Genomic DNA, 49,122 nt, shown 5'->3' with positions numbered 1-49,122 from the left:
AGGCGCTGCAGCGGCTGCGCGCCGAAGACAAGCTGCGCTCGGTGCTCGGAGAGCGCTTCATCGACGTCTATTCGGCCATCAAGGACCTCGAGCACCAGGAGTTCATGACCGTCATCAGCCCGTGGGAGCGCGAGCACCTGCTGCTGCACGTGTGAGACCCTGAGCGCCAACCAGAAACAAGGAACCACCATGTACGCCACTTCCACCGTTCCCAGCGCCGCCGTGCGCGCCGCGGCCACCCTGGCCAAGACGCAGCCGGCCGCCTTCGACACGCGCGCCGTCCAGCAACGCGACTCGGCGCACTACCTGCACCCGTTCACGGACCACAAGAGCCTGGGCGAGCGCGGCGCGCGCGTGATCGTGCGCGGCGACGGCGTCCACATCTGGGATTCCGAAGGCAAGCAGATCATCGACGCCATGTCGGGACTATGGTGCGTGAACGTGGGGTACGGCCGCACCAGCATCTCCGAGGCGGTCTACAAGCAGATGGAGACGCTGCCTTTTTATAACAGCTTCTTCAACACCACCAACCTCCCGGCGGTCGAACTGGCCACCAAGCTGGTCTCGCTCGCGCCCGCGGGATTCAACCACGTGTTCTTCACAGGCTCCGGCTCGGAGGCCAACGACACTAACGTGCGCATGGTGCGCCGCTATTGGGACCTGATGGGATACAAGGACCGGCACACCATCATCAGCCGCCACAACGCTTACCACGGCAGCACCGTGGCCGGCGCCTCGCTAAGCGGCATGGAGGGCATGCACGCCCAGGGCGGCTTGCCGATCCCGGGCATCGTGCACATCGGCCAGCCCAACTATGTGGCGTCCGGCCGCGGCATGAGCGAAGACGCGTTCGGGCTCGAGGCGGCCAGCTGGCTCGAGAAAAAGATACTCGAGGTGGGCCCCGACAAGGTGGCAGCCTTCATCGGCGAACCGGTGCAGGGCGCGGGCGGGGTGATCATACCGCCGGCCACCTACTGGCCCGAGATCCAGCGCATCTGCGACATGTACGGCGTTTTGCTGATCGCCGACGAAGTCATTTGCGGCTTCGGCCGGCTTGGCAAATGGTTCGCGTCCGAACGCTTCGGCATGCGGCCCGACCTGATCACCTTCGCCAAGGGCGTCACTTCGGGCTACGTGCCGCTCGGCGGCGTTATGGTGGGCGAGCGCGTCGCCAATGTGCTCATCGAGAAGGGCGGCGACTTCAACCACGGTTTCACATACTCGGGCCATCCGGTCGCCTGCGCCGCCGCGCTCGAGAACATCCGCATCATCGAGCAGGAACAACTGGTCGAAAAAGTCGGAGGAGCGTCCGGCGCATATTTGGCCGAGCGTTTTGCCAGCCTGCGCGACCACCCACTGGTCGGGCATGCCGACAGCTGCGGTTTTGTCGCCGGCCTTAACCTGGTCAAGAACAAGGCGGACGCTGTGCACGATTGCGAATTGTTCGACCCCGAACTCGGTGTCGGCATGGTCTGCCGCAGCTTTATGTTCGCCAACGGCGTGATCATGCGCGCCGTCGGCGAGCGCATGATTATCGCGCCACCGTTGGTGATGAACCACACACAAATAAATGACATGATTTCACTGATACGACGCAGCCTTGACGATACACTGCAAGAGTTGCAACGGCGCGGCTGGAGCTAGTTTTCCGGCGACCCGCAAACCGATAGCGACGGCGTTTTTCACCATTCATCCAGATACCCGAAGGGGGCATTAATGCGACAGTTACCCACGACTTTCAGATTGCATCATTTCACGCGCGCTTGCCTCAAGGCGGTCGCGGCGCTTGCCGTGGTCGCTGGCGCCGCCGCGCCGGCGCTGGCGCAAGAAGAAAAAGTGCTCAACATTTACAACTGGTCCGATTACATCGGTGAAGACACGGTCAAAAATTTCGAGAAAGAGACCGGCATCAAAGTCCGTTACGACAACTTTGACAGCAATGAAATCCTGCATTCGAAACTCGTGGCGGGCAAGTCGGGCTACGACATCGTGGTGCCGTCGGCAAGCTGGGCGCGCATGCAGATCGACACCAATCTGCTGCGCCCGCTCGACAAAAGCAAACTGAGCAACCTTGGCAATCTCGATCCCGCGCTGCAGGCGCAGATCGCCAAGATCGACGCCGGCAACAAACATCTGGTGACCTGGCTGTGGGGTTTCAATACCGTCGGCATCAATGTGGACAAGGTCAAGGCCGCGCTCGGCAACTTGCCGATGCCGGACAATTCGTGGGACCTCGTGTTCAATCCGAAGTACATCTCCAAGCTGAAGTCGTGCGGCGTCTCGTTCACCGATTCGCCGTCCGAGATACTGCCGCTGGCGCTGCTGTACGCGGGCAAACCGGCCTATTCGAAGGTGGCGGCCGATTACCAGGTCGCTAGCGATGTGCTGCAGAGCATCCGTCCCTACGTGACGCTGTTCAGCTCGTCCGGCTACATCAACGACCTGGCCAACGGCACCGTCTGCGTCGCGCTTGGTTATTCGGGCGACATTAACATCGCCCGCCGCCGCGCGATCGAGAACAAAACCGGCCAGAACATCGTCGCGCTGGTGCCGAAGGGCAAAGGCACGCTGTTCTTCGACACCATGGCGATCCCGGCCGACGCGCCCCATCCCAACAATGCGCATTTGTTCATTAACTACATACTGCGTCCCGAAGTCCATGCCGGCCTGACCAACCGGGTGTTCTACGCCAACCCCAACCTGGCATCGCTCAAGCATGTCAAGAAAGACATCGCAAGCAACAAGTCGATCTTTTTGAGTGGCGAAGGCAAGGCGAAGATGAGCGCGCCGGAGCCGCTGGGCGCCGACATCCGCCGCGCAGCCACCCGGGTCTACACCAAGTTCAAGTCCGGGCTCTGATTCCAGAGTGATGCTCCCCGGCGCGTCCGGGGAGCCGCCGGCAACACCTACACGGGCTGGTCCCGGAATAATCCCAGATGCCATGACGAAATTACCATGCCCTTCGCCGGCAGTAGACCTTGTCGGCCAAAATTTCCTGTCGATCCGCAATCTGGTCAAGGAGTTCGACGGTGTGCGCGCCGTCGACGACATATCGGTGTCGATCAACAAGGGCGAGATTTTCGCGCTGCTGGGCAGTTCCGGCTGCGGAAAGTCGACGCTGCTGCGCATGCTGGCCGGCTTCGAAACGCCGACCGCGGGCCAGATCATGCTGGCAGGGCGGGACATCGTGCCGGTTCCCCCGTACCAGCGTCCGATCAACATGATGTTCCAGTCGTATGCCTTGTTCCCGCACTTGAGCGTGTGGGACAACGTCGCCTTCGGCCTGCGCCGCGACGGCCTGCCGAAGGACGAGGTGGCCGAACGCGTCGGCAAGATGCTCGAGCTGGTGCAGCTGACCGCTTACGCCAAGCGCAAGCCGCACCAGCTTTCGGGCGGACAGCAGCAGCGCGTCGCGCTCGCGCGCAGCCTGGCCAAGCGGCCGCAGTTGCTGCTGCTCGACGAGCCGCTCGGCGCGCTCGATAAAAAACTGCGCGAACGCACTCAGATCGAACTGGTCAACATCATCGAACAGGTTGGCGTCACCTGCGTCATGGTCACCCACGACCAGGACGAGGCGATGAGCATGGCCAGCCGCATCGCCGTCATGAGCGAGGGCCGCATCGTGCAGGTGGGCGCGCCCGGCGAAATCTACGAAACGCCCAACTGCCGTTTTGTGGCCGACTTCATCGGCAGCGTCAATATGTTCCCCGGCCAGCTCGTGGTCGACGAGGCCGACCATGTGGTGGTCGAAACGCGCGAGTGCCTGCACTACGTTAGCCACGGCATCAGCGGCACGCGCGGCATGCCGGTGCATGTGGCGGTGCGCCCCGAAAAAGTGTGCCTGCAGGCCGAGGCGCCCACACTTGGTCAGCGCGCCGGCGCGGCCGAGCAGGGCCACAACTGCGTCGAGGGCGTGATCCGGTCGATCTCATACTTTGGCAACCAGACGCACTACCAGGTCCGGCTCGACGGCGGCGCCGACCTCAAGGTCGCGCGCACCAACGCCGCGCGCCAACAGGACGGCCAACTGCAGCGCGAACAGCGCGTGTTCGCGTGGTGGGACGGCGCCGACATCATCGTGCTGAACCAGTGATGAAGGACCTCGCCATGCCACCGCAATCGCCGCGCCGATCCGGGTTCACGCTGCGCGGGCGCCACTTCGTGATCGGCTTGCCGTCGGTCTGGCTCGCGTTCGCTTTTTTGGCGCCGTTTTTTATCGTGCTGCGCCTGAGCGTGAGCGAAATGGACGATGCGGGCGGGTTTGTCAGCCTGCTCAGTTTTAGCGACGGCATGCTGCACTTGCGCCTGAAGCTGTCGAATTATGTCTTCATCGTGCAGGACGATTTGTACGTGCTCACCTACCTAAGCTCGCTCAAGTACGCGGCCATCACGACCGCCTTGTGCCTGTTCATCGGCTACCCGTTCGCCTACTTCATGGCGCGCGCCAAGCCGAGCCTGCGCCCGACCTTGCTGATGCTGGTGATGCTGCCGTTCTGGACCTCCTTCCTGCTGCGCATCTACGCCTGGAAGGGCATCCTGGCCAACAACGGCATCCTCAACGACATGCTGCTGGCAGTCGGCGTCATCGACGCGCCCCTGAAAATGATGAACACCCCGTTCTCGCTGGCGATCGGCATGGTGTACGCCTATCTGCCGTTCATGATCCTGCCGCTGTACGCCAATCTGGTGAAAATGGACCTGCGCTTTCTCGAGGCGGCGGCCGACCTTGGCGCCACGCCGCTGCAGGCGTTCTGGCGCATCACGGTGCCGCTGTCGAAATCGGGCATCATCGCCGGCTCGATGCTGGTGTTCATTCCGGCCGTGGGCGAGTTCGTGATCCCCGAACTGCTTGGCGGCCCCGGCACGCTGATGATCGGCCGGGTCCTGTGGGATGAGTTTTTCACCAATAACGACTGGCCGCTGGCGTCTGCCGTCACGGTGGTGGTGGTCCTCCTGATCCTGGTGCCGATGGCGATCTTTAACAAATACAAAGCCGAGCAGGAAGAGGTGCGCGCATGAACGCCAGAACGCTGCTGCAACGCTGGTTCGGACGCTCGTGGCTGGCGGCCGGCTATGCATTCCTGTACCTGCCGATCGTGGTGCTGGTCGTGTTTTCGTTCAACGCATCGCGCCACGACATGGTGTGGACCGGTTTTTCCACCAAGTGGTACGGCGAACTATTCAACGATGTTGAGATCACGGGCGGCTTCGTGCTCTCGCTCAAAATCGCTGTGGCCAGCGCGTTTTCGTCGGTCATCCTCGGCACCTGCGCCGCGTTCGCGCTGCACCGCTACCGGCGCTTCAAGGGCCGCACGCTGTTTTCGGGGATGGTCAGCGCGCCGCTGGTGATGCCCGAGGTGATCATCGGCCTGTCGCTGCTGCTGATGCTGGTGTCGGTGCAAAAAATGTTCGGCTTCCCGGAGCGCGGTTTGCTCACCATCTGGATCGGGCACACCCTGCTTGGCATGGCCTACGCGACCGTGGTGGTGCAGTCGCGCCTGCAGGAGGTCGGAAAATCGCTGGAGGAGGCGGCAATGGACCTCGGCTGCCGCGTGTACCAGGTTTTCTTTCTGGTGACCCTGCCCAACATCACGCAGGCGCTGGCCTCGGCTTGGCTGCTCACCTTCACGTTGTCGCTCGACGACGTGGTGCTGTCGGCGTTTTTGTCGGGACCCGGCTCGTCGACCATGCCGATCGTGATTTTTTCGCGCGCCCGCCTCGGCATCGACCCGCGCGTCAACGCGGTCGCGGCGCTCACGATCCTGGTGGTGTCGATCGGCGTGATCGTCGCCAGCGTGATGATCGCGCGCGCCGAACGCAGGCGCCAGCGGCAGGTGTCGGCCGCGGCCCAAGCTGAATGAATCAAACCAAACCGGGGAGTCTATGATGAACAGCTTATGGCACACACGCGCGGCGTCGCTCAACATCGACGGCCGCGCCCTGATCGGCGGCCGGCGGGTGTGGGCCGCATCAAACCAACAGTTCGACGATGTCTCGCCGATCGATGGCCGCGTATTGGGCCCGGTGGCCCGCTGCGATGTGGCCGATGTCGACGCGGCGGTCGCCGCCGCGCGCGCCGCGTTCGAGGACCGGCGCTGGGCCGGACAGGCACCGGCCGCGCGCAAGCGGGTGCTGATCCGCTTCGCCGATTTGGTGCTCGCAAACACGGCCGAACTGGCCTTGCTCGAGACGCTCGACATGGGCAAGCCGATCCAGTACAGCCAGAGCGTGGACGTGGCCGCCGCCGCCAATTGCATCCGCTGGTATGGCGAGGCGATCGACAAGATATACGACGAGATCGCGCCGACGGCCGACAACAGCCTGGCCCTGATCACGCGCGAACCGGTCGGCGTGGTCGCCGCGATCGTGCCATGGAACTATCCGCTCATCATGGCCGCGTGGAAGATCGCGCCGGCGCTCGCGGCGGGCAACAGCGTGGTGCTCAAGCCGTCCGAAAAATCGCCACTGAGCGCGTTGCGCCTGGCCGAGATCGCGCTCGAGGCCGGCTTGCCACCCGGCGTGTTCAACGTGGTGCCGGGCTTCGGCCACGAGGCCGGCGCCGCGCTCGCGCTGCACATGGACGTCGACTGCATCGGCTTCACCGGTTCGACCCGGACCGGTAAGCAGATCCTGCAGATGGCAGGGCAGTCGAACCTCAAGCGCGCCTGGACCGAACTTGGTGGCAAGTCGGCCAACATCGTCTGCGCCGACTGCCCGGACTTGGATGCCGCCGTCAGCGCCGCGGTCGGCTCGATCTACTTCAACCAGGGCGAGAGCTGCAACGCGCCATCGCGCCTGTTCGTCGAGGCCTCGATCAAGGACGCCTTTCTCGAAAAGGCGCTCGCGCTGATGCCGCGCTACCAGCCGGGCGACCCGCTCGACGAGGCGACCGTGATGGGCGCCATCGTCGACGCGACGCAGATGAAAAACGTGATGCGCTTTATCGCGTCGGGGCAGGCGGACGGCGCGCGCCTGCTCGCCGGCGGCGTCGCCACGCGCGAGGACACGGGCGGGTTCTACATCGCGCCGACCCTGTTCGACCAGGTCGACGGCGCCATGGAGATCGCGCGCGAGGAGATCTTTGGCCCGGTGCTGTCGGTGTTCAGCTTCTCGCACATCGACGAGGCCGTGCGAGAGGCCAACGCGAGTCCGTTCGGCCTGCAGGCCGGTGTGTGGACATCGAACATCAGCAAGGCGATACAGGCCGCGCGCGCGCTGCGGGCGGGCACCGTCCACGTCAACCAGTACGACGGCGACGACATGACGGTGCCGTTCGGCGGCGTCAAACAGTCGGGCAACGGGCGCGACAAATCGCTGCACGCGTTTGACAAATACACCGAGTTGAAGACGACTTGGATCGCTCTCGACAAGCTCGCCTAAACCAGAAATCCATCATGCTAAATTTAAAAGACCCCTCCCTGCTGCGCCAACAGTGCTACATCGAAGGCGAATGGTGCGACGCGGACGGCGCCGCCACGATCGACGTGCGCAATCCCGCCACGGGCGAGACGCTGGGCACGGTGCCGCGCATGGGCGCGGCCGAGACCGCGGCGCGCGATCGCTGCCGCCAGCCGCGGCCTGGCCCGCGTGGCGCAAAAAGAGCGCCAAGGAGCGCAGCGTCATTTTGCGCAAGTGGAACGACCTGATGCTCGAGAACGCGGACGACCTCGCGCTCATCATGACGGCCGAGCAGGGCAAGCCGCTGGCCGAATCGAAAGGCGAGATCGGCTACGCCGCCTCGTTCATCGAGTGGTTCGCCGAAGAGGCCAAGCGGGTCGAGGGCGACACCCTGGCCTCGCCGTGGGCCGACCGGCGGCTGGTGGTCACGCGCGAGCCGATCGGCGTGTGCGCGGCGATCACCCCGTGGAACTTCCCGGCGGCGATGATCACCCGCAAAGTGGGCCCGGCGCTGGCGGCCGGCTGCCCGATGGTGGTCAAGCCGGCCGAATTGACGCCGTTTTCGGCGCTGGCGCTGGCCGTGCTGGCCGAGCGCGCGGGCGTGCCGAGGGGCGTGCTCAGCGTGCTGACGGGCGACTCCAAGGCCATCGGCGGCGAAATGACGAGCAACCCGACCGTGCGCAAGCTGACCTTCACCGGCTCGACCCAGGTCGGGCGCATCCTCATGGAGCAGTGCGCGCCGACGATCAAAAAGCTCTCGCTCGAATTGGGCGGCAACGCGCCGTTCATCGTGTTCGACGACGCCGACCTCGACGCCGCGGTCGAGGGCGCGCTCGCGTCCAAGTACCGCAACGCCGGCCAGACCTGCGTGTGCGCCAACCGCCTGTACGTGCAGGACGGCGTGTACGAGCAGTTCGCCGCCAAGCTGGTGGCGGCGGTGGGAGGGCTCAAGGTCGGCGACGGGCGCGGACGCGGGGGTGACGCAGGGTCCGCTGATCGAGGAGAAGGCCGTGCTCAAGGTCGAGCAGCACATCGCCGACGCGCTGGCCAAGGGCGGCCGGTTGCTGGCCGGCGGCAAGCGCCACGCGCTCGGGCACGGCTTCTTCGAGCCGACCGTGATCGCCGACGCCACCGCCGCGATGCAGGTGGCGAGCGAAGAGACGTTCGGCCCGCTCGCGCCGCTGTTCCGCTTCAAGACCGAAGACGAGGTCATCGCGCTGGCGAACGACTCCGAGTTCGGGCTGGCCGCCTACTTCTACTCGCGCGACATCGGACGCGTGTGGCGCGTGGCCGAGGCGATCGAGAGCGGCATGGTGGGCGTGAACACGGGGCTCATCTCGAACGAGGTGGCGCCGTTTGGCGGCGTCAAGCAGTCGGGCCTGGGCCGCGAAGGGTTCGCGCTACGGCATGGACGACTACCTGGTGCTCAAGTACATCTGCATGGGCGGGATCTAAGCGCTGACAGCGCCAAGCGCGGCGCTGCTTCCTGCCTGAGTCCTTTGTCGCTTACAGCAAAAGGGGCCCGGCTCATGCCGGTGCCGCCACGGACTCCCACCCCGGAATATTTTGCAACCAAAAAATTTTTTGTAACCGGGGTCTGACCCCAGTTACGGAATATTTCATAATCGGGGTCAGAGGCTGAGAGTTTTTCTCAGCCTCTCAGACCCCGCCGCCGATTTCCGCTTGCCGCGTGGCATCGTTTCTTCGCTTTCAAGGGCTGGCCGCCGCCTCGCCGCATTCAACGTAAGCAATATTCCGCTATCGGGGTCTGACCCCGATAGCGGAATGTTTCAAAAGTGGGGTCAGACCCCGGTTGCGAAATATCCGTACACCGATGGTTGTGAAATGACGTTGCTCGGCGCGCTTCGCGGGCCGTCTCTTGCCGACCGGAACCCGCTGCCTTGGATTTTCCCGTTCATATAACGTTGACACGCCAGAAGGCGTGGCGTATTATTTAGACATTCATCTAATTAGAGATTGATCGAATACATTGAACACGACGAACCTGCTCTTCAAAGCGATCGCCGATCCCACGCGGCGCGAGGTGCTGCGCATGTTGCGCAAAGGCGAAATGACGGCCGGCGATCTGGCCGCCAGTTTCGACATGACCAAGCCGACCATGTCGCACCATTTCGCCGCGCTCAGGGAGGCAGGCCTCATCACCACCCGGCGCGAGGGGCAAACGATCTGGTACGGATTGAACACGACCGTCATGGAAGATGTCGTCGCTTGGGCGATGGACCTTGCAGGCGCGAAAACCGACGGAGGAAAAAAATGAAAAAAGCGAATTTGTTGTTGTGCGGTCTGATGATCCTGGCCAGCCTGGCCATCACGCTCGCGTTCTACCCGCAACTGCCCGAGCAAATGCCGGTCCATTGGGGCGCGGACGGCGAGGTCGACGGCTGGGGCCCGCGCTGGACCGTGTTCCTGATGGGGCCCGGCCTGATGACCTTGATGGCGCTGCTGTTTGCGGTCTTGCCCAAACTTTCGCCAAAGCGTTTCGAGGTCGCGTCGTTCGAAGCGGTCTACGGCTATGTGGCCGTGCTCGTGACAGCCTTGGCCGGCTATTTCCAGGCGATGGCGATCTGGGCCGCCTTGTCGCCGCAGCTCGACATGCGCAACGCCGTGCTGGGCGGCGTCGCCTTGCTGATCGGCCTGATCGGCAACGTCATGGGCAAGGTGCGGCGCAATTTCTGGCTCGGCATCCGGACCCCGTGGACGCTGTCGAACGAGCGGGTCTGGTACGCGACCCACCGCCTCGCCGGCAAGCTCATGGTCGGCAGCGCGCTCGCCTGCGGGGTCGCCATGATTGCCGGCGCGCCCATGCTGGTCGGGGTCGTCCTGCTTTCGATGGGCGCGCTGATACCGGCCGCCTATTCGCGGGTCTATTACAAGCGGCTCGAAAAGGCGGGGGAATTGCATGCGCCCTGATTGCGCAATCGTGAGCGCAGCCGATACCGTGACCGGCGCCGCCAAGCCCAAGCATCTTCGCCTGGCGCTCGCATGGGGCATCGCCAGCGCACTCGCCATCGCCGCCGTGCTGCCGTATGTGTTCGCGGCGATGCCCGCGATGCTGGCGAAGCTGCCAGTGTCGCTGCCGGTGTTTGCGGCCATCCAGATCGTGCAGGGGAGCGCCATTATCGCGCTGCTGAGCTGGATTGGATTGCGCCTCGGCCAGCCGCTCGGCCTTGATTCGCCGTTCGCGCGCGCCCTCGTCTACCGGACGCCTTTCCCGCGCGTGTCAAAAAAGGCGCTGGCAGGCGCCTGCCTTGCCGGCCTCATTACCGGCGCCGTTTTGTCGGGCCTGGATAAGGCGTTTGAGCCATTCATGCCCGCCATGACCCAGCCGCTTCCGGCAGCCGGCATCGCTTTCTGGAAAAGGATTGTCGCATCGTTCTACGGTGGCATCGCCGAAGAACTGATTTGCCGCTTGTTTCTGATGACCGTGATCAGCTGGATCGTCTGGAAGACGGTACTGAAGGGAAAAACGGCGCCCTCAGGCACGGCAGTAATGATCGGAATCGTGGGCGCCGCGCTCCTGTTCGGCATCGCTCACCTGGGCGCGGCCGCCCAGCTGTGGCCGCTGACGCCGGTGGTCATCGCCAAGGTCATCGCGCTCAACGCGATCGGCGGCATTGTCTTCGGGCTCATCTTCAGCCGCCGGGGCCTCGAGCACGCGATGTGCGCGCATTTTTGCGCGGACATTGTCATACAGAGCGTGGCGGCCATGGCCTAGGTATAGTCGCTTAGTGGTGTGCAAACTGCCTGCTGCGTCAACTACTGCTCGATTCTACAGCGAGGCCGGGAACCGCGAGGGCTTCGATGTGCTGCTCAAAGCCGGGGCGAGCAAGAAAAACTAGTCGCGCGGATAGTCGCTGTACTTGCGGGCGCTGCCGCGGACCTTGTCGGCCGGATACTTGGCGCGGTTAAGCGCCATTTTTTCGCGCACCGCCGCGTTCAGGTCGACGTCGAGCTTGTCGGCGATCCGGATCAGGTAGACCAGCACGTCGGCCATCTCGTGGCGCACCTCGGCCAGCTTGCTGTCGCCGAGCTCGGCCTTGTCCCCAATCTGCAACCACTGGAAATGCTCGAGCAATTCGGCCGCCTCGACCGTCAGCGCGGCCGCCAGATTCTTGGGCGAATGGAACTGGTCCCAGTCGCGCTCGGCGGCGAACGCGCGCACCTCGTCGCGCAGCTCGACCAGCACGCCGCCCGCGCCTTTACCCTCCTCCTCACCTTCCATACCCGCTCCCCCGCATCGCCAAGCCGCTAGTCCTGGTATTCGGCCAGACGGGCAGCCAGCTTGGGCGCCAGCTCGTCGGCGCCGCTCACGCTCATGCCGAGGTCGCGCAGCAAGCCGTCGTGCAGGCCGTACACCCAGCCGTGCACGGTCAACTGCTGGCCGCGCTCCCAGGCGTCCTGCACCACCGTCGTTTGCGCCGTGTTAACGACCTGCTCGGTCACATTCAGTTCGCACAGGCGGTCGGCGCGCGCGCGCGGCGCCAGCACCTCGCCGAGGTATTTTTCGTGCTTTTGCTGCACGTCCTGCACGTGGCGCAGCCAGTTGTCGGCCAGTCCCACGCGCCGGTTGACCATCGCCGCGTGCACGCCCGAGCAGCCGTAATGGCCGCAGACGATCACGTGCTTGACCTTGAGCACGTCGATCGCGAACTGCAGCACGGTGAGGCAATTCAAGTCCGAGTGCACCACCACGTTGGCGATATTGCGGTGCACGAACAACTCGCCCGGCGCCAGGCCCAACAGTTCGTTGGCCGGCACGCGGCTGTCGGAGCAGCCGATCCACAGGTACTCGGGGGTCTGCTGATTGGTCAGCGACTTGAAAAAATTGGGGTCCTTCTCAACCATCGCACCGGCCCAGTCGCGGTTGCGCTGGAACAGCGCTTCGGTGCTCAGGGGCTCTCGTTTTGCTTCAGTCATCTGTGGTCCTTGTCATGTCCGTAAAAAAACCGCTGCGCGCCTCGCGGCGCGGGATCAGCGGTTTTCGATTGCAACGCCTGGGCGTTCTGCCGCCCCTTATTCGAAGAAGTTCTTGACCTTGTCCATCCAGCCCTTGCTCTGCGGGCTGTGCTTGGCGCCGCCTTCGACGGTCAGCCGTTCAAACTCCTTGAGCAGCTCTTTTTGCTTGTCGGTCAGCTTGATCGGGGTCTCGACCGCGACATGGCAGAACAAATCGCCCGCCACGCCCGAACGCACGCCCTTGACGCCCTTGCCCTTGAGGCGGAAGGTCTTGCCCGACTGGGTGCCCTCGGGGATCGTGAACGAGACCTTGCCCGACAAGGTCGGCACCTCGATCTCGCCGCCGAGCGTCATCTTGACGAACGAGATCGGCATTTCGCAATGCAGGTCGTCGCCCTCGCGCTGGAACACGGCGTGCGCCTTGATGTGGATCTCGACGTACAGGTCGCCCGACGGTCCGCCGTTGGTGCCCGGCTCGCCGTTGCCCGACGAGCGGATGCGCATGCCATTGTCGATACCGGCGGGAATCTTGACTTCGAGCGTCTTGTTGCGCTTGATGCGGCCCTGGCCGGCGCAAGGCGCGCACGGATCGGTGATCACCTTGCCCGTGCCATGGCACTTGGGGCAGGTGCGCTGGACGCTGAAGAAGCCCTGCTGCTCGCGCACCTGGCCGTGGCCGTTGCAATAGGTGCAGGTGGTCGGCGCGGTGCCGGGCTTGGCGCCCGAACCGTGGCAGGTATCGCATTTGTCCCAGCTCGGCACCCGGATCGAGGTGTCGAAGCCGTGCGCCGCCTGCTCGAGCGTGATCTCGAGGTTGTAGCGCAGGTCGGCGCCGCGGTACACCTGCGGTCCGCCGCGGCTGCGTCCGCCGCCCCCCCCGAAGATGTCGCCGAAGATGTCGCCGAAGCTGTCGGCGAAGCCGCCGCCGGCGCCAAAACCGCCGCCACCGCCGCCGCCCATGTTCGGATCGACGCCCGCGTGACCATAACGGTCGTACGCTTCGCGCTTTTCCGGATTGGTCAGCATCTCGTAGGCTTCCTTGACCTCCTTGAACTTCTCTTCCGATTCCTTACTGTCCGGATTGCGGTCCGGATGGTATTTCATCGCGAGCTTGCGATAGGACTTTTTGATTTCTTCTTCTGAAGAGTTCTTGGCGACCCCGAGGATCTCGTAAAAATCACGCTTTGCCATTTTTCGGCACCTTGCTGTCTAGCTAATAACGATGTTTTAAGCAAAAAAACCGAGCCGGGACCCACTTGGTCGCACCGGCTCGGCAGCACTCCGGTTCGCGGCATAAGGGGCCGCCGTCGGCGACTCCCCATCCCGCCCGGATTACTTGGCGTCTTTGACTTCTTTGAAGTCGGCGTCGACCACGTCGTCGTGCTGCGCCTTCTGCTCGGCGCCGCCGTCTTGCGGGGCGCCTTCGGCGCCACCGGCCGCGGCCTGCTGCGCCTGCATATCGGCGTACATCTTCTCGCCGAGCTTCTGCGAAGCGGTCTCGAGCGCGGCGACCTTGGAGTCGATCTCGGCCTTGTCACCGGACTTGAGCGACGCCTCGACGTCGGCGATCGCGGCGTCGATCTTTTCTTTCTCGCCAGCTTCAAGCTTGTCGCCGTATTCGGTCAGCGACTTCTTGACCGAGTGGACGCGGGCGTCGGCCTGGTTGCGCGACTCGGCCAGCTCGCGCACTTTTTTGTCTTCCTCGGCGTTGACTTCGGCGTCCTTGACCATTTTCTGGATCTCGGCTTCGGTCAGGCCCGAATTGGCCTTGATCGTGATCTTGTTCTCTTTGCCGGTGGCCTTGTCCTTGGCGCCGACGTGCAAGATGCCGTTGGCGTCGATGTCGAAGGTCACTTCGATCTGCGGCGTGCCGCGCGATGCCGGCGGGATGCCTTCGAGGTTGAATTCGCCCAGGCCCTTGTTGCCGGCGGCGATTTCGCGCTCGCCCTGGTAGACCTTGATGGTCACCGCGGGCTGGTTGTCGTCGGCCGTCGAGAACACCTGGCTGAACTTGGTCGGGATGGTCGTGTTCTTGTGGATCATCTTGGTCATGACGCCGCCCAGGGTTTCGATGCCCAGCGACAGCGGCGTGACGTCGAGCAGCAGCAGGTCCTTGCGCTCGCCCGACAGGACCGAGCCCTGGATGGCGGCGCCGACGGCGACCGCCTCGTCGGGGTTAACGTCCTTGCGTGGCTCCTTGCCGAAGAACTCCTTGACCTTCTCCTGCACCTTGGGCATGCGGGTCATGCCGCCGACCAGGATGATGTCGTCGATGTCGGAGACCTTGACGCCGGCGTCCTTGATCGCGATCTTGCACGGCTCGATCGTGGCCAGGATCAGCTCTTCGACCAGCGACTCGAGCTTGGCGCGCGTCATTTTGAGGTTCAGGTGGACCGGCGCGCCGTTCGCCATGGCGATGTACGGCTCGTTGATCTCGGTCTGCTGCGACGACGACAGTTCGATTTTTGCGCGCTCGGCCGAAGCCTTGATGCGCTGAAGGGCGATCGGGTCCTTTTTCAGGTCGAGGCCGTTGATTTTTTTGAATTCGTCGATGATGTAGTCGATGATGCGCTGGTCGAAATCCTCGCCGCCGAGGAAGGTGTCGCCGTTGGTCGAGAGGACTTCGAACTGCTTTTCGCCATCGACGTCGGCGATTTCGATGATCGAGACGTCGAACGTGCCGCCGCCCAGGTCATAAACGGCGATCTTGCGGTCGGCCTTGTCGTTCTTGTCGAGGCCGAACGCCAGCGCGGCCGCAGTCGGCTCGTTGATGATGCGCTTGACGTCGAGGCCGGCGATGCGGCCGGCGTCTTTGGTGGCCTGGCGCTGCGAGTCGTTGAAGTAGGCCGGCACCGTGATGACGGCTTCGGTGACGTCTTCGCCGAGGTAGTCTTCGGCCGTCTTTTTCATCTTGCGCAGCACTTCTGCCGAAATTTGCTGTGGCGCGAGCTTTTTGTCGCGCACGCCGATCCAGGCGTCGCCGTTGTCGGCCTTGAGGATCTCGTAAGGCATCAGGCCGATGTCCTTCTGCACTTCTTTCTCGTCGAACTTGCGGCCGATCAGGCGCTTGACCGCGAACAGGGTGTTCTTCGGGTTGGTGACCGCCTGGCGTTTCGCCGGCGCGCCAACGAGGATCTCGCCGTCTTCCTGATAAGCGATGATCGACGGCGTGGTGCGCGCGCCTTCCGCGTTCTCGATTACCTTTGGTTGACCATTTTCCATGATCGCGACGCACGAGTTCGTTGTCCCGAGGTCGATACCGATAATTCTGCCCATGATTTTTGTCCTTTGTGTACTAAGTTTCAGATGATTCAGATATGCGGAAAAACTGCGCGTTTTCAAGTGCTTATGAAAACCACGACGATTTTTATTTTGCCTGCGCCGCCGTCACGATGGCCGGGCGCAGCAGGCGGTCGGCGATCATATAACCTTTTTGCAACACATTGACGACGGTGTTCGCTTCTTGCTCGGCCGGCACGACGGCCACGGCCTGGTGCTTGTTCGGGTCGAGCTTGTCGCCCTGAACCGGCATGATCTCGACCAGGCGGTTTTTTTCGAACGCGGAGGTCAGTTGCTTGAGCGTCATTTCGACGCCCTCCTTGAGCGACTCGATCGATGGGGTCTCGACCTTGAGCGCCATTTCGAGGCTGTCGCGCACCGGAACCATTGCTTCTGCAAAACTTTCGATCGCGAATTTATGGGCCTTGGACACGTCCTCCTGGGCGCGGCGGCGGATGTTCTCGCCTTCGGCCTTGGCGCGCATGAATGCGTCGTGCATTTCGGCCAGCTTGGCTTCGGTCGCGCTCAGTTGTTCTTCGAGGCCGGATTCTGCGGACGCCTCGGTGTTCGCGCCGTCGGGCAGTTCTTCTGCCGCCGCGGACGCTTCCTTGTTCTCTTCTTGCATCGGAAACACTCCTACAATCAATGACTTAGCTGTTAAGTTGATGGGTCTTGCTAACCACACAGGCTTGCAAATGGGGCTATTGGCACCTTTTTCAAGGGCCCGCCGCAATTGGCGCGGGCAAAGCCCGCCCGCCGCCCGCAGACAATAATTAACAACACTTACAAAGTTTGGACAAAAAATGGGAATGCAGATTGGGTAAAACGGCGTATGCTTATTTCATGTTCTTTTGATACGCGTCCAAGCCGTCCCGGAGTTCAAAATGAAGTTACCCCTCATCATCGCCTCCGTCATCACATGGACCGCCGTCGCGGTCGCCGTGATCTGCTACGCAGGCCTCGTGGGCCCCATCAGCCCACTATTTTAACAGGCAGGCTGTACATACTGCCAATTCGGCGGCGCGGCCCGCCGCGCTGGCGCGGGCGCCGCCATTTAGTCGCCATTTCGTCGCCGCATCCTCGCAGCCGACTCGCCGCATCCCCGCCGCGCCCCCGCCGCTTGCCCCGGATCTCAGAGGCTGAGAGTTTTTCGGACGTGCCCGAGCAGCGCGACAGAAGGTGGCCGATCAAGGCGTAAAGCACAGCCATAGCTCGGGCTATGGCGAGCATTTGCAACGACGAGCGGGCGCCTTCCGGCGTGCAGAGCGGGCATGGTCGAAAGACTCTCAGCCTCTCAGTCGGCGGCGCCGAGCTTGAGCGCCGCCGCGCGGCCGATCTCCGCCTCCCTCTTGTCGGCCTCGCGCTGCGGCCCGGTCATCATGGTCGGCCAGCCGATGATGTGCTGCTCGGCGATCTCGGCGAGCGCCGCGATCCAGGCCGGCGATTCGTTCAGGCACGGCACATAATTGAACTGCTTGCCGCCGGCGGCCAGGAAATCATGCTTGGCCTCGATCGCGATCTCCTCCAACGTTTCCAGGCAGTCACTCGTGAAGCCCGGGCAAATCACGTCGACCTCCTTCACGCCGGCGCGCGCGAGCGCCTCGAGCGTGGGCGCGGTGTACGGCTGGAGCCACTCGGCCTTGCCGAAGCGCGACTGGAAGGTGACCATGTATTGGTCCGGTCCCAGGCCGAGCTTGGCCGCGAGCAGGCGCCCCGTCTTGTGGCACTCGCAATGGTATGGGTCGCCCAGCATCAGGGTGCGTTTGGGCATGCCGTGGAAACTCATGATCAGTTTCTCGCCGCGCCCGTTGACCTCCCAGCTCGCCATCACGCTGTCGCGCAGGGCGTCGATGTAGCCCTCGTGGCCGGCGTAATTCTTGATGAAGCGCAGCTCCGGCACGTTGCGCACCGTCGCATAGTGGGCGAACACGGCGTCGTTGATCGATCCCGTGGTCGCGCCCGAGTACTGCGGGTAGGCCGGCAGGATGGCGACCCGTTCGAAATGGTCCTCCTTGAGCTTGGCGAGCACCTCGGGCAGCGAGGGCGAGCCGTAGCGCATCGCCATCACCACCCGCACCGCGTCGTGGCCGCGCACGCCGATGGCGCCGCGCAGCAGCGTCGCCTGCTTCTGCGTGTGGACCCGCAGCGGCGAGCCGTCGCGGGTCCAGATCGATGCGTACTTGGCGGCCGACTTGGCCGAGCGGAACGGCAGGATGATCAGGTTCAGGATGAGCCACCAGATGGCGCGCGGGATCTCGACCACGCGCGGGTCCGACAGGAATTGTTTCAGGTAGCGCCGCACGGCCTTGGGCGTGGGCGCGTCGGGCGTGCCCAGGTTGACCAGCACAATCGCGGTGCGCGCCACGGTGCCGTGCTTGAAGGGGGGTTCTTTTCTAAATGACATGGGAAAATGGTGACGATACGTGGCAGGAGCGCCATTATAGTTTCTTGCCGCAGTGCATTTCGACTATTTTCCGCCACGCCCGGTTCAGGAGGCGAGCAACTCGCGCGCGTGCTTGCGCGTGGTGGCCGTGATTTCGAGCCCGCCGAGCATGCGCGCGACCTCCTCCACCCGGGCTTTGCTGTCGAGCACCTCGATGCGCGAGACCGTCTTGCCCTGCTCGGTGCTGCCCTTGGCCACCTGGAAATGCTGGTTGGCCTGGCTCGCCACCTGTGGCAGATGCGTCACACACAGCACCTGGCGCTCCCGGCCCAGGCGTTTGAGCAGGCGCCCGACGACCTCGGCGACGCCGCCGCCGATGCCGCTGTCGACCTCGTCGAAAATGAGGGTCGGCGTGGTCGTCGCGTTCGAGGTGATGACCGAGATCGCCAGCGCGATGCGCGCCAGCTCGCCGCCCGAGGCGACCTTGGCGAGCGGGCGCGGCGCCACGCCGGCGTGCCCGGCGACCAGAAACTCGACCTGCTCGAGCCCGTGCGCGCCCGGCTCGCAGGCGTTGAGCCCGACGACGAAGCTGCCGCCCGTCATGTTGAGCTCCTGCATCGCGGCCGTGACCTGGGTGCCGAGCAGCTTGGCGGCGACGGCGCGCGTGCTTGAGAGCTTGGCGGCCGCGGCCATGTAGCGCGCCTTGATTTTCTCCTCCTGCAGGCGCAGGCCGTCGAGGTCGCTCGCGTCGGCAAGTTGGCGCAGGCGCTCGGCCAGCCTGGCGTGCTCGCCGGGCAACTCGTCGGGCGTGACGCGGAACTTGCGCGCGCTCGAGTGGATCGCCTCGAGCCGGGCGTCGACCTGGCGCAGGCGCTCGGGGTCGAGGTCGACCCGGTCGAGGTAATCGTTGAGCGCGTAGACCGCCTCCTGCAGCTGGATGCGGGCCGGCTCCATGCAGTCGAGCACGTTTTGCAGCTGGGCGTCGAGGGTGACCAGCTTGCCGAGCTTCTGGTTCAGCGACGACAGTTGCGACAGGATCGGATGGTCCGACTCGGAGATCGCGGCGAGCGCCTCCTGCGCGCCCTCGAGCAGGCTGGCGGCGTGCGACAGGCGGCTGTGCTCGTTGCTGATCTCGCCCCACTCGCCGGGCTTGACGGCCAGTTTTTCGAGTTCGCCGACCTGCCACTCGAGCCGCTCGCGCTCGATCAGCACGTTGCGCGCGTCGTTTTCGAATTCGGCCCGCTGGCGCGCCAGCGCGCGCCATTCCTTGTGGCTGGCGGCGACCGTGAGCGCGTCAAAGCCGGCGCCGGCGTCCCTGAACGCGGCCTGGTTGTCGAGCAGTGCGCGCTGCGCCTCGCCCTTGAGCAGCGACTGGTGCGCGTGCTGGCCGTGGATGTCGATCAGCAGGTCGCCGAGCTCGCGCAACTGGGTCGCGGTCGCGGCGACGCCGTTGATGAAGGCTTTGGAGCGGCCCGCGTTGTCGATCACGCGCCGCAGCAGCGCCCCGCCCTCCTCGAGCGCGAAGGCGTGCTCGAGCAGCCAGGCCGCGGCCGCGCCGCCGACGGCGAAGTCGGCCGTGATGTCGGCCTTGGGCGCGCCTTCGCGCACCACGCTGGCGTCGCCGCGCCCGCCGAGCGCCAGCTGCAGCGCGTCGATCAGGATCGACTTGCCGGCGCCGGTCTCGCCGGTGAACACGGAAAAGCCGCTCGAGAAATCGAGCTCGATCGAATCGACAATGACAAAATCGCGGATGGAGAGGGTTCGCAGCATAAAAATGGGTCTGGGTGGGTCTGTTTCGGTGGTGTTCGGTGAATCGGGCGCGCTTGAACATCTGGCGGAAAACTGGCGAACAACTGCCGGAGTACTAGCGCAGCTTGCCCTCGCCCGAGGGGTATTCGTTCCAGTGCAGTTTTTCGCGCAGCGTGTCGTAGTAGCTCCAGCCTTCCGGGTGCAGGAAGGTGATGTGGTGCGGCGAGCGCGAGATGACGATCTGGTCGCCGTGCGCGAGGCTGGCGAAGGTCTGCATGTCGAAATTGACGCTGACGTCGCGCCCGCTGACCACCTCGACGACGATGTTGCACGAGTCGGGCAGCACGATCGGCCGGTTCGACAGCGCGTGCGGCGCGATCGGCACCAGCACCACGCCGCCCAGGCTCGGGTGCAGCAGCGGGCCGCCGGCCGAGAGCGCGTAGGCGGTCGAGCCGGTCGGGGTGGAGATGATCAGGCCGTCGGAGCGCTGGTTGTACATGAAATGGCCGTCGACCGTGACCTTGAGCTCGGCCATGCCGGCGCCGGCGCCGCGCGCGACGACGACGTCGTTGACGGCCAGGCCGCTGGCGATCTCGACGCCTTCGCGCAGCACGCGCCCTTCGAGCAGGGTGCGCTTCTCGGAGTCCGACTTGCCGGCCAGGATTTCGGCCAGCACGGGCAGCGTGCGTTCGATCGGGATGTCGGTCATGAAGCCGAGCCGGCCCTGGTTGATGCCGATCAGCGGCAGCGCGTAGGGCGCGAGCTTGCGCGCGATGCCGAGCATGGTGCCGTCGCCGCCCATCACGATGGCGGCCTCGGCCACCTCGCCGATCTCGCTGGCGCTCATGGCGCCGATGTCGGGCATGTTCAGGTGGGCCGCGGTCTCGGACTCGAACACGACGCGGTAGCCGGCCACCTGCAGGAACGCGATGATGCCGCGCACGGGCTCCTCGATGCCGACCGTGTTATGGCGTACGACGAGCGCGATGGTTTTTTGCGTTTCAGGCGATACAGGCATAAAAGTCCCGGCAATGGTGGGGGGGCGGCGAGAGGGGGCGGCGAAACTGCGCCACCCAGCAGATTAACCCATAACGGGCGCGTCTGCCATACGCGGGCGTGGGCCGGCACACTGTATGGATGAACAGCAGTATAGGGGCGGCCGGGCCGGGTTGGCAAGGCCGGCGCCGCCGCCCCCGCCCCCCTTCGTCATTCCCGCGCAAGCGGGAACCCATCATGAGCATGCGAGCACGGGTCTTCAAAACATTCAGCCACGCGGCCCCTGTCTGAAGTTCAGACCACCGCATCGAGGCAAGGCCCGGCAGCGACACCCGTCCGAAGCTCAGACGATCAACGCCAGGAACAAGGTCAGGGCGATGGCCGAGAAAATGCTGCACAAGTGCACCAGCATCAACGCGCTCCAGCGCGCCGCTGTCGCCAGCACGCTGCCGCCATAGACCCGGCGCATCGCCAGCGGCAGATAGCTCATCAGCCAAACCGCCATCGCCACGCGCGCAAGCTCCGTCGGCACGATGTAAATCAGCCCGAACATGAGGAAGGCGAACGCGTTCGCATGCAGCGCGAACAAAAAGTGCTCGCCATAGCGCCGCCCCGTGCCCAAATACAGCAGCTTGAGGTAGAACGCGAACAGCGGCATCAGCGCGAACACCGCATACGGCACATAGCTGAAAAAGGCGTACTGGAGCAACTTGGTGCGCTCGGCCTCGGGCAGCGACCAGATCTGCCGAAGCCTGGCCTCCCAGGCGGGATTGAGCTCGCCGAGGTTGGTCTTGAGCTGGACGTCGTCGCGCCTCGGCAAGGTGGTCGGCACGCCGCCGCCGCCGGCCCTGGCCACATTTCCCCTGCTGATTTCGGCCGCCGCCGCCTTTTTCTCGGCCTCGGTCTGCTGAACGAGGGTCAGGTCCGAGCCCGTGTATTTGATCAGCGCGAAGAACAAAATGCTGAAGGTCAGGTAGATCCGCAGCGGCTGCACGTAGCGCGCGCGGCGCCCCGCGATGTACTCGGCCGTGAGCGCGCCCGGGCGCATCATCAGCAGCCACAGCGAATGCCACAGCTTGCCCTCGAGCGCGACGTAGTGCCCGACGAACTCATGCAGGAATTCGCGCGCGCTGGCCACGTGCAGCTTGGTTTCCTGGCCGCACACCGCGCAGTAGTGGTAGCTGACGCCGGCGCCGCAGTTGTGGCAATTGCCGGTTTCCTCATCGAGGTCGGGATGGCGCGCTGTTTCGGATTTCAAGGCATTCGGCTCGGCTGTGGCAATGCCAGATGGTAAGCGATTTTCTTGTTTAAATACACATGCCAATTGCGCGACCCGGATCGGGGCAATGGGCTATCCTTTGCGCAAATAGAAACAGTTTTAGGAGAAACACATGGTTACCGAGACCAAGGACAGGAAAATCAACACCGAAGCGCACATCGAGAACGACGGCGTCAAGCGCCTGCCGCACGAGCGCGACGAGTCGCCCGACGGCCAGGACGTCGAGCCGCGCGGCATCATCAAACAGGCTGCCGACGATCTCGCGCGCGGCCTGGTCGACACCGACCTGCACGGCACGCGCGGCATCGAGGAGGCGGTCACGGCGCCGGCCGAACCGGGGCAGGCACATCCGCTGCCCGACGCCCACGAGGGCATGCGCGACCACGACGCCGCGCCGCCGAGTGGCGACAAACAATGACGCCTCTGGCAATGACGCGTGTGGCAATGACGCGCCTGGCGATGACGCGTGTGGCCTTAGCCGCCGCCTGCTGCGGCGCGCTGCTCGGCCAGGCCGCGCTGGCGCAGGCCCCGGCGGCGCAGATGCCGGCCGGCTTCGGCCCCGATCCCGCCCTGCCCGAACCGTCGCGCACCCTGCTGCCGACGGTTAACATCGCGCCGGCCGAGCCGTGGCCGCCGGGCACCCGCCCGCTGGCCGCGCCGGGACTGGCCGTGGCCGCCTACGCGGACGCTCTCGCGCACCCGCGCTGGATCCACGTGCTGCCCAACGGCGACGTGCTCGTTGCCGAAAGCAACAAGCCCGACAAGGGCGGCAGCACCGGCCTGCGCGCCGCCGTCATGAAATACAAGATGAAAAAAGCGGGCGCCGGCGTGCCCTCGGCCGACCGCATCACCCTGCTGCGCGGCGTCGGCCCCGACGGCAAGGCGCTCACGCGCACGGTGTTCCTCGACAAGCTCCATTCGCCGTTCGGCATGGCGCTGGTGGGCGACAAGCTGTATGTCGCCAACGCCGACGCGCTGTTGCGCTTCCCGTACCGGAGCGGCCAGACCAGCATCAAGGTGGCCGGCGTCAAGGTGCTCGCGCTGCCGGCCGGGCGCAACCACCACTGGACCAAGAATGTCGTCGCCAGTCCCGACGGCAAGAAGCTCTACATCTCGGTCGGCTCCAACAGCAATGTCGCCGAGCACGGCATGGCCGAAGAGAAGGGCCGCGCCGCGATCTGGGAATTCGACCCCGCCAGCGGCAAGGCGCGCGTGTTCGCGACCGGCTTGCGCAACCCGGTCGGCATGGCCTTCCAGCCGGAAAGCAAGGTGCTCTGGACCAGCGTCAACGAACGCGACGAGCTCGGCAACGACCTCGTGCCAGATTACATGACCTCGGTGCGCGACGGCGGCTTCTACGGCTGGCCCTACAGCTACTTTGGGCGGCATGTGGACCCGCGCGTCAAGCCGCCGCGGCCCGACCTCGTGGCCAAGGCGCTGGTGCCCGACTACGCGCTCGGGGCGCACACGGCCTCGCTCGGCCTGGCCTTTTACGACGGCGATTTGCTGCCCGCCCTTCGCAACGGCGCGCTGGTCGGCCAGCACGGCTCGTGGAACCGGGTGCCGCACGCCGGCTACAAGCTGATCCACGTGCCGTTCGCCGATGGCAAGCCGAACGGCCCGCCGCGGGACATCCTGACCGGCTTCCTCGGCCCCAGGGAGCGCGCCTACGGCCGCCCGGTCGGCGTCGCGGTCGACAAGGCCGGCGCCATCCTGCTGGCCGACGATGTCGGCAACATCATCTGGCGCGTCACGCCTGCGGGGAAACAAATCCTTCATTAACCGATTACACCAAGCCCCGGCCGGGGCGCCGAATATCCGGCGTCCGGGCCGGGGACACCACCCGTCCAAGGAGGACAACATGATCAAACGCACAGGAAACGCCGTCTGGAGTGGCGGCATCAAAGATGGCAAGGGCAACATCTCTACCCAGAGCGGCGCGCTCGACAACACCCAGTACGGCTTCAACACCCGCTTCGAGGACGGCCCCGGCACCAACCCCGAAGAACTGATCGGCGCCGCGCACGCGGGCTGCTTCACGATGGCGCTGTCGGGCCAGCTCGGCAAGGCGGGCATGACGGCCGAGCAGCTCTCGACTTCGGCCGAGGTCTCGCTCGACAAGGTCGGCGACGGCTTCACCATCTCCGCCGTCCACCTGACGCTGCGCGCCAGGATCCCGGGCGCGTCGCAGGAGGCGTTCGAAGCGGCCGCGCTCGAAGCCAAGGAGAACTGCCCCGTGTCCAAACTGCTCAACGCGGTCATCACGCTCGACGCGCACCTCGAGGCGTAATTGGGGGCGATATGCAAGAACGTATGGCGCGGCCTTCGCCTATACGTTCTTGCATTACACGCCGAAGCCGGCAAGGCACCGGCCAAGCACATAGCCATTGCTAAGGTTTTGCAGTCAATTGCAAACTAAACCGCCATGCGCTCAGCCTCTGGATAGAGGTGTGGGAACAGCACACCAAGCGCGTCACCGGACCGAGCCCGAAGATGTGTACCAGAGGAAGAATGACTTCGCGCTTGATGGCCTTATCCTGTGTTCAGCGGAAGATTATCAGCGCTTCGCTTCGATCAGGGAGAAAGTGGGCTCACATGCCCGCCTTCTATCAAAAGACCTTCGTACTGAAGTTGTGACAAGGGGCAGTCGACCAACTGTTCAAAGGTTTGCTTTGGGACCTTGCATTGCTTCGCCATGAGCGATATCAGCCCTTTCGAAATCTCAGTGTGGCTATGGCTAGTTTTGGTGAATACTGCCGTTTTCTTGCCCTGGGTGTTGAAGTAATTGTAGTAGTGGTGATCGCCTTCGCGGCCACGAAAACCCTTGTTCAGCAGACCTTTTTCCACATCACCCCGTTTACGCGGCATGTGTCACTCCGTCGAAGGTTATCAAGAGTCGCTGCTTCAGCCCTTGCGCAACTTCATCCAAGCAATCATCGTCCGCGAGCGCATATTCCGACCAGAGCATTGCGATCTGTTCATCCAGTTCTACGGCGACTTTTTGTCGCGTCTCTGCAAACACTTCAATCCCAAGGCTGTCGTCGCGCAAGCAGATGTACTGGCTGCTCTCGTCGAGCATAGGAACAAACTTCAGCGGCCGCTTTGCGGTCAGCACAAGCGTGCCACGCGACAGGCGACTGAATGAAAATGGCGACAAGTCCATCTCCCGGATATCCGTCACGTCATCAATAGCTTTGGGAACTCCGCTATCGTCAAGAATCATCATGCCAGTCACCTGGAGCAAATCGCGACGATTCTTGAACAACAGATCTTCCAATTCCTCCGGGTAAAAGCAATCCATTTCGCGACGTGTTACAGGGTAGAGAATGGTCAGCTTACGCGCTGCGAAATCGATGTTTCGTAGCTCGCCCGTCACCGTTTGTGCAGCCGCCAACTCCTCCGTCGGAACTGTTAGTTCATCAATGAAAGACGCACTCCAATCGCCTACTCTGGCAACGCTTACGCCAGTCGAGTCGTACAAATCAAGTCGCCATCCAGACCCACACTGAGGCAGCATGCCTTTAATGCTCTCTAACACGCGTTTTCTGATGCTACCGTCAGGGAGAATAATCTCCATTTCCTCGCGGTCACGGCGCTGAATGCCGACCATCAAATCTTTGAAAATTTGCGTTGCGGCGGCAGCTTGCTCAGGTGCAAAAAGATCATCGGACGCACCTCCTACGACAACCGGCATCGCGTAGCACCCATGCACGGGCAACTGGCATATGAGCTGAAATTTTTCGGCGCTGGACTTTGCAAGTCTGGCCCTCGCGTTCACGGTCCTGCCTTCGACCTGCAGTCCGATAAGTTCAAATGCGCGCTGAGCATTTTCTAGAATTTGGACGAGCACGCTCGCCGGCAGCGTATGCGCGTCGGTTAGTGGCCCTTCTACATGAAACGTTAAAGCTCGGTCCAGTTCTGTCATAGGGATCTCATAATGCTCTCAATCGTAGCATGCGCCACTGCGGAAAGCACCGGCCGCGACCCCGAACGTGACGTGCTTGTCCTGCTACTCGTCATTCATACCGGCATGCTCGTGTCAGAAATCGCCCAGATAGAAGTAGGGGCGCCCACTCATGAGGTTGAACTTCCTCCAATTGACCGTCGTCGAGCCTGGTCGGTTCAAATTAATGGGGAAATGCGTACATTTTGCCGCATTTCCTGCCGGTTGGTTTGCATCGCAAACTGTTGATTTTTAAGAAATATTCTATTAATTTGACGTTTCAAGAGACATTTCCTGCCGCTCCATTTGCCGCTCCATTTGCCGCTCCATTTGCCGCTCCATTTGCCGCTCAATTTGCCGCTTCGTTTGCCGCTTCGTTTGCCGCTTCGTTTGCCGCTTCGTTTGCCGCTTCGTTTGCCGCTTCGTTTGCCGCTTCGTCCAGCGCTTGGCGCGGCTCATCCCATGGGTGCCGCGGCGGTGCCGCCACCCGTTCTTGTGATATGCAGGAATGTATAGCGCGGCCTTCGCCCATACGTTTTTGCATAACCGGGCCGGGTCCGGCAGGGAAGCGGCCAAGCGCATAGAATTGCATCCTCCACCAGACGTTACGCAACCATAGGGGATTACCATGCGCATCCTGCACACCATGCTCAGGGTCGGCGACCTGCAGCGCTCCATCGATTTCTACACCAAGGTGCTCGGCATGACGCTGCTGCGCACCAGCGAAAACCCCGAATACAAATACACGCTCGCCTTTGTCGGCTATGGCAGCAATCCGGACCATGCGGAGCTCGAGCTGACCTACAACTGGGGCCAGACCGAATACGAGATGGGCACGGCCTACGGCCACCTCGCCATTTCGGCCGACAACATCGTCGAGGCCTGCGACGCGGTGCGCGCCAACGGCGGCAACGTCACGCGCGAGCCTGGCCCGGTCAAGGGCGGCAGCACCGTGATTGCCTTCGTGACCGATCCGGACGGCTACAAGATCGAACTCATCGAACGCAAGGACGGCGTGCGCGGCGGCGGGCTCGATTCCTGATTCGCACCCGGTTAAGCCACTCTTGCGCGTGGGCCGGGCATGGCCGCCGCCCTGAGGTCCCTGGGCCGGTTCGCCCACCGGGAATGCGTGGCAGTTGGGGATCGAGATGGCCGGTGACATTACCCGTCCGGCAGAGCGCACAGGTCACTCGCGCCCAATCGCGGCGAATCCGCAACGCGGCGCGAAGTAAACACGCCACAGACGGGTCGCTGCGAATATACTTTTGCCAATTATAATTTCGCGACCCCAATATGAGCGACGCCCCACCGGCAGACACCGCGCTGCAAACGACGTATCACGTGCGGCTCAGGGGGCCACGGGCGGGCGTCGACGCTGCCGCACTGAGCGTGCGGCTGGCCGCCATGTTCAAGAGCACGCCGGAGCAAATGCTGAACCTGCTCAAGGGCCAGGGCACGATCGTCAAGCGTGGCGTCGACAAGCGAACGGCGCAGCGCTATATGGTGGCCCTCGTGAAAGCCGGGGCCGCCTGTTCGTTCGAAGCCGAGGCGCCCGCCGTGCCAGCGGCGCCCGCGCCCGCCCCGGCATCGGCCAAGGTCGTTCTCGACAAGGCATCGACCGGGGGCGTGCTCGACAAGGCGGTGGCCGCCCGCCTCAAAGGCCTTCTCGACGAGGCCGCGCCCGCCGCCGCCCCGCGGCTTTCCGAAGAGGCGCTGCAACGCTTGCTCAAGACCTACCACATCGCCCCCGCAGCGCCCGCCGATGCCGTGCCCGATGCCGGGGAGGACGCCGACGCCGAGGTCGAGTACGACAGGACCGACTTGCAACTGGCGCGGATGGCGCTCGGCCAAAAACTGGTGATCGACGCCGTCTTGCTCAACGCGCTCGTCGCGGGATTTCACAAGACGCTCCCGCCGAGCCTGCTGTTGCTGTGCGCGGCCGCGGTCAGCTTGCTCTGCATCGTGGCACTGCTCCGGATGGCCGCCGGCCTGTACCTGTCGCCGCTGGCGAAGACGCTGGCGGCGCTGGCGATGGCGGTCCCCCTCCTCAACGTGATCGTGCTGCTGGTGGTCAATTGGATGGCCAACAGAAGCTTCCGGGAGGAAGGCTACACGGCCGGCTGGTTCGGCTTGCCCGCGGACGAGCGGGAAACCCTGGCCGGGGTCGCCCCGGGCGGGGTGTTCGCCGAACGCAAGCTGTCGATGGCGACCTTGGTGGTGGTCCTCGCGTGCCTCGGCTTCGCCCCCAAGGCCGGGGCTCCGGTGCCGCTCGGGCCGCCATCGACCGATCCTCTGCACCCGTGCAAGTTCATCGGGATGTGGACCTCGACCCACGGCCAGTCCGTCTACGAGTTCAAGCTTGAAAAGGACGGCAGCTACATGGCAACGCCGATCAGCCCGGTCGTGCCGACGATGACGATCCTTTACGGCCGGTGGGAAGAACGGGGCGGCCAACTCCGCTGGTATGCCGCGGGCAACGCCTTCGAAACCGCGAGCGGCATCGACGATTACACCTTCGACGGCAAGACCAGTTTTACCATCGTCGAGGACGACGGTGTGAGCTCGCACTTCAACCGCACCAGCGCCCTGCCGGGCAGTTGCCTCGACTAAGGCCGCGTGGGATACAGATGACCTACATACTCAACATTGTGGCGGCGGCGCTGCCGGCGGACGACGCGGCGGCGCACGCCTTTGCCAGCGAGCTCGGCGAATCGACCACGCCGGTCGAGCCCGTCAAGGCCCTGCGCGCCTTCTACCTTGCCATCACGCAGCGCTATCCCTGCCTGTCGGACTGCGACGAAAAAGACGGCAGCATGGACGCGTGCCCGTGGTCGGACGCGCCGCTGATCGACAATTTCCGGGGCGCGTTCGCGGTCATGGGCTTGAGCCAGCGTTGCGACGAGGTGGTGCCGGCCATCATCGACCTCGCCAACAAGCATGGACTGTCGGTGCTCGACAAGCAACGCGCGACCATCCACCGGCCGGCCCAATATTGCCTGCGGCTCGTCGGCGGCGCCACCCCCGGCCCCGCCCTCGACGCGCTCGTCGAGAAATTGCTGCCCGTTTTTAAGAACCGCAGCGCGCAACAATTGACGGCCTTGCTGTCGGGTCCGGCCGTGGTCGCCATGCGCGGCCTGAGCTGGGTCCAGGCCAACGGCGGCTTGGCCGGCCTGAACCGTTACGGGCCGGTCTGCACGCTCGAACCGGAGGCGCCGGCAAGCGCGGCATCGCCCCCGCCGGCGCGCCCGTCGCCAAAGGCCGAGGCGATTCTGCGCGTGCTCGAAGGCGGCGCGGCCGCGGCACCGGCCGCGCCGCAATGGCGGGCGCCGGAACCGGAAGTTGCCGAAGACGACTTCAGCGACCCGGCGATGGCGCAGATCGCGTCGGGCCAGAAAATAGCCATCGACGCCATCTTGCTCAATTTCCTCTCGATCGCCTTGCGCGACCTGCTCTCGCCGTTGGCAACGCTGGTGGCGCTGGTCGGCATCTGCGCACTGGCCCTGCTGGGCTTGTGGCGCATGGCCGCCGGATTGGGCATGTCGCGGCCCGCCCAGATCGCGCTCGCGGTCGCCGCCGCGACCCCGGGGCTCGGCCTGATCGTGCTGCTCGTGATGAACGCGAAGGCGACGCGCCGCCTGCGCGACAAAGACTATACCGTGGGCATGCTGGGCGTTTCCTCGGAGCAGATCGCGGAAATGGATCCGCATGCCGATGGCGGCTTGCTGGGCGGGCGCACGCTGTCGGTGCTGGCCCTCGGACTGCTTGGCGCGTGCGTCGGCCTGAGCATGACCAAGGCCGCCCCCACGACCGACGACCTGCTCCACCCCTGCGCGGTGGTCGGAACATGGAACTCGCACGGCCAGGCCGTCGCCAGCGAGCTCATTTTGAAACGCAATGGCGATTACGAATTCACGCGGGCGCTGGGAAGCGCGGCGCAGGCCAAGTCGAGCGGCGACTGGACCGTGGCCGGAAACCTGATGCAATGGTGGGCGCACGACTGGAAAGAGGACTTTCCGAGCGCGCGCTTCGATATCGAAAGCCTGCCCGGCGCGCGCATGACAATGACGGACAAACGCGACGCGGTGAAAATCGAATACCGGCTGGCCGAGGCGCTGCCCGGGGGCTGCGTCAAGTGAGAGGCTGAGCCGGGGGGCCGGCTGCGCGCCCTCACGATGCTTTCTTCGATAAAAAAACGGCGCCCGGATCAGCGGGCGCCGTTTTTTTGGGGCGGGCGCGCGTGGCGCCCGGCCGCAATCTTACTTCTGCAGCAGGTTGTTGACCGGGACCAGATCGCTTTCGCGCAGGGAGCCGGCGGCCGCCTTCAAGCGCAGTCCGGCCATGATGGTGTCGTAGCGCGCGCGCGACAGGTTGGTGCGGGTCGAATACAACTGGCGCTGCGCGTTGAGCACGTCGATGTTGATCCGCACGCCGACCTGGTAGCCGAGCTTGTTCGACTCGAGCGCCGACTGGCTCGACACCTCCGCCGCCTCGAGCGCCTTGACCTGGGCCATGCCGCTGTTGACGCCGAGGAAGGCCTGGCGCGCGCTCTGGGCCGCGACGCGGCGCGTCAACTCGAGGTCGTTGCGCGCCTTGTCCTCGAGCGCGATCGATTCGCGCACGCGGCTGTTGACGGCGAAGCCGTTAAAGATCGGCACGTTCCACTGCACGCCGATCGAGCTGCTGCTGCCCGAGCTCGCGCCCGGGATCGGGTTCGGCCGGTTGCTCTTGCTGTGGCCCGAACTGACGAGCAGGTCGAGCGTCGGGTAGTGGCCCGAGCGGCTCTTCTGGATTTCGCGCTTGGACGACTCGAGCGCCAGTTCGGCCACCGCCACGCCGTAGTTCTGGTTCTCGGCCGACGACACCCAGGGGTCGATCAGCGCCGGCTGCGGCGCCGCCAGCACGATGCCCGGCTTGAGCGGCGCCAACGCGGCCGGCGCGGAGCCAATGATCGACTGCAGCGCGGTGCGCTTGTTCTCGAGGTCGTTGATGGCGGCAAATTCGGTCGCCACCACCAGGTCGTACGCGGCCTGCGCCTCGTGGGTGTCGGTGATGGTCTGGGTGCCGACCTCGAAATTGCGCTTGGCCGACGCCAGCTGCTCGGTCGTGGCGGTCTTTTGCGCGCGGTTCGACTCGAGCGTGTCCTGGGCCGCCAGCACGTCGAAATACGCCTGCGAGACGCGCGTGATCAAGTCTTGCTGTGCCTGCGCGAATTGCGCCTCGCTTTGCGCCTTCTGCAGTTTGCTCTGCTGGTAGGTTTGCCAGTTGGCCCAGCGGAACAAGGGCTGCGACAGCGACAGCGAGTAGGAGTCGACCCGGCCGTCGGTGGCCGAACCGCCGCCGAGGGGATTGCGGTCGATGTCGCCCTGGACGCTGCTGCCGCCCAGGCCCACCGTCGGGAGTAGCGCCGCGCGCCCCTGCACGATCCGCTCCTGGCCCGCCGCCAGCGAGGCGCGGGCGCTGGCGTACGCGGCGTCGTTGGCGAGCGCCTGCTGGTACACCTGAAGCAGGTCAACCGCCTGTGCATTGACCGAGAAAAAGGCACCGGCAACCAGGACGGCGATAAGGGGTTTTTGCATTGCATTCTCCATGCGGATCATCGAATAAATCAAAAACGGCGGCGGGCCCTCGCCCGCCCCCGCAGACATCAATACGTCGGCATCGCCGGGTCCACTTGCACGGCCCAGGCGTGTATGCCGCCCGTCAAATTCGTCACATCGGCAAACCCGGCGCGCTCGAGGAACGCGGCGACCTGCATGCTGCGCGCGCCGTGGTGGCAGATGCAAACCACCTCGGCCTCGTCGTCGAGCTCCTCGATGCGGGCCGGAATCATGTTCATGGCGATCTGGACCGAGCCGGCGATTTGGCAGGTCGCGAACTCCCAGTTCTCGCGAACGTCGAGCAGCAGCGGACGGGCGCGCGCCGGGTCGGCCAGGCGCGCGGCCAGCTCGGGGGCGGTCATATGCTTCATGCTGGCCGCCTTGCTTAAAACGCGAACTGGGACGGCTTCGACGTCGCCTTGAGCAGCTTGACGTTGGTCTCGAACACGGTCACCGTGTCGTAGGCGGTCTCGGACACGCGCGTGACGACGTTGGCGAACATGACCGGCGCGTGGCCGACGATGCAGGCGACGCGCCCGCCGACCTTGATCTGCTTGAGGAAGGCCTCGGGCAGCACTTCGAGCCCGCCCGAGATGACGATCACATCGTACGGCGCGCCCTTGGCCCAGCCTTCGGCGCCATCGCCGAGCTCGACCGTCACATTGCCGACGCCGGCCCGGGCCAGGTTGGCTTCGGCCATCGCCTTGAGTTCGGGCGAGATCTCGACCGTCGTCACGTGGCGGCCCTTGTGCGCGAGCAGCGCGGCCATGTAGCCCGAGCCGGCGCCGATTTCGAGCACCGACTCGTGTTTCTTGAGCATGATCTCCTGCAGGATGCGCGCCTCGAGCTTGGGCGTGAACATGGCCTCGCCGCCCGGCAGCGGGATCTCGGTGTCGGCGAAGGCGAGGTTCTTGCAGGCGGCGGGCACGTAGTCCTCGCGCTTGACGACCAGCAGCAGGTCGAGCACGTCCTGGTCCAGCACGTTCCAGGGGCGGATTTGCTGTTCGATCATGTTGAAACGGGCTTGTTCGAAATTCATCTATTGGCTCTGTTGGAAAAAGAATAATCCGATATTTTATCGTGAACGGCCTCAGAACCAACATCTTAACGATATGGTCCCCCGGAAAGCATGAAATTGCGACAGTCTGCAGTTTAAGGGTACTGAACCCCCGGAATCACGCGCCCGGAATCGGCGCCGGCCCGCCCGCCGGGACCGGCGGCGCCGCGCACAGGCCGTTGAGCGCCATGCCGATGAACGCCTCGAGGAAGGTGTGCGGGTCGAGCGCGCTCTGCTCGCAGGGCCCGACCGAGTGCTTCCACATCATCAGCATGAGCATCGGCGAGATCAGCAGTTGCGTCGTGACCGGGATGTCGACCGGGCGGAATTCGCCGCGCGCGACGGCGCGCGCGAGCATCGAGCCGATCATGGTGGAGGCGCGCACGATGACCTCCTCGCGGTAGAACTGGGCCAGGTCGGGGAAATTGTTGGCCTCGGCCATGACCAGCTTGACGATGCCCGAGGCCTTGGTCGCGCCGAGCCGGTCCCACCAGGTGTAGACGACGATGCGCAGCAGCTCGGCGCTGTGGCCCTCGAAGCCGGCGATGGCATCCTCGGCCTCGCCGATGGCCGGCACGATGTTCTCGCGCACGACCGCCTTGAACAGCTCTTCCTTGTTGGTGAAATAAAGGTAGAGGGTGCCCTTGGACACCCCCGCGCGCTTGGCCACGTCCTCGAGCCGGGTGGAGGCGAAGCCGCGTTCGACGAACAGGTCGAGCGCCGCCGCCAGCAACTCCTGCGGGCGCGCGTCCTTGCGCCGCTCCCAGCGGGGCTTGATATCAAAAGGACATTGCATGTGCTTCAATCCGGTAACTTACTTGCGAGTCATTAATATAGACCGCGCATGCATACACGTCAATCTAAATCCCCTTTCTGCAAGTAGTCGTCGCGCGACGTATACCTGTAGATTTGCGACGCATAGCCTTACATTGAGCGACACGTCCCAGGCAAACGCTCAGACCGCGTCAACAAGTTTGCCGCGTTGGAGGCGTGCTTCCAAAATCAGCGTTGTTTCTCGTTAAACATCGGTCTGCACCCGATTGCGACCCGCATGCTTTGCCCGATACAGCTGTTCATCTGCGCGCTCGATCACGTCGCCGATTTCCTCGGCATCGCGGTGCTGGGCCACACCAAACGACGCGGTCAAGGGAATGGCCTTCGGCCAGGAATCGCCAGCCAGGGCCGCGCGCAGCTTTTCCGCCAGCGCTGTCGCCAGCGCGACATCCGTGGACTCACACAGGATCAGGAATTCCTCGCCACCCCAGCGCACCAGCTTGTCGGTCGAGCGCAGTTGCGCAGTGATGCGTGAAGAAAACAGGCGCAATACGTCGTCGCCGACCTGATGGCCGAAGGTGTCGTTGATATTCTTGAAGAAGTCGATGTCGGTGAAAATGATCGACATCGGCGGCGCCAGCAGCATCGAGGTGCGCATCAGGGCGTCGCGCAAGCCCAGGCGGTTGAGCGCGCCGGTTAGCGGATCGGTATGCGCCTGGTCGGCGAGCTCGGCCGATTCCAGCTCCAGTGCCCGGTTAATCTGGGCCAGCAATGCCAGCCTGGTATTGTTGTCCTTGAGTTCCCTGCGCATTGCCAGCGCGAATGCGATCGGCCAGGCGGTCGAAAACAGAATCCACATCGCCACCAGAGCACCAAGCAGCTGAGTCTTGCTGATCCACTTGCCATGCATTTGAAAGGATTTGACACGGTAGGTGTGCAGGCCCGGTTTGATCATGGTGGGGGTGGCGATCTCCATCCGGATGACCCGATCGAGGTTGACCGACGAATGCTCCACCGCGGGCTTGAAGCTGTCCTTCCACCATTGGGCAACGCCGAACCAGTTGAGCGGCACAACGGTCTTGCCGCTCGGGTCAACCTTAATCCCGACAACTTCGTTGACCTTGAAGCTGCGCCAGTTGCTCACTTCCGTCATGCCGTCGTCGAAATTGATCAGGCGCACGCGCATCATGGGGGCGCTGTTGGAGGGATGGGTGATATTCAAGGTCATGTGCGAAAAATCCGACAGATCTACACCCATCTGAGGCACGCTTAACGCAAGCGTGCAGTAGGGCCACTTGAACATCTGCACAATGTCGCAACCGAACATAAAATCCTTGTCGGTACGCTCCAGGGTCGCCACCGTTGCGCCTTTGCCGGTGCTGCGGTCGTCTTCGACGCGCACCAGCGCGCCTTCCCTGCCGGTCAATTCATATGTCCGCGTCATGCCGAAGCGATGCCACGTCAGCAGCACGACGGTAATAATGATCAGCAGAACCAGCGTCAAGCGGGCGTAGACGATCAGTTTACGGATCAATGGCGACGAGGAACTGAGGGCGGAGGACATAAGTCAGGCAAGAGTCTTTTACCACATGAACTGCATGCTTGACCTATGGTAGCGTATCCTTGACTTGCGATGCATCAATATGCAGGCACAGCGTCCGGACGTCCTTCGACACTACGCTCGAAGTTGCACCGCAACAACACTCGTCGCCGTGTTGAATGGGCGCGGGGTGTTCAGATCGACCACGCCGGCAATGCCGCCCTCTTCGAGTCCGGCCAGCGGACCTTTGTACACGTCGACCTTGCTGAACGGTTCGGAGGCGAACACGTCGTAATTGAAGTCGCGCGTCGAATTGCCCACGTTGCCCGACGAGGTGGCGCGCCCCGGGGCGCCATTGAAGGTGGTCACCGTGTATTCGGAGCCGAGGCCGCGCAACTGGATGCGCTGGCCTTCATTGCTGTTGCCATCGCGCACGACCTCGACGCCGGGCAGCCGGATCATCGCGTCGGCAATGTTCTGTTCCGGGAACTTTCCGATGTCTTCGGCCACGATCGACTCGCGCGTGGTGACCGAGGCGCGCTTCGAGTCGAGCGCCTTTTCCAGGCTGGAGCGAAAGCCGCTCACGGTCACGGTCTGGACGGGGGCGTCGGCGGAGGGACCGCTGGCGGCGGCCCCGCCTTGCTGGGCCGAAGCCTGCAAGGCTTGGGTAACTGTTGCGGCCGAGCCACTGTCGCGTCCACACCACGGCTCCACTCGCTCACGCTGTTGGCCATGCCCCGGCAAACGATCGGCTCGCACAGGTCACGCAGGTCGGCAACGCGTCCAGGCGTTCGCGCGCCCAGCGGTTGGGGCCTCGGCTCGGCATGCTGAACGGAGCGAACTGGTGCAGGCCGACGCGGATCAGGGGCTAGTAGGCGAGACGGATCAGGGCCGCGTTATCGTTGCCGACGCAGGGCAGCTTGGGAGGATAGTGGGCCGGGTTGCGATACGAGCAGCCGAGCGCCACCACCGGGGTCTGGGTGGGCGTCAACGCCGCGACCCTGGGTCCTTGTTTTACAACGGCGTCCGCTTCAGAATATATCAGGACGTAACACTTGTTCGGCCCGCATAGAGTCTGAAACGGAAAGATATCAACTGAAACGGCCTGCCGCCCGCAGGCCGATCAATCGTTCCCACTTCGGCCGCGATGGCCTGCCATGCCGAGAAGGCGCTCGACGCCCACCGGCTCTTCCATCAGCAAAGGAGTCACCGCGTAGCGCTTCGCGTGGCGCGTGGCGACCGCGTCTATCTCCCGCAACTCATCGAACGCGCGCTGGCGCAGCAAGGGTGAATGCGGCTGGGCCGCCGCGATGCTATTGTTGACGATCCAGGCCCACGGCGTGATTCCGGCGCGCAGCAAGTCGGCCTGCAGGTTTTCCGCCTCAAGCACCGGCGTGGTTTCGGCCAGTGTCACCAGCAGGACCTTGGTTTGCTTCGGATCTTGTAGCTGCATCATCGGCGTGACGAAGTGCACCCCCGTGTCGCCCATCTGGCGCGCCACGTCCCGGTGGTAGGCGCCCGTCGCGTCAAGCAGCAGCAGCGTATGGCCGGTGGGGGCGGTGTCCATCACGACGAATTTCTTGCCCGCTTCGCGAATGGCGCGCGAGAACGCCTGGAACACCGCGATCTCTTCGGTGCATGGCGAGCGCAGGTCCTCCTCGAGCAGGGCGCGGCCCGCCGCGTCCAGCTTGGCGCCCTTGGTGCGCAACACTTGCTCGCGATAGCGCTCCGTCTCGGCGTGCGGGTCGATCCGGCTGACGGCCAGATTTTCAAGCGTGCCGTTGAGGGTTTCGGCGAGACGTCCAGCCGGGTCGGAAGTGGTCAGGTGGACATCCAGGCCGCGGTGGGCCAGCTCCACGGCCACGGCCGCGGCAATGGTCGTCTTGCCGACGCCGCCCTTACCCATCAACATCACGAGGCCATGGCCGTCAAGCGCGATCTCGTCAACCAAGGCCGAGAGAGTGGGGGCCGAGAACACAAACGGCGCATCGTCGCCGGTCGATGCCAGCGGCGCAGCTTCGGCGAACAGTCCGCGCAGGGCGGCGAGCCCGACCAGATTGAAGGGTTTGAGGGCCACCACGTCGCATGGCAGGGTCTTGAGGTTCGCCGGAATGTCCGCCAGCGCGGCCTGCTCGCGGTCATGGATGGCTTGGGCGAGCCGGTCCCGCGGCGCCTCGGCGCCGGGCAACACGCCATTGATGACGAGGTATTGGCGCGACAGACCGATTGCGGCGAGCTCGTCATGCGTGCGCGCCGCTTCGCGCAGGGTGGCCGACTGGGCGCGGGCCACCAGTACCATGCGTGTGCTCAGCGGATCGGCCAAGGCGTCGAGTGCCGCCTTGTATTGGGTGCGCTGCTTTTCCAGTCCGGCCAGCGGGCCAAGGCAGGAGGCGTCGCCCTTTCCGTCATCCAGAAATCCGCTCCAGGCGCCCGGCAATTGCAGGAGCCGTATCGCATGGCCGGTCGGCGCCGTATCGAAAATGATGTGATCGTACGTGTCGTCGAGACTGGCGTCCGTGAGCAAATCGGTGAACTCGTCGAACGCGGCGATTTCGGTGGTGCAGGCGCCGGAGAGCTGTTCTTCAATTGCCTTGACCACGGCGTCCGGCAGCACGCCCCTGACCGGACCGACGATGCGGTCACGATAGAGCTGTGCCGCCGCCTGCGGGTCGATCTCAAGCGCATCGAGGCGCGGCACGGCGTCGACGCCTGTGATCTTGTTGCCGATACTGATGCCGAAAACCTGTCCGACATTGGAGGCGGGGTCGGTGCTGACCAGCAGGACCCGCCTGCCCGATTCGGCGAGATCGATCGCTGTGGCACAGGCGATCGATGTTTTCCCAACTCCCCCTTTGCCGGTAAAGAAAAGAAAACGGGGCGGTTTTTCGAGAAATTTCATGATGGCGTACCGGGTTGACCACATCGGCCGCCGGGACAGCAACTGGCCGGGTTCGCCGATTCCGCTGGCAACAAGAGCCCTGCCCAGCGCGCCAATTCGGCACGCTTCGGGTAGCGCCCAGCAAGGGCCACTTGGCCATCGACCAAAATGAGCGGCAACGCTTCATGGCCGGAACGTTCCAAAAAACCCCGGACGGTTGCGTCTTCGGCGAAGACCATCGGTTGCTGGGCCAGGTTGAAGCGCTCGATTTGTGCGCCCTGTTCATTTGCCCAAGCCACATCCGCCGAAAAATTCACCAATGCCTGGTCCACGTCCACACCGCAAACGCCGGTACTGCAGCACAGGGCCGGATCGAATACACGTATCATTTTCATTTTCAGACTCCATAAACAATCTCAGGGAAAAGCCGTGCCGACCCGATCCAGTCCGGCCTTTAAGAAGGCGAATTTTTTTGAGCGGTGGCGAAGTCGCTCGGCGCCACAGTGCCGCCCACAGTGGCGTCGTGCGGCGCCGGCGGGTAGAGCCAGCAAAACACCACCGTTGCGGCGGCCGCGCCGAGCAATTGGGCCGCGATGAATCCGGGCGCGTCGCCAGGGCGAATCCCCGCAAAGGTATCGGTTGCGCTGCGCGCCAGCGTCACAGCCGGGTTGGCGAAGGACGTCGACGACGTGAACCAGTATGCCGCGGTGATGTAGGCCGCCACGGCGAACGGCGTGACACTGGGCCGGCTTCGCGAACAGCCGATGATGACGGCGATGAGTCCAAACGTGGCGACAAATTCGCTCCACCATTGCGCGCCGCCGGTTCGGGCGTGCTGCGATGCCATCAATATCGGTGCCTCGAACATCAGGTGCGCCGCCGCCACTCCGGCGAAGGCGCCGATGATCTGCGCCACGATGTACGGCCCGACCTCAACCATAGGCATGTTGTTCTGCCACGCCTCGGAGAGCGTGACGACCGGATTGAAGTGGGCGCCCGAGATTGTGCCCAACATCAAGATCAACGCGACCAGCCCGGCGCCCGTGGCGATGGCGTTGGCCAGCAGTGCGATCGCCACGTTGCCGCCCGCAAGCCGTTCGGCCATGATGCCCGAGCCGACCACAACCGCGAGCAAGAAGGCCGTGCCCAGGCCCTCGGCCACAAAGCGTCTGGCGAAAGTCATGGTGCCGTCATCCCGATGCGGTCCATCTCGCGTTTGAGCGCCAGTTTGTCGAGTTTTTCGATCGGCAGGCTCTGGAAGATATCCAGGCGGGTCTTGATTTCGCGGCATATCCGGGCGAACGCATGATGGATATCGGCCCCGCTCCCCGTGGCCGCCGCCGGGTCCTGGAACCCCCAATGCGCGGTGATCGGTTGGCCCGGCCAGAACGGACAGGCCTCGCCCGCGGCCCGGTCGCAGACGGTGATGACGAAGTCCATTCGTGGCGCCTCCGGGGCGGCGAATTCGTTCCACGATTTGCTGCGCAGATTGTCGATCGGGTAGCCCAACGTGGTGATTTGTTCGAGCGCGAAGGCATGGACTTCGCCGGTGGGATGACTGCCGGCCGAGTAGGCCCTGAACCGGCCGCGGCCGGCCACATCGAGCATGGCCTCGGCCATGATGCTGCGCGCCGAATTGCCGGTGCAAAGGAACAGGACGTTGTAGGTTTTTTCGTTCATGGGATCTCCGTTGGTCGATCTGGGGTGGGCACGGTTTATGGAAGCGGGGTTCCGATGCGGTCCAACTCCGCCTTCATGCGGGCGCGGTCCGTATTTAGTTCGTCGAGCGGCAGCGCCAGGAACGCCTCGATGCGCGCGCAGAATGTGGTATGCCGTCGGAACATGGCCAGACGGGTTTCCTGCGCCAAGGCCGCGAGGGCATTGATGGCTTGATCGGTTTCCACTTTTTGTTGCCCCTTCCAAAGGTTCCACAATTCTACAATTATAGAACTATGAAAGTAAAGGGTATTTATGGGGCTATTTTTGCCTGGTGGCATCGAAAGCACTTTCACATGAACCCGGATTTTTCCAGTTTAAAGGCTGCCCCGCCAATGCTTGTCCGTCCCGCCGTTTTGACACTGGGACGCGCAACACGCCGTTGCATCCTGCCGCGTGAGTTCATTGAATTGCGCGTCATCGTCGGCCATGAATTTTGGCGGACGGTCCGGCCACAGCCTGGAAGGCAAGTCGCCGAGCGCGACGGCGATCGCGCAGCGCACACGCCGCGAACCACGTCCGGACAGCGCCATCGACAACATGGTCGGCGCATCGCGCTCGACCACCCCTATGCGCGCCGCGATCTCCCGGTTTGACAGATTTCCGTATTTTTCAAGCAGCAGCGCTTTCGCGGCCGAGACATGGCGTCGCTTCAGAGGGCGCCGGCACGGCCGCGCCTCGCGGCCGCCACCCCGCGGCTTGGCGCCTTTGTTGCCCTCCAATTCCCCCATCGCGTTTGCGGCACGCTCGAGCGCTTCCGCATGGGTGCGGCCCCGTCCGATGCATCCTGGTTGATTCAAGATCTGGGCGACGAACCCCTTGCCATCGTGGAAGATCAGGACGCAATAATCGAGGTCATCGGGCATGGACGGTCCTCGTTGGCGTATTGGCGCTTTTCAGCATCGTCATGCGTAGGGGCGCACGCCGATAGCATGTATCCGACACTGCGCACGGTTTTCACCATGTGACTGGCATTGCCCAGGGCGCGGCGCAGCCGCAGTACGTGTGCATCGACCGAGCGTTCCTCCATCACGATTTGGTGGCCCCAAACCTTGTCGAGCAACTGTCCGCGCGAGAACACGCGCTCCGGATGCGCCAGGAGGAAATTGAGCAGCTTGACCTCGGCGTGGCCGATATCGATCGCGCGCCCGTCCACGCTGACCATCAGGGTCGACGGATCAATCGCCACGGGGCCCAGCGACAGGATCGCGAGCGAGCGTTCGGGCGGGCCGCGGCGCAGTGCGGCGTCAACCCGCGCCGCCAGTTCGCGGGGCGAGAACGGCTTGGTGATGTAATCCTCCGCGCCGCGGTCGAGACTGGCGATCATGTCCTCCTCCATGCTCCTCGCCGTCAACATGATGATGGGTACTTTGTCGAACAGCTGCTCCGCGCGCATCCGGGACAATAGCGCCAGGCCGGACTCGTCAGGCAACATCCAATCGAGAAGCACGAGCTGCGGTGGCCGGTGTGCGATGAATTCCCACGCCTCACGCACGCTGTGCACAGCCGCGACCTGGCAGTCCACGGACCGCAGCGTGAATTTGATCAGTTCGGCGATTGGGTGCTCGTCCTCCACCACCAGCACGAGTGTCTTGCCGATGGCATTGGCGCCCATCAGGCGACGACGTCCTGCTTCGGCAGGCCGTATCCCGTGTGCCGGATGTCCTTTCCGTCAACAATATAGATCACATACTCGGCGATATTTTTTGCATGGTCGCCAATGCGCTCCATCGCCTTGGACACCCATATGATGTCGAGGGCGACGGAAATGGTGCGCGGGTCCTCCATCATGAAAGTGATCATGGTCCGCAGGACGGTGCGGAATTCATGGTCGACGGCCTGATCCTGCGCTATCAGGGCGAGCGGGTTTTTCTGGTCCAACCTGGCGAAAGCGTCCAATGCCCCATGCAGCATGTCGCCGGCGCGCTGGGCAATCACCCTGATCGCCTCATAATGATTGATCGAAATGACGCTGCGCTCCGAGATCGTCCTCGCGGTGCGGGCAATCTTGGCGGCCTCGTCGCCGATGCGCTCAAGGTCCGTGATCGCCTTGATCGTCGCCATGACCATACGCAGGTCGTTGGCGGCGGGCTGGCGGCGCACGATGAGATGGCTGCATGCATCATCGAGTTCGATTTCCAGCCGGTTCACCTTCTCGTCCGCCTTGACAATGCGGTCGGCGTCAGAAGCTTTGCCGGTTTGGAAGCACGCCACGGCTTCTTGAAACTGGCTCTCCACCAGGCCGCCCATGAGCAGGAAGTTGGAGCGAATTTCTTCGAGATCGTGGTCGTATTGTTTCGACGAGTGATCGATGGGCATGGAATTTCCTTAATGTTCAATCGCGGGATCAGCCGAAACGGCCGGTGACGTAGTTTTGGGTCGCCTCGTGCACCGGCGTCGTGAAAATCTGATCGGTCTCGCCGTACTCGACCACCTCGCCCAGGTACATATAGGCCGTATAGTCCGAGATGCGCGCCGCCTGCTGCATGTTGTGGGTGACGATCAGGATGGTGACCTTTTCCTTGAGCTGGCTGATCAATTCTTCGATGCCGGCCGTGGCGATGGGATCGAGCGCCGAGGTCGGCTCGTCGAAGAGGATGATTTCCGGATCCGTGGCGAGCGCGCGCGCGATGCACAGGCGTTGCTGCTGGCCGCCCGACAAGTTGTTGGCGAGCGAATGCAGGCGGTCCTTCACCTCCGTCCACAGAGAGGCGTCGCGCAAGGCCTGTTCAACCTTCTCTTCGATAACGTTGCGGTCCTTCTCGCCCCGGATCCGCAGGCCGTAGGAGATGTTCTCGAAGATCGACTTCGGGAACGGGTTCGATTTCTGGAAAACCATACCGATCCGCATGCGCACCTCGATCGGGTCGACTTCATCCGACAACAAATTGGTGTTGTCGGGGTGCAGTACGATTTCGCCGGCATAGCGGTTGCCGGGGTACAGGTCGTGCATCCGGTTGAAGCAGCGCAGGAAGGTCGACTTGCCGCAACCCGAAGGACCGATCAACGCCGTGACACGGTGCTCGAGCACTTCCATGCTGAGGTTTTTCACCGCGTGAAGCCCGGTTTGATAGTGGAAGTTGAGGTTGCTGACCGAAGCCTTGGAGCGGGCGCCGCCCGCGGCCTGGCCGGCCTTGGATTTCAAGAGGGAATTTTGCATGGTTTATCCTGTTACCAATTGATATTTTTACGCCAGCGATAGCGCAGCCAGATCGCCAGGCCGTTCATCGCCAGCGTCATCAGGACGAGGACGAAGCCGGCAGCCGCGGCGTTGGTCTGGAACGCTTCCTCCGGACGTGAAGTCCAGTTGAACATCTGGATGGGCATGACGGTGAAGGGCGACGACAGCCAATCGAACATCCCCGCCGGCGGCGTGCCGGTGAACGGCGCTGGAGGGAGAAAGGCAATAAAGGTCAGGGCGCCGATCGTGATGATGGGGGCGGTCTCGCCGATCGCGCGCGCCATGCCGATGATCACGCCGGTGAGGATGCCCGGCATCGAATACGGCACGATGTGGTGCTGCACCGCCTGCCATTTCGTCGCGCCCAGCGCATAAGCGCCCTCGCGTATCATTTCCGGAATCGCACGGATCGATTCGCGCGTCGCCACGATCACGATCGGCAGGATCAGCAAGGCAAGCGTGAGCCCGGCCGAAAGAATGCTTTGGCCGAATCCAAGCTGGTGCACGAACAGGCCCAGCGCCAGAAGTCCGTAGACGATCGAGGGAACGCCTGCCAGGTTCGTGATATTGATCTCGATGAGGTCGGCCACCCAGTCCTTCCTGGAGTATTCCTCAAGGTAGATGCCGGCGGCGATGCCAAGCGGGATGGCCGCCACCGCCGTCACAAACATGACGAGGACCGATCCGACCCAGGCCGACAGGATGCCCGCTTCGCCGGCGCGGCGCGACGGGAAGTTCATGAAGAAATCGCCGTCCACGCGCCCCATGCCCTTGACCGCCATTTCGAGAAAGAGGGCGGCGAGCGCGATCAGGCAGATCAACATGCAGAAAACACCGAGCATGATGAACCATAGATCCCACCGCTTGCTCTTCTTGACCATGCGGCGGATGTCCGCCGTTGTTTGGGATGTTTTTTTCATGGGCGCATTAATTAGTAGGTTTCACGGAATCGCTTGCGCAGGAAATAGCCGACCACGTTGAACGTCAGCGTGATGAGCATCAGGGTCAGGCCGGCCGCGAAGATCGTCTGGTAGCCGGTCGATCCGTGCGGAAGGTCCCCTAGGGCGACCTGCACGATATAGGTCGTGATGGTCGCGGCCGGCTCGAGCGGATTGAGCGTCAGGCTTGGCTGCATGCCTCCGGCGATGGCCACGATCATGGTCTCGCCCACCGCCCGGGAGCTTCCCAGGATATAGGCCGACGCGATGCCGGAGGTGGCGGCCGGCATGACGACGCGCAGCGCCGTTTGCAGGCGCGTCCCGCCCATCGCGTAGGAACCTTCGCGCAAGCTCATCGGCACGGCGCGCATGGCGTCCTCGGACAAGGAACTCACGTAGGGAACAATCATGATCCCCATCACCAGGCCGGCCGACAGGATGGAGAACCCGGGAAGGCTTGGAATCAATTGCTGCAACAGCGGTGTGACGAACAACAGGGCGAAGTAGCCGAACACGATCGTCGGCACGCCCGACAGCAGTTCGAGGATCGGCTTGACGATCTCGCGGGTGCGATGGCCCGCGAACTCGGACAGGTAGATGGCGATGACGGTGCCGAGCGGAATGGCGACCATGAGGGCGACCGCGGTGCTCGTCAGCGTGCCCGTCAACAGGACGATGATGCCGAAGTGCGCGTCGTCGAACAGCGGTGTCCATTGACGATCGGTCAAGAAGCGCCCGATCGTAACGTGCTTGAAGAAATCGATGGTCTCGCCGATCAGGATATAGAGGATCGCAATCGTCGTGAACACGGCGACGGAGGCGGCGGCAAGCAGCACCGCTTCGATGGAGCGTTCCTTGATGTTGCGAAGCGCGTTTTTGCGGAGCCGGCCCGAAATGGGCCGTGGCGTCATTGGTACGGATAGATGAGTCAACTGGGCGCTCATGGCGAACTTTCGGGTTAATTCGCGCGACCTTCGCAGGCCGCGCGTTTGCTGCGTCACAACCAGGGTGAAAACTTATTCCGTCGGATTGCGGGCCAACAGTTCGGAAACCTTGACGCCGACCTCGGCCTCGCCACCGAATGCCGTGCCGGTCTTCCTTTTACTGAAATTGCTCAGCGCGTGCTTGTAGTCCAAATCGTTCAGTGGCACGTACTTGACTTCGGCGACGAGCTTCTTGCCGTTCCGGAGGTAGTACTCGACGAATTCCCTGACTTCAGGCTTCTCGATCGATTTCGCGTTGACGTAGATGAAAATCGGCCGCGCCAGTGGCTGGTAGGTGCCGTCGAGTACGGTGTTCATCGAAGGCAGCACCGCCGGCTTGCCGGCTTTTTCGACGATCGCCACGGCTTTGAGCTTCTTGGCGTTTTCGTAGTAGTACGCGTAGCCGAAGTAGCCGATGGCGTTGATGTCGCGCGAAACGCCCTGCACGAGGACGTTGTCATCTTCCGATGCCGTATAGTCGCCGCGGCTGGACTTGGCCTTGCCTACGACCGCTTCGGTGAAATAGTCGAAGGTGCCGGAATCGGAACCAGCGCCGAACAATTTGATCGGGGCATCGGGCCAGGCCGGGTTGACCTGGTTCCAGCGCGTGATGACGCCCTGCGCGGCCGGTTCCCAGAGCTTTTTCAGCTCCTCGACGGTCATTCGGCTGAGGAATTTATTTTTTGGATTGACCACCACGGTCAACGCGTCGAAGCCGATCGGCAACTCGACATATTTGATGCCGGCCTTTGCGCATTCCTCCATCTCCTTTTTTAGGATTGGACGCGATGCGTTCGAGATGTCGATCTCGCCACGGCAAAATTTCTTGAAGCCGCCGCCAGTGCCCGAAATGCCGACGGTTACCTTGATGGCGCCCTTTTTCGACTTTTGAAAATCCTCCGCCACAGCTTCGGTCGGCGGAAACACCGTGCTCGATCCATCGATCTTGACGATCGGCTGGGCTTGCGCGGTTGCCGCAGCCAATGAAAGCGTTGCCGTCGCAAGAAGGGATGAGAGGATGCCGATATGTGATGCATTCATGAACTACTCCTTTGGGTTTAGACATCAAGTTCATCTTGGCCGGAAAATATTACGCGGTAATGACGGGGCCCGGCTGTCAGCGCTTGCACCGATGTGACGAATTGCAAGGGCTGGACGGGAAAACGGAACAAGCCCGGCAGGGATGCCGGGCTTGTTTGCATGCGGAGTCGATGGAGGCGCCGAGAACGCCGGCCACACATGTTGGCCAGCATGAATTGCCTGTGCATGCGATAAACCTGTTGCGTGAAATGACCCGGTAATCTTGCCCACATAAAATATTAGTTCTTGAGGCGCTCGCTGAATCCATGAGGGAAATTAGGCAGATACAATCGATCGCATCGACCTTGCATCGCGGCGCCGTTTTCACGAAGACGGCCAAAGGCCGCAATGAGGTCGCGCAACGCAGCCTTGGCTTGAGCAGCCGGCAGCGGCATGTGCTCATCTTGGTCGACGGCGTCAAACAGCTGCATGACATAAACAAGATTGTCCCTGAGGAGGAGCTCGCAAGGATTGTCGATTTTCTGCAGCAACAAGAGATGATCTCGCAGCAGGAAACCACGACCGCGTCGATGGCGCCCATCGTTGTTGAGCCGGCGTCCAGCGGGCCGCCACCGGGGATGACGGAGGACCCCGAGAAGATCGCCGCGCTCAAGCGACTGCTGTCCGAAACCGCACTGAAATATTTGGGATTGCTCTCCTCCGATATTCGAAGGCGTATCGACGCGGCCCAAGATTCCGCCCAACTTTTTCCCGTCCTCGGCCAATGGCATATGGCACTTCGCCAGTCGAAGCATGGCGGAGCATTTGTCGGGCAATACCTGGTCCCGATCGAAGCGAGTTTTTACGGGGGCGCGGTGCCGGACTGGCCACGGACTGGCCAGTAACGGAAGGGAAACTTGTATGAGGATCGCCGCCCGCAAGGCGTCACCACTTCGCCGGCCCCGGTGCTTCGAACGCGGTGCTCGAACCCGCGTTCGATAGATGAGGAGACCTGTTTCGATACCTGAAAGTGGCGGCAACGGCTTGACCGATTTGTGGTCCCGCCGCGCCAGACGCCAACTGGCTACGCCGCAATCCGCAGTCTTGGCGCGCCATTTAGCGGACTCCGCCCCCGCCGGGGCACGCCATCAATCCCGATCGTCGCGCTGTCGGAATGCAGAATCGAAAAAATGCTGACCACATCGGTCTGGCAGTTCGCCTCGTCGAGCAGTGAGTCGGCCGCCGCGGTGGCCTCTTCGACCAGTGCCGCGTTTTGCTGGGTGACCTTGTCCATCTCACCCATCGCCACGTTGATTTGCTCAATGCTCCTGAGCTGCCCGTCGCTGGCCTGGCTGATGCAGGCGATCATCGTCGTCACCTTGAGCACGCTCTCGACGACCCGCGTCATCGTCGCGCCCGCATCTGCGACCAACACATTGCCGACCTCGACTTTCTTGGCCGAATCGTTTATCAACATCTTGATCTCCTTGGCCGCGACCGCCGAGCGCTGCGCGAGGTTTCTCACCTCGGCCGCGACAACGGCAAAGCCGCGGCCATGTTCGCCCGCGCGTGCCGCCTCCACGGCCGCGTTCAGCGCCAGGATATTGGTCTGGAACGCGATGCCGTCAATGATGGTGACTATCTCAATGATCTTGGCCGCCGATTGCTGGATCGAGCCCATGGTATCGACCACTTGCGCGACAACCGTGCCTCCCCTTTTTGCGATCTCGGAAGCGCACCCGGCGAAACTGGTCGCCTGTTGCGCGTTTTCGCTGTTGTGCCGGACGGCTTGGGTGAGTTGCTGCAGGGACATCGCGGTTTCTTCCAGCGATGTCGCTTGCCTATCAGTACGGGTCATCAATTCGGAGGTTCCCGCAGCCATCTGATTTGCCGCGGTGGCGACCGTGTGCGTGCCTGTGCGGACTTGGCTGACGATGTTTGCCAAGCTGTCGATCATTTCCTGAAGGCTCCGCAGGAGCTGCCCCGTTTCATTCGCCGATTTTCCGCTAACACGGCTGGTAAGATCTCCCGCCGCCACGCGCCGCGCCACTTCGACAGCCTGATTCAGCGGCCGCGTGATGGAACGCGCGATCAGCATCCCGAATGTCGCTGCGCACAAGGCCAGAATCGCGACCGAAGCGCAGACAAGGTTGCGCGTCGTCGAAAGCGTGGCGTGGCGCGCCTCAATCATGCGCGTGATGTCCTCAAGAAGAGTGGCCCGCAACCGCGTTTGGGCGTCGACAGCAATGCTGATTTTGGCACGGTAATCCTCGCCCGCAAGCATCAGCGGATCGGCATCGACGATGTCGGTTTGGGCGATTTGCATCGCCTGATCCTCGGCGGCCATTGCGCCCTTGGCCCGCGTTTGCAGCCCGGCGGCCAGCGTCCGGTCCGCCGCACCGGCCCTCGATATGGTCGTCATCAGGCCGGCGTATCGATCATTGGCCTTGTCGATCAACGCCATCATCGCGATCCGGTCACGCTGCGTAGCCGTTCCGCCGGCGAGCAATGCCGCTCCCCTGCTACGGATTTTTCCGAGCTCCTCTGAGATCGCGGGCAACTGGACGAGGGCGGCATCGCCCAAATAGTAGGTCGCTGGATCCGGATCCAGGCTCAGCCCATAGTACGCCACCAGCAGCTGGTTTACCGCCAAGAGTTCGGCCACGAGCGCGGAGTGCTCCGCCAGGCTCTCCTTGCCTGAGATGAAGCGCTTGTTGATACGCTCGGACAGCGCTGTCCAATTTTTCATCGCCTGTCTCCAGGCAGGGATGACTTTGTTGTCGCTGGCGAGCCCAAGCATCGTTTGATTGACCTTGGCGAATGTCGCCGTGACCTCCAGCGTCCTGGCTCCCAGTGGGCCAGCGGTTTCATCGACACCGCCGAGCACCAGCGCGGATAGATCGCGATGCGACTGGACTTGCTCGATCGAGCGCGTCAGCACAGCAATCGGGGCGAGGCCGGCGAGTTCACGTTCAGCCGCATCGACGACTTTATTTGACTCAAGCAAGTAGAGTGCAAACGGCGCCGCAACCAGCACACAGCCGATCAGCCCAAGAATTAGGAATTTTTGCCAAAGAAATAGCCTGGCCAGGATGGTATCCATGTTTTCTTTCCATAGTGGATTCGATTTGATTGCCTATGAGCATTGTCGCAACCGGGCATGTCCTCCACATGACAGGACGAAAAAAATCCGAATCCACTTTGTAAGGGGGCGCCGGCCGGACCCGCGCCCCCGCTTTTCCGGCGCCCAGAACTAACGGTGCCGCGATGCGTCAAAAAGGCACGGGCTGCGCTCTGGCCGTGATGTTTCCGCACACAAGGAGTGTCCATGGACACCCGTACGCCAAGCTATACCTATCGCGGCGGGCAAAAACTCGCCCTCGTGCACGACGCGAACGAATTCGTCGTGCGCGCCCCCCCCCCCCCCCCCCCCC

At 63.4% G+C, this 49,122-nt stretch carries 48 protein-coding genes and 2 pseudogenes; 18 read left to right on the top strand and 32 right to left on the bottom strand.

Annotated elements, in window-relative coordinates; translation table 11 throughout:
- From C7C56_RS24990 to C7C56_RS24940, 11 genes and pseudogenes are all read left to right on the top strand, one after another.
- A pseudogene (locus C7C56_RS24990) lies at window positions 1-155 on the top strand (glutamine synthetase); the annotation flags it as partial.
- Window positions 156-189: 34 nt separating this feature from the next.
- Window positions 190-1,644: an aspartate aminotransferase family protein gene (locus C7C56_RS24985; RefSeq protein ID WP_106760059.1), complete on the top strand. Its 1,455-nt coding sequence runs from the start codon at window positions 190-192 to the stop codon at window positions 1,642-1,644.
- A gap of 72 nt (window positions 1,645-1,716) precedes the next feature.
- Window positions 1,717-2,859, top strand: coding sequence for a polyamine ABC transporter substrate-binding protein (locus C7C56_RS24980; protein WP_106760058.1), 1,143 nt, complete (start codon window positions 1,717-1,719; stop codon window positions 2,857-2,859).
- Window positions 2,860-2,941: 82 nt separating this feature from the next.
- Complete coding sequence (locus C7C56_RS24975) at window positions 2,942-4,093, top strand: ABC transporter ATP-binding protein (RefSeq protein WP_106760057.1); 1,152 nt, start codon at window positions 2,942-2,944, stop codon at window positions 4,091-4,093.
- Window positions 4,094-4,107: 14 nt separating this feature from the next.
- Window positions 4,108-5,019: an ABC transporter permease subunit gene (locus tag C7C56_RS24970; RefSeq protein ID WP_106760063.1), complete on the top strand. Its 912-nt coding sequence runs from the start codon at window positions 4,108-4,110 to the stop codon at window positions 5,017-5,019.
- Window positions 5,016-5,861 (top strand): ABC transporter permease, encoded by an 846-nt coding sequence (locus tag C7C56_RS24965; RefSeq protein WP_106760056.1) that lies wholly within the window; start codon window positions 5,016-5,018, stop codon window positions 5,859-5,861. Before C7C56_RS24970 ends, C7C56_RS24965 begins: the two co-directional genes overlap by 4 nt.
- Window positions 5,862-5,883: 22 nt before the next feature.
- Window positions 5,884-7,380: an aldehyde dehydrogenase gene (locus tag C7C56_RS24960; RefSeq protein ID WP_106760055.1), complete on the top strand. Its 1,497-nt coding sequence runs from the start codon at window positions 5,884-5,886 to the stop codon at window positions 7,378-7,380.
- A 14-nt stretch (window positions 7,381-7,394) separates the two neighbouring features.
- Window positions 7,395-8,853: pseudogene (locus C7C56_RS24955) on the top strand (NAD-dependent succinate-semialdehyde dehydrogenase).
- 535 nt (window positions 8,854-9,388) lie between these two features.
- On the top strand, window positions 9,389-9,676 hold the full coding sequence (locus tag C7C56_RS24950) for an autorepressor SdpR family transcription factor (protein ID WP_106760054.1): 288 nt from the start codon (window positions 9,389-9,391) through the stop codon (window positions 9,674-9,676).
- Window positions 9,673-10,329: an SdpI family protein gene (locus tag C7C56_RS24945; protein ID WP_106760053.1), complete on the top strand. Its 657-nt coding sequence runs from the start codon at window positions 9,673-9,675 to the stop codon at window positions 10,327-10,329. The genes C7C56_RS24950 and C7C56_RS24945 overlap by 4 nt, the downstream gene beginning before the upstream one ends.
- Window positions 10,330-10,339: 10 nt before the next feature.
- Window positions 10,340-11,134: a CPBP family intramembrane glutamic endopeptidase gene (locus C7C56_RS24940; protein ID WP_181373345.1), complete on the top strand. Its 795-nt coding sequence runs from the start codon at window positions 10,340-10,342 to the stop codon at window positions 11,132-11,134.
- Window positions 11,135-11,254: 120 nt separating this feature from the next.
- On the opposite strand, the gene C7C56_RS24935 is transcribed toward C7C56_RS24940, so the two are convergent.
- The 9 genes from C7C56_RS24935 to C7C56_RS24895 all read right to left on the bottom strand — a co-directional run bounded on the left by C7C56_RS24935 (window position 11,255) and on the right by C7C56_RS24895 (window position 22,040).
- Window positions 11,255-11,641, bottom strand: a complete 387-nt coding sequence (locus tag C7C56_RS24935) for a nucleotide pyrophosphohydrolase (protein WP_106760051.1) — start codon at window positions 11,639-11,641, stop codon at window positions 11,255-11,257.
- 26 nt (window positions 11,642-11,667) lie between these two features.
- Window positions 11,668-12,336: a carbonate dehydratase gene (can, locus tag C7C56_RS24930; protein WP_106760050.1), complete on the bottom strand. Its 669-nt coding sequence runs from the start codon at window positions 12,334-12,336 to the stop codon at window positions 11,668-11,670.
- Window positions 12,337-12,432: 96 nt separating this feature from the next.
- On the bottom strand, window positions 12,433-13,566 hold the full coding sequence (dnaJ, locus tag C7C56_RS24925; protein WP_106760049.1) for a molecular chaperone DnaJ: 1,134 nt from the start codon (window positions 13,564-13,566) through the stop codon (window positions 12,433-12,435).
- A 141-nt stretch (window positions 13,567-13,707) separates the two neighbouring features.
- Window positions 13,708-15,651, bottom strand: a complete 1,944-nt coding sequence (dnaK, locus tag C7C56_RS24920; RefSeq protein ID WP_106760048.1) for a molecular chaperone DnaK — start codon at window positions 15,649-15,651, stop codon at window positions 13,708-13,710.
- 91 nt (window positions 15,652-15,742) lie between these two features.
- The gene (gene grpE, locus C7C56_RS24915; protein WP_106760047.1) at window positions 15,743-16,279 is read right to left on the bottom strand and encodes a nucleotide exchange factor GrpE; all 537 of its coding nucleotides are present in this window, start codon (window positions 16,277-16,279) and stop codon (window positions 15,743-15,745) included.
- Between the two features lie 669 nt (window positions 16,280-16,948).
- Window positions 16,949-18,058: a ferrochelatase gene (hemH, locus tag C7C56_RS24910; protein WP_106760046.1), complete on the bottom strand. Its 1,110-nt coding sequence runs from the start codon at window positions 18,056-18,058 to the stop codon at window positions 16,949-16,951.
- Between the two features lie 84 nt (window positions 18,059-18,142).
- Window positions 18,143-19,807 carry a DNA repair protein RecN gene (gene recN, locus C7C56_RS24905; RefSeq protein WP_106760045.1) on the bottom strand — a complete coding sequence of 555 codons (1,665 nt, stop codon included), beginning with the start codon at window positions 19,805-19,807 and terminating at the stop codon, window positions 18,143-18,145.
- 94 nt (window positions 19,808-19,901) lie between these two features.
- The gene (locus C7C56_RS24900) at window positions 19,902-20,804 is read right to left on the bottom strand and encodes an NAD kinase (protein WP_106760044.1); all 903 of its coding nucleotides are present in this window, start codon (window positions 20,802-20,804) and stop codon (window positions 19,902-19,904) included.
- Window positions 20,805-21,125: 321 nt separating this feature from the next.
- Complete coding sequence (locus C7C56_RS24895) at window positions 21,126-22,040, bottom strand: DUF3667 domain-containing protein (protein ID WP_106760043.1); 915 nt, start codon at window positions 22,038-22,040, stop codon at window positions 21,126-21,128.
- Between the two features lie 133 nt (window positions 22,041-22,173).
- Here C7C56_RS24895 and C7C56_RS24890 point away from each other — a divergent pair, with 133 nt between their 5' ends.
- The 3 genes from C7C56_RS24890 (at window position 22,174) to C7C56_RS24880 (ending at window position 24,351) form a co-directional block, all read left to right on the top strand.
- Entirely contained in the window at window positions 22,174-22,479 is a 306-nt protein-coding gene (locus C7C56_RS24890) for a hypothetical protein (protein ID WP_106760042.1), read from the top strand.
- 41 nt (window positions 22,480-22,520) lie between these two features.
- Window positions 22,521-23,843: a PQQ-dependent sugar dehydrogenase gene (locus C7C56_RS24885; RefSeq protein WP_106760062.1), complete on the top strand. Its 1,323-nt coding sequence runs from the start codon at window positions 22,521-22,523 to the stop codon at window positions 23,841-23,843.
- Window positions 23,844-23,925: 82 nt separating this feature from the next.
- Window positions 23,926-24,351, top strand: coding sequence for an OsmC family protein (locus tag C7C56_RS24880; RefSeq protein ID WP_307719079.1), 426 nt, complete (start codon window positions 23,926-23,928; stop codon window positions 24,349-24,351).
- A gap of 284 nt (window positions 24,352-24,635) precedes the next feature.
- Here C7C56_RS24880 and C7C56_RS24875 read toward each other — a convergent pair whose 3' ends face one another.
- From C7C56_RS24875 to C7C56_RS28410, 3 genes are all read right to left on the bottom strand, one after another.
- Entirely contained in the window at window positions 24,636-24,929 is a 294-nt protein-coding gene (locus C7C56_RS24875; RefSeq protein WP_106760040.1) for a hypothetical protein, read from the bottom strand.
- Window positions 24,919-25,986: a hypothetical protein gene (locus tag C7C56_RS24870; RefSeq protein WP_106760039.1), complete on the bottom strand. Its 1,068-nt coding sequence runs from the start codon at window positions 25,984-25,986 to the stop codon at window positions 24,919-24,921. The genes C7C56_RS24875 and C7C56_RS24870 overlap by 11 nt, the downstream gene beginning before the upstream one ends.
- 367 nt (window positions 25,987-26,353) lie before the next feature.
- Window positions 26,354-26,548 (bottom strand): hypothetical protein, encoded by a 195-nt coding sequence (locus C7C56_RS28410; RefSeq protein WP_146204634.1) that lies wholly within the window; start codon window positions 26,546-26,548, stop codon window positions 26,354-26,356.
- 84 nt (window positions 26,549-26,632) lie between these two features.
- Between C7C56_RS28410 and gloA the strand changes: the two genes are divergently transcribed.
- From gloA to C7C56_RS24845, 3 genes are all read left to right on the top strand, one after another.
- Entirely contained in the window at window positions 26,633-27,046 is a 414-nt protein-coding gene (gene gloA / locus C7C56_RS24855) for a lactoylglutathione lyase (protein ID WP_106760036.1), read from the top strand.
- Between the two features lie 251 nt (window positions 27,047-27,297).
- On the top strand, window positions 27,298-28,614 hold the full coding sequence (locus C7C56_RS24850) for a hypothetical protein (protein WP_106760035.1): 1,317 nt from the start codon (window positions 27,298-27,300) through the stop codon (window positions 28,612-28,614).
- A 17-nt stretch (window positions 28,615-28,631) separates the two neighbouring features.
- Window positions 28,632-30,140 (top strand): hypothetical protein, encoded by a 1,509-nt coding sequence (locus C7C56_RS24845; protein ID WP_106760034.1) that lies wholly within the window; start codon window positions 28,632-28,634, stop codon window positions 30,138-30,140.
- 120 nt (window positions 30,141-30,260) lie between these two features.
- Here C7C56_RS24845 and C7C56_RS24840 read toward each other — a convergent pair whose 3' ends face one another.
- The 19 genes from C7C56_RS24840 to C7C56_RS24755 form a co-directional block, all read right to left on the bottom strand.
- Window positions 30,261-31,580: a TolC family outer membrane protein gene (locus C7C56_RS24840; protein WP_106760033.1), complete on the bottom strand. Its 1,320-nt coding sequence runs from the start codon at window positions 31,578-31,580 to the stop codon at window positions 30,261-30,263.
- 68 nt (window positions 31,581-31,648) lie between these two features.
- A complete protein-coding gene (locus tag C7C56_RS24835; protein WP_106760032.1) occupies window positions 31,649-31,972 on the bottom strand; it encodes a rhodanese-like domain-containing protein in 324 nt (107 codons plus the stop codon).
- A gap of 14 nt (window positions 31,973-31,986) precedes the next feature.
- Window positions 31,987-32,640: a protein-L-isoaspartate O-methyltransferase family protein gene (locus C7C56_RS24830; RefSeq protein WP_106760031.1), complete on the bottom strand. Its 654-nt coding sequence runs from the start codon at window positions 32,638-32,640 to the stop codon at window positions 31,987-31,989.
- 136 nt (window positions 32,641-32,776) lie between these two features.
- Entirely contained in the window at window positions 32,777-33,454 is a 678-nt protein-coding gene (locus C7C56_RS24825) for a TetR/AcrR family transcriptional regulator (protein WP_106760061.1), read from the bottom strand.
- A 222-nt stretch (window positions 33,455-33,676) separates the two neighbouring features.
- On the bottom strand, window positions 33,677-34,996 hold the full coding sequence (locus C7C56_RS24820) for a GGDEF domain-containing protein (RefSeq protein ID WP_106760030.1): 1,320 nt from the start codon (window positions 34,994-34,996) through the stop codon (window positions 33,677-33,679).
- A gap of 111 nt (window positions 34,997-35,107) precedes the next feature.
- On the bottom strand, window positions 35,108-35,632 hold the full coding sequence (locus C7C56_RS24815) for a TonB-dependent receptor plug domain-containing protein (RefSeq protein WP_229458985.1): 525 nt from the start codon (window positions 35,630-35,632) through the stop codon (window positions 35,108-35,110).
- 208 nt (window positions 35,633-35,840) lie between these two features.
- The gene (locus C7C56_RS30410; protein WP_267874736.1) at window positions 35,841-35,963 is read right to left on the bottom strand and encodes a hypothetical protein; all 123 of its coding nucleotides are present in this window, start codon (window positions 35,961-35,963) and stop codon (window positions 35,841-35,843) included.
- A gap of 132 nt (window positions 35,964-36,095) precedes the next feature.
- Complete coding sequence (gene arsA / locus C7C56_RS24810) at window positions 36,096-37,871, bottom strand: arsenical pump-driving ATPase (protein WP_106760028.1); 1,776 nt, start codon at window positions 37,869-37,871, stop codon at window positions 36,096-36,098.
- Window positions 37,868-38,245, bottom strand: coding sequence for an arsenite efflux transporter metallochaperone ArsD (gene arsD, locus C7C56_RS24805; RefSeq protein WP_106760027.1), 378 nt, complete (start codon window positions 38,243-38,245; stop codon window positions 37,868-37,870). Before arsD ends, arsA begins: the two co-directional genes overlap by 4 nt.
- Before the next feature lie 59 nt (window positions 38,246-38,304).
- Window positions 38,305-39,033 carry an aquaporin gene (locus tag C7C56_RS24800; RefSeq protein WP_106760026.1) on the bottom strand — a complete coding sequence of 243 codons (729 nt, stop codon included), beginning with the start codon at window positions 39,031-39,033 and terminating at the stop codon, window positions 38,305-38,307.
- Window positions 39,030-39,530 (bottom strand): arsenate reductase ArsC, encoded by a 501-nt coding sequence (locus tag C7C56_RS24795; RefSeq protein ID WP_106760025.1) that lies wholly within the window; start codon window positions 39,528-39,530, stop codon window positions 39,030-39,032. Before C7C56_RS24795 ends, C7C56_RS24800 begins: the two co-directional genes overlap by 4 nt.
- Before the next feature lie 35 nt (window positions 39,531-39,565).
- Window positions 39,566-39,754, bottom strand: a complete 189-nt coding sequence (locus C7C56_RS30160; protein WP_229458984.1) for a hypothetical protein — start codon at window positions 39,752-39,754, stop codon at window positions 39,566-39,568.
- Between the two features lie 129 nt (window positions 39,755-39,883).
- Window positions 39,884-40,432: a type II toxin-antitoxin system HicB family antitoxin gene (locus C7C56_RS24785; RefSeq protein ID WP_146204633.1), complete on the bottom strand. Its 549-nt coding sequence runs from the start codon at window positions 40,430-40,432 to the stop codon at window positions 39,884-39,886.
- Window positions 40,402-41,181 (bottom strand): response regulator, encoded by a 780-nt coding sequence (locus tag C7C56_RS24780; RefSeq protein ID WP_106760023.1) that lies wholly within the window; start codon window positions 41,179-41,181, stop codon window positions 40,402-40,404. The genes C7C56_RS24785 and C7C56_RS24780 overlap by 31 nt, the downstream gene beginning before the upstream one ends.
- Window positions 41,181-41,885: a phosphate signaling complex protein PhoU gene (phoU, locus tag C7C56_RS24775; protein WP_106760022.1), complete on the bottom strand. Its 705-nt coding sequence runs from the start codon at window positions 41,883-41,885 to the stop codon at window positions 41,181-41,183. The genes C7C56_RS24780 and phoU overlap by 1 nt, the downstream gene beginning before the upstream one ends.
- Before the next feature lie 28 nt (window positions 41,886-41,913).
- Complete coding sequence (gene pstB / locus C7C56_RS24770; protein WP_106760021.1) at window positions 41,914-42,726, bottom strand: phosphate ABC transporter ATP-binding protein PstB; 813 nt, start codon at window positions 42,724-42,726, stop codon at window positions 41,914-41,916.
- Between the two features lie 11 nt (window positions 42,727-42,737).
- Window positions 42,738-43,667 carry a phosphate ABC transporter permease PstA gene (pstA, locus tag C7C56_RS24765; protein WP_106760020.1) on the bottom strand — a complete coding sequence of 310 codons (930 nt, stop codon included), beginning with the start codon at window positions 43,665-43,667 and terminating at the stop codon, window positions 42,738-42,740.
- An 11-nt stretch (window positions 43,668-43,678) separates the two neighbouring features.
- The gene (gene pstC, locus C7C56_RS24760) at window positions 43,679-44,596 is read right to left on the bottom strand and encodes a phosphate ABC transporter permease subunit PstC (protein ID WP_219933225.1); all 918 of its coding nucleotides are present in this window, start codon (window positions 44,594-44,596) and stop codon (window positions 43,679-43,681) included.
- Window positions 44,597-44,701: 105 nt separating this feature from the next.
- A complete protein-coding gene (locus tag C7C56_RS24755) occupies window positions 44,702-45,709 on the bottom strand; it encodes a PstS family phosphate ABC transporter substrate-binding protein (RefSeq protein ID WP_106760018.1) in 1,008 nt (335 codons plus the stop codon).
- Window positions 45,710-46,014: 305 nt separating this feature from the next.
- On the opposite strand from C7C56_RS24755, the gene C7C56_RS24750 reads away from it, so the two are divergent.
- Complete coding sequence (locus C7C56_RS24750; RefSeq protein ID WP_106760017.1) at window positions 46,015-46,593, top strand: hypothetical protein; 579 nt, start codon at window positions 46,015-46,017, stop codon at window positions 46,591-46,593.
- A gap of 179 nt (window positions 46,594-46,772) precedes the next feature.
- Here C7C56_RS24750 and C7C56_RS24745 read toward each other — a convergent pair whose 3' ends face one another.
- Window positions 46,773-48,791 (bottom strand): methyl-accepting chemotaxis protein, encoded by a 2,019-nt coding sequence (locus tag C7C56_RS24745; protein ID WP_229458983.1) that lies wholly within the window; start codon window positions 48,789-48,791, stop codon window positions 46,773-46,775.
- Window positions 48,792-49,122: the final 331 nt, after the last annotated feature.

It is taken from the genome of Massilia glaciei (assembly GCF_003011895.2).
GTDB lineage: Bacteria > Pseudomonadota > Gammaproteobacteria > Burkholderiales > Burkholderiaceae_D > Telluria_A > Telluria_A glaciei.
This window is presented reverse-complemented; position numbering and strand designations above follow the sequence as displayed.

Coding starts and splice junctions, on each gene's coding strand:
- C7C56_RS24985 (WP_106760059.1), top strand. CDS start 190: ATGTACGCCACTTCCACCGTTCCCAGCGCCGCCGTGCGCGCCGCGGCC.
- C7C56_RS24980 (WP_106760058.1), top strand. CDS start 1,717: ATGCGACAGTTACCCACGACTTTCAGATTGCATCATTTCACGCGCGCT.
- C7C56_RS24975 (WP_106760057.1), top strand. CDS start 2,942: ATGACGAAATTACCATGCCCTTCGCCGGCAGTAGACCTTGTCGGCCAA.
- C7C56_RS24970 (WP_106760063.1), top strand. CDS start 4,108: ATGCCACCGCAATCGCCGCGCCGATCCGGGTTCACGCTGCGCGGGCGC.
- C7C56_RS24965 (WP_106760056.1), top strand. CDS start 5,016: ATGAACGCCAGAACGCTGCTGCAACGCTGGTTCGGACGCTCGTGGCTG.
- C7C56_RS24960 (WP_106760055.1), top strand. CDS start 5,884: ATGATGAACAGCTTATGGCACACACGCGCGGCGTCGCTCAACATCGAC.
- C7C56_RS24945 (WP_106760053.1), top strand. CDS start 9,673: ATGAAAAAAGCGAATTTGTTGTTGTGCGGTCTGATGATCCTGGCCAGC.
- C7C56_RS24935 (WP_106760051.1), bottom strand. CDS start 11,641: ATGGAAGGTGAGGAGGAGGGTAAAGGCGCGGGCGGCGTGCTGGTCGAG.
- can (WP_106760050.1), bottom strand. CDS start 12,336: ATGACTGAAGCAAAACGAGAGCCCCTGAGCACCGAAGCGCTGTTCCAG.
- dnaJ (WP_106760049.1), bottom strand. CDS start 13,566: ATGGCAAAGCGTGATTTTTACGAGATCCTCGGGGTCGCCAAGAACTCT.
- dnaK (WP_106760048.1), bottom strand. CDS start 15,651: ATGGGCAGAATTATCGGTATCGACCTCGGGACAACGAACTCGTGCGTC.
- grpE (WP_106760047.1), bottom strand. CDS start 16,279: ATGCAAGAAGAGAACAAGGAAGCGTCCGCGGCGGCAGAAGAACTGCCC.
- hemH (WP_106760046.1), bottom strand. CDS start 18,058: ATGTCATTTAGAAAAGAACCCCCCTTCAAGCACGGCACCGTGGCGCGC.
- recN (WP_106760045.1), bottom strand. CDS start 19,807: ATGCTGCGAACCCTCTCCATCCGCGATTTTGTCATTGTCGATTCGATC.
- C7C56_RS24900 (WP_106760044.1), bottom strand. CDS start 20,804: ATGCCTGTATCGCCTGAAACGCAAAAAACCATCGCGCTCGTCGTACGC.
- C7C56_RS24890 (WP_106760042.1), top strand. CDS start 22,174: ATGGTTACCGAGACCAAGGACAGGAAAATCAACACCGAAGCGCACATC.
- C7C56_RS24885 (WP_106760062.1), top strand. CDS start 22,521: ATGACGCGTGTGGCCTTAGCCGCCGCCTGCTGCGGCGCGCTGCTCGGC.
- C7C56_RS24875 (WP_106760040.1), bottom strand. CDS start 24,929: ATGCCGCGTAAACGGGGTGATGTGGAAAAAGGTCTGCTGAACAAGGGT.
- C7C56_RS24870 (WP_106760039.1), bottom strand. CDS start 25,986: ATGACAGAACTGGACCGAGCTTTAACGTTTCATGTAGAAGGGCCACTA.
- C7C56_RS28410 (WP_146204634.1), bottom strand. CDS start 26,548: ATGCAAAAACGTATGGGCGAAGGCCGCGCTATACATTCCTGCATATCA.
- gloA (WP_106760036.1), top strand. CDS start 26,633: ATGCGCATCCTGCACACCATGCTCAGGGTCGGCGACCTGCAGCGCTCC.
- C7C56_RS24850 (WP_106760035.1), top strand. CDS start 27,298: ATGAGCGACGCCCCACCGGCAGACACCGCGCTGCAAACGACGTATCAC.
- C7C56_RS24845 (WP_106760034.1), top strand. CDS start 28,632: ATGACCTACATACTCAACATTGTGGCGGCGGCGCTGCCGGCGGACGAC.
- C7C56_RS24840 (WP_106760033.1), bottom strand. CDS start 31,580: ATGCAAAAACCCCTTATCGCCGTCCTGGTTGCCGGTGCCTTTTTCTCG.
- C7C56_RS24835 (WP_106760032.1), bottom strand. CDS start 31,972: ATGAAGCATATGACCGCCCCCGAGCTGGCCGCGCGCCTGGCCGACCCG.
- C7C56_RS24830 (WP_106760031.1), bottom strand. CDS start 32,640: ATGAATTTCGAACAAGCCCGTTTCAACATGATCGAACAGCAAATCCGC.
- C7C56_RS24825 (WP_106760061.1), bottom strand. CDS start 33,454: ATGCAATGTCCTTTTGATATCAAGCCCCGCTGGGAGCGGCGCAAGGAC.
- C7C56_RS24820 (WP_106760030.1), bottom strand. CDS start 34,996: ATGTCCTCCGCCCTCAGTTCCTCGTCGCCATTGATCCGTAAACTGATC.
- arsA (WP_106760028.1), bottom strand. CDS start 37,871: ATGAAATTTCTCGAAAAACCGCCCCGTTTTCTTTTCTTTACCGGCAAA.
- arsD (WP_106760027.1), bottom strand. CDS start 38,245: ATGAAAATGATACGTGTATTCGATCCGGCCCTGTGCTGCAGTACCGGC.
- C7C56_RS24800 (WP_106760026.1), bottom strand. CDS start 39,033: ATGACTTTCGCCAGACGCTTTGTGGCCGAGGGCCTGGGCACGGCCTTC.
- C7C56_RS24795 (WP_106760025.1), bottom strand. CDS start 39,530: ATGAACGAAAAAACCTACAACGTCCTGTTCCTTTGCACCGGCAATTCG.
- C7C56_RS24785 (WP_146204633.1), bottom strand. CDS start 40,432: ATGCCCGATGACCTCGATTATTGCGTCCTGATCTTCCACGATGGCAAG.
- C7C56_RS24780 (WP_106760023.1), bottom strand. CDS start 41,181: ATGGGCGCCAATGCCATCGGCAAGACACTCGTGCTGGTGGTGGAGGAC.
- phoU (WP_106760022.1), bottom strand. CDS start 41,885: ATGCCCATCGATCACTCGTCGAAACAATACGACCACGATCTCGAAGAA.
- pstB (WP_106760021.1), bottom strand. CDS start 42,726: ATGCAAAATTCCCTCTTGAAATCCAAGGCCGGCCAGGCCGCGGGCGGC.
- pstA (WP_106760020.1), bottom strand. CDS start 43,667: ATGAAAAAAACATCCCAAACAACGGCGGACATCCGCCGCATGGTCAAG.
- pstC (WP_219933225.1), bottom strand. CDS start 44,596: ATGACGCCACGGCCCATTTCGGGCCGGCTCCGCAAAAACGCGCTTCGC.
- C7C56_RS24755 (WP_106760018.1), bottom strand. CDS start 45,709: ATGAATGCATCACATATCGGCATCCTCTCATCCCTTCTTGCGACGGCA.
- C7C56_RS24750 (WP_106760017.1), top strand. CDS start 46,015: ATGAGGGAAATTAGGCAGATACAATCGATCGCATCGACCTTGCATCGC.
- C7C56_RS24745 (WP_229458983.1), bottom strand. CDS start 48,791: ATGGATACCATCCTGGCCAGGCTATTTCTTTGGCAAAAATTCCTAATT.